The 57671-nt window shown below is 51.2% G+C and carries 51 protein-coding genes and 1 tRNA gene (2 of these 52 running past the window's edge); 17 read left to right on the top strand and 35 right to left on the bottom strand.

All coding sequences use genetic code 11. The features are described from left to right. Nucleotides 1-5467, bottom strand: the 5' portion of a protein-coding gene (locus ACN0R1_RS03460; protein WP_417579946.1) for an SdrD B-like domain-containing protein. 2249 nt of this gene lie to the left of the window's left edge; only the first 5467 of its 7716 coding nucleotides appear in the window; it begins with the start codon at nt 5465-5467; its stop codon lies beyond the left edge, outside the window. A 464-nt stretch (nt 5468-5931) separates the two neighbouring features. Between ACN0R1_RS03460 and ACN0R1_RS03455 the strand changes: the two genes are divergently transcribed. Then, nucleotides 5932-8022: an ABC transporter substrate-binding protein gene (locus ACN0R1_RS03455; protein WP_417579944.1), complete on the top strand. Its 2091-nt coding sequence runs from the start codon at nt 5932-5934 to the stop codon at nt 8020-8022. Continuing rightward, nucleotides 7991-8767, top strand: coding sequence for a response regulator transcription factor (locus ACN0R1_RS03450; protein ID WP_417579942.1), 777 nt, complete (start codon nt 7991-7993; stop codon nt 8765-8767). Before ACN0R1_RS03455 ends, ACN0R1_RS03450 begins: the two co-directional genes overlap by 32 nt. Nucleotides 8768-8907: 140 nt before the next feature. Here the strand turns inward: ACN0R1_RS03450 and ACN0R1_RS03445 are convergent. From ACN0R1_RS03445 to thrS, 9 genes are all read right to left on the bottom strand, one after another. After that, nucleotides 8908-8984, bottom strand: a tRNA-Pro gene (locus ACN0R1_RS03445). 77 nt (nt 8985-9061) lie between these two features. Next, complete coding sequence (locus tag ACN0R1_RS03440) at nt 9062-9424, bottom strand: MerR family transcriptional regulator (protein WP_417579940.1); 363 nt, start codon at nt 9422-9424, stop codon at nt 9062-9064. Further along, a complete protein-coding gene (ihfA, locus tag ACN0R1_RS03435; protein WP_036518915.1) occupies nt 9396-9707 on the bottom strand; it encodes an integration host factor subunit alpha in 312 nt (103 codons plus the stop codon). The genes ACN0R1_RS03440 and ihfA overlap by 29 nt, the downstream gene beginning before the upstream one ends. 16 nt (nt 9708-9723) lie before the next feature. Further along, a complete protein-coding gene (gene pheT, locus ACN0R1_RS03430) occupies nt 9724-12105 on the bottom strand; it encodes a phenylalanine--tRNA ligase subunit beta (RefSeq protein ID WP_417579938.1) in 2382 nt (793 codons plus the stop codon). Nucleotides 12106-12147: 42 nt separating this feature from the next. Continuing rightward, nucleotides 12148-13131 carry a phenylalanine--tRNA ligase subunit alpha gene (pheS, locus tag ACN0R1_RS03425; protein ID WP_417579936.1) on the bottom strand — a complete coding sequence of 328 codons (984 nt, stop codon included), beginning with the start codon at nt 13129-13131 and terminating at the stop codon, nt 12148-12150. A gap of 86 nt (nt 13132-13217) precedes the next feature. Further along, a complete protein-coding gene (rplT, locus tag ACN0R1_RS03420; protein ID WP_036518910.1) occupies nt 13218-13574 on the bottom strand; it encodes a 50S ribosomal protein L20 in 357 nt (118 codons plus the stop codon). Between the two features lie 44 nt (nt 13575-13618). Next, nucleotides 13619-13813 (bottom strand): 50S ribosomal protein L35, encoded by a 195-nt coding sequence (gene rpmI / locus ACN0R1_RS03415; protein WP_036518908.1) that lies wholly within the window; start codon nt 13811-13813, stop codon nt 13619-13621. Nucleotides 13814-13918: 105 nt separating this feature from the next. Next, nucleotides 13919-14455 (bottom strand): translation initiation factor IF-3, encoded by a 537-nt coding sequence (gene infC, locus ACN0R1_RS03410; RefSeq protein ID WP_151053896.1) that lies wholly within the window; start codon nt 14453-14455, stop codon nt 13919-13921. A 23-nt stretch (nt 14456-14478) separates the two neighbouring features. Further along, nucleotides 14479-16395, bottom strand: a complete 1917-nt coding sequence (thrS, locus tag ACN0R1_RS03405) for a threonine--tRNA ligase (protein WP_417579934.1) — start codon at nt 16393-16395, stop codon at nt 14479-14481. 464 nt (nt 16396-16859) lie between these two features. On the opposite strand from thrS, the gene ACN0R1_RS03400 reads away from it, so the two are divergent. Further along, entirely contained in the window at nt 16860-17285 is a 426-nt protein-coding gene (locus tag ACN0R1_RS03400; RefSeq protein WP_417579932.1) for a hypothetical protein, read from the top strand. Nucleotides 17286-17296: 11 nt separating this feature from the next. Next, a complete protein-coding gene (locus ACN0R1_RS03395; RefSeq protein WP_417579930.1) occupies nt 17297-18106 on the top strand; it encodes an ankyrin repeat domain-containing protein in 810 nt (269 codons plus the stop codon). 27 nt (nt 18107-18133) lie between these two features. Here ACN0R1_RS03395 and ACN0R1_RS03390 read toward each other — a convergent pair whose 3' ends face one another. After that, the gene (locus ACN0R1_RS03390) at nt 18134-18613 is read right to left on the bottom strand and encodes an Lrp/AsnC family transcriptional regulator (RefSeq protein ID WP_417579928.1); all 480 of its coding nucleotides are present in this window, start codon (nt 18611-18613) and stop codon (nt 18134-18136) included. 167 nt (nt 18614-18780) lie between these two features. Here ACN0R1_RS03390 and leuA point away from each other — a divergent pair, with 167 nt between their 5' ends. Then, the gene (gene leuA, locus ACN0R1_RS03385) at nt 18781-20454 is read left to right on the top strand and encodes a 2-isopropylmalate synthase (protein WP_417579926.1); all 1674 of its coding nucleotides are present in this window, start codon (nt 18781-18783) and stop codon (nt 20452-20454) included. Here leuA and ACN0R1_RS03380 read toward each other — a convergent pair. Further along, nucleotides 20451-21149, bottom strand: coding sequence for a FadR/GntR family transcriptional regulator (locus ACN0R1_RS03380; RefSeq protein WP_417579924.1), 699 nt, complete (start codon nt 21147-21149; stop codon nt 20451-20453). The two genes, leuA and ACN0R1_RS03380, sit on opposite strands and share 4 nt — an antisense overlap. A gap of 121 nt (nt 21150-21270) precedes the next feature. On the opposite strand from ACN0R1_RS03380, the gene ACN0R1_RS03375 reads away from it, so the two are divergent. From ACN0R1_RS03375 to ACN0R1_RS03355, 5 genes are all read left to right on the top strand, one after another. Continuing rightward, the gene (locus tag ACN0R1_RS03375) at nt 21271-22059 is read left to right on the top strand and encodes a (Fe-S)-binding protein (RefSeq protein WP_417579922.1); all 789 of its coding nucleotides are present in this window, start codon (nt 21271-21273) and stop codon (nt 22057-22059) included. 12 nt (nt 22060-22071) lie between these two features. Beyond that, a complete protein-coding gene (locus tag ACN0R1_RS03370) occupies nt 22072-23490 on the top strand; it encodes a LutB/LldF family L-lactate oxidation iron-sulfur protein (RefSeq protein WP_417579920.1) in 1419 nt (472 codons plus the stop codon). Beyond that, nucleotides 23487-24146, top strand: coding sequence for a LutC/YkgG family protein (locus tag ACN0R1_RS03365; protein WP_417579918.1), 660 nt, complete (start codon nt 23487-23489; stop codon nt 24144-24146). Before ACN0R1_RS03370 ends, ACN0R1_RS03365 begins: the two co-directional genes overlap by 4 nt. A 302-nt stretch (nt 24147-24448) precedes the next feature. Further along, nucleotides 24449-24685: a ParD-like family protein gene (locus ACN0R1_RS03360; RefSeq protein WP_417579916.1), complete on the top strand. Its 237-nt coding sequence runs from the start codon at nt 24449-24451 to the stop codon at nt 24683-24685. Continuing rightward, entirely contained in the window at nt 24654-24983 is a 330-nt protein-coding gene (locus tag ACN0R1_RS03355; protein ID WP_417579914.1) for a type II toxin-antitoxin system RelE/ParE family toxin, read from the top strand. Before ACN0R1_RS03360 ends, ACN0R1_RS03355 begins: the two co-directional genes overlap by 32 nt. 192 nt (nt 24984-25175) lie before the next feature. Here the strand turns inward: ACN0R1_RS03355 and ACN0R1_RS03350 are convergent, their stop codons facing one another. From ACN0R1_RS03350 to ACN0R1_RS03275, 16 genes are all read right to left on the bottom strand, one after another. Next, on the bottom strand, nt 25176-26228 hold the full coding sequence (locus ACN0R1_RS03350) for a succinylglutamate desuccinylase/aspartoacylase family protein (RefSeq protein ID WP_417579912.1): 1053 nt from the start codon (nt 26226-26228) through the stop codon (nt 25176-25178). 2 nt (nt 26229-26230) lie between these two features. Further along, complete coding sequence (gene rimK, locus ACN0R1_RS03345) at nt 26231-27136, bottom strand: 30S ribosomal protein S6--L-glutamate ligase (RefSeq protein ID WP_151053884.1); 906 nt, start codon at nt 27134-27136, stop codon at nt 26231-26233. Nucleotides 27137-27310: 174 nt separating this feature from the next. Further along, a complete protein-coding gene (locus tag ACN0R1_RS03340; protein WP_417579910.1) occupies nt 27311-29650 on the bottom strand; it encodes a DNA polymerase II in 2340 nt (779 codons plus the stop codon). After that, nucleotides 29643-30638 (bottom strand): diphosphomevalonate decarboxylase, encoded by a 996-nt coding sequence (gene mvaD / locus ACN0R1_RS03335; RefSeq protein WP_417579908.1) that lies wholly within the window; start codon nt 30636-30638, stop codon nt 29643-29645. The genes ACN0R1_RS03340 and mvaD overlap by 8 nt, the downstream gene beginning before the upstream one ends. 7 nt (nt 30639-30645) lie before the next feature. After that, complete coding sequence (locus ACN0R1_RS03330; RefSeq protein ID WP_417579906.1) at nt 30646-31947, bottom strand: diguanylate cyclase domain-containing protein; 1302 nt, start codon at nt 31945-31947, stop codon at nt 30646-30648. A 27-nt stretch (nt 31948-31974) separates the two neighbouring features. Continuing rightward, nucleotides 31975-32421 (bottom strand): response regulator, encoded by a 447-nt coding sequence (locus ACN0R1_RS03325; RefSeq protein ID WP_417579904.1) that lies wholly within the window; start codon nt 32419-32421, stop codon nt 31975-31977. Then, nucleotides 32418-33746, bottom strand: coding sequence for a sensor histidine kinase (locus ACN0R1_RS03320; protein WP_417579902.1), 1329 nt, complete (start codon nt 33744-33746; stop codon nt 32418-32420). Before ACN0R1_RS03320 ends, ACN0R1_RS03325 begins: the two co-directional genes overlap by 4 nt. After that, nucleotides 33739-34521: a sensor histidine kinase gene (locus ACN0R1_RS03315; protein ID WP_417579900.1), complete on the bottom strand. Its 783-nt coding sequence runs from the start codon at nt 34519-34521 to the stop codon at nt 33739-33741. The genes ACN0R1_RS03320 and ACN0R1_RS03315 overlap by 8 nt, the downstream gene beginning before the upstream one ends. Nucleotides 34522-34675: 154 nt before the next feature. Further along, nucleotides 34676-35626: a mevalonate kinase gene (locus ACN0R1_RS03310; RefSeq protein ID WP_417579898.1), complete on the bottom strand. Its 951-nt coding sequence runs from the start codon at nt 35624-35626 to the stop codon at nt 34676-34678. Next, the gene (locus ACN0R1_RS03305; protein WP_417579896.1) at nt 35604-36596 is read right to left on the bottom strand and encodes a mevalonate kinase; all 993 of its coding nucleotides are present in this window, start codon (nt 36594-36596) and stop codon (nt 35604-35606) included. Before ACN0R1_RS03305 ends, ACN0R1_RS03310 begins: the two co-directional genes overlap by 23 nt. Beyond that, entirely contained in the window at nt 36596-37762 is a 1167-nt protein-coding gene (locus ACN0R1_RS03300) for a hydroxymethylglutaryl-CoA synthase (protein ID WP_417579894.1), read from the bottom strand. The genes ACN0R1_RS03305 and ACN0R1_RS03300 overlap by 1 nt, the downstream gene beginning before the upstream one ends. A gap of 15 nt (nt 37763-37777) precedes the next feature. Next, nucleotides 37778-38809, bottom strand: a complete 1032-nt coding sequence (gene fni, locus ACN0R1_RS03295; RefSeq protein ID WP_417579892.1) for a type 2 isopentenyl-diphosphate Delta-isomerase — start codon at nt 38807-38809, stop codon at nt 37778-37780. After that, nucleotides 38806-39843 (bottom strand): hydroxymethylglutaryl-CoA reductase, encoded by a 1038-nt coding sequence (locus ACN0R1_RS03290; RefSeq protein WP_417579890.1) that lies wholly within the window; start codon nt 39841-39843, stop codon nt 38806-38808. The genes fni and ACN0R1_RS03290 overlap by 4 nt, the downstream gene beginning before the upstream one ends. Before the next feature lie 47 nt (nt 39844-39890). After that, the gene (locus ACN0R1_RS03285; RefSeq protein ID WP_417579888.1) at nt 39891-41465 is read right to left on the bottom strand and encodes a tetratricopeptide repeat protein; all 1575 of its coding nucleotides are present in this window, start codon (nt 41463-41465) and stop codon (nt 39891-39893) included. A 203-nt stretch (nt 41466-41668) separates the two neighbouring features. Continuing rightward, a complete protein-coding gene (locus ACN0R1_RS03280; RefSeq protein ID WP_417579886.1) occupies nt 41669-42886 on the bottom strand; it encodes an argininosuccinate synthase in 1218 nt (405 codons plus the stop codon). Nucleotides 42887-43013: 127 nt separating this feature from the next. Further along, nucleotides 43014-43865: a flagellar protein MotY gene (locus ACN0R1_RS03275; protein ID WP_417579884.1), complete on the bottom strand. Its 852-nt coding sequence runs from the start codon at nt 43863-43865 to the stop codon at nt 43014-43016. Between the two features lie 171 nt (nt 43866-44036). On the opposite strand from ACN0R1_RS03275, the gene rnt reads away from it, so the two are divergent. Continuing rightward, complete coding sequence (rnt, locus tag ACN0R1_RS03270) at nt 44037-44654, top strand: ribonuclease T (protein WP_417579968.1); 618 nt, start codon at nt 44037-44039, stop codon at nt 44652-44654. 52 nt (nt 44655-44706) lie between these two features. Here rnt and grxD read toward each other — a convergent pair whose 3' ends face one another. After that, nucleotides 44707-45054, bottom strand: coding sequence for a Grx4 family monothiol glutaredoxin (gene grxD / locus ACN0R1_RS03265; protein ID WP_417579966.1), 348 nt, complete (start codon nt 45052-45054; stop codon nt 44707-44709). 280 nt (nt 45055-45334) lie between these two features. On the opposite strand from grxD, the gene ACN0R1_RS03260 reads away from it, so the two are divergent. Together ACN0R1_RS03260 and argF are read left to right on the top strand one after the other, a co-directional pair. Next, a complete protein-coding gene (locus ACN0R1_RS03260) occupies nt 45335-46528 on the top strand; it encodes an aspartate aminotransferase family protein (RefSeq protein ID WP_417579882.1) in 1194 nt (397 codons plus the stop codon). Nucleotides 46529-46584: 56 nt separating this feature from the next. Continuing rightward, on the top strand, nt 46585-47499 hold the full coding sequence (argF, locus tag ACN0R1_RS03255; protein ID WP_417579880.1) for an ornithine carbamoyltransferase: 915 nt from the start codon (nt 46585-46587) through the stop codon (nt 47497-47499). Between the two features lie 35 nt (nt 47500-47534). On the opposite strand, the gene ACN0R1_RS03250 is transcribed toward argF, so the two are convergent. Further along, a complete protein-coding gene (locus tag ACN0R1_RS03250; RefSeq protein ID WP_417579878.1) occupies nt 47535-49622 on the bottom strand; it encodes a putative bifunctional diguanylate cyclase/phosphodiesterase in 2088 nt (695 codons plus the stop codon). A 327-nt stretch (nt 49623-49949) separates the two neighbouring features. Between ACN0R1_RS03250 and ACN0R1_RS03245 the strand changes: the two genes are divergently transcribed. From ACN0R1_RS03245 to ACN0R1_RS03235, 3 genes are all read left to right on the top strand, one after another. Further along, nucleotides 49950-50864, top strand: coding sequence for a LysR family transcriptional regulator (locus tag ACN0R1_RS03245; protein WP_417579876.1), 915 nt, complete (start codon nt 49950-49952; stop codon nt 50862-50864). A gap of 67 nt (nt 50865-50931) precedes the next feature. Further along, a complete protein-coding gene (locus ACN0R1_RS03240) occupies nt 50932-52281 on the top strand; it encodes a class II 3-deoxy-7-phosphoheptulonate synthase (protein ID WP_417579874.1) in 1350 nt (449 codons plus the stop codon). A gap of 1 nt (nt 52282) precedes the next feature. Continuing rightward, the gene (locus ACN0R1_RS03235; RefSeq protein ID WP_417579872.1) at nt 52283-53326 is read left to right on the top strand and encodes a DUF3549 family protein; all 1044 of its coding nucleotides are present in this window, start codon (nt 52283-52285) and stop codon (nt 53324-53326) included. Here the strand turns inward: ACN0R1_RS03235 and ACN0R1_RS03230 are convergent. From ACN0R1_RS03230 to ACN0R1_RS03210, 5 genes are all read right to left on the bottom strand, one after another. Next, on the bottom strand, nt 53294-54115 hold the full coding sequence (locus tag ACN0R1_RS03230; RefSeq protein ID WP_417579870.1) for a replication protein P: 822 nt from the start codon (nt 54113-54115) through the stop codon (nt 53294-53296). The genes ACN0R1_RS03235 and ACN0R1_RS03230 overlap by 33 nt on opposite strands. After that, nucleotides 54033-55001, bottom strand: a complete 969-nt coding sequence (locus ACN0R1_RS03225) for a DnaT-like ssDNA-binding domain-containing protein (protein WP_417579868.1) — start codon at nt 54999-55001, stop codon at nt 54033-54035. Before ACN0R1_RS03225 ends, ACN0R1_RS03230 begins: the two co-directional genes overlap by 83 nt. Before the next feature lie 24 nt (nt 55002-55025). Further along, nucleotides 55026-55439, bottom strand: coding sequence for a CBS domain-containing protein (locus ACN0R1_RS03220; protein WP_417579866.1), 414 nt, complete (start codon nt 55437-55439; stop codon nt 55026-55028). Between the two features lie 107 nt (nt 55440-55546). Beyond that, a complete protein-coding gene (gene purU, locus ACN0R1_RS03215) occupies nt 55547-56401 on the bottom strand; it encodes a formyltetrahydrofolate deformylase (RefSeq protein WP_417579864.1) in 855 nt (284 codons plus the stop codon). Nucleotides 56402-56483: 82 nt separating this feature from the next. Further along, nucleotides 56484-56822 carry a 4a-hydroxytetrahydrobiopterin dehydratase gene (locus ACN0R1_RS03210; protein ID WP_417579862.1) on the bottom strand — a complete coding sequence of 113 codons (339 nt, stop codon included), beginning with the start codon at nt 56820-56822 and terminating at the stop codon, nt 56484-56486. A gap of 152 nt (nt 56823-56974) precedes the next feature. On the opposite strand from ACN0R1_RS03210, the gene ACN0R1_RS03205 reads away from it, so the two are divergent. Further along, a protein-coding gene (locus tag ACN0R1_RS03205; protein ID WP_417579860.1) for a thymidine phosphorylase family protein crosses the window boundary here: on the top strand, nt 56975-57671 show its 5' portion. 845 nt of this gene lie beyond the right edge of the window; the window shows 697 of its 1542 coding nt (coding positions 1-697); it begins with the start codon at nt 56975-56977; its stop codon lies off the right edge, out of view.

Raw genomic sequence — 57671 nt, 5'->3', positions numbered from 1 at the left:
ACAGCGTCGTGTTGGTCAGATCTATAGCGCTAATCTGACTACTCGGCGCACCTGGATTAGCTGGCGTACCACCAGCGGAACCCGCTACCGGCAGGAGGTTGATTGTTCCGGCAGGTTGATCTGGCTGCTCCAGCGTGTAAGTACCGGCTGGCAGTCCGGTGAACAAGAAGTTGCCTTGCGCATCGGTTGTGGTTTCCTGAGTGATGGGATTGCCATTAACGTCAGCACCGGTTAAACGAATGACTTGATCAGCAATACCATGATCCGGTCCGTTCAGGGATTGGCTACTATCGTAGTCCAGGAACACTTGTCCTCTGACAGTCCCACTCAGCGGCAGCTCAGCAAAATTATTATTGCTGCTGATGGTATTGGGTGGCAAGACAATGCTGCTGATACCACTTGGTAGATCAGTCGATGCTGTGGGTGTACCCACTGTACCATTAGGAACAGCGCCGGGAATTGTCTGACCATTGACGGTATTGTCAGGCTGATTTGGCTGCTCAATTGCATAGGAGCCCGGCGGCAGATCGGTGAAACTATAGTGGCCATTGGCATCCGTTGTGGTTTCACGATTGATGCTGACGCCGTTCACATCGGTACCGACCAGACGAATCGTCTGACCGGGAATACCCGCATCACTGCCATTCTGGATGCCGTTATTGTTATGATCTTCAAACACCACACCGCTCAGCGTGGAAGGGGCCCACTCGGCGAAGTCATTGTTTATTGATCCACTGACATCACCGCCACCTAGATCAGCCAGTACTACACCGGTGATCTGACTGGCATCAGCATTGGGATTACTGGCCGTGCCTGAGCTTCCACCACCCACAGGGTTACCCGCTGTTGTTTCGCCATTCAACAAGCCGTCAGGCTGTGTCTCGCAGACAGAATAGCTTCCTGCCGCCAGGCCGCTGAACAGGTAGTTGCCTGCCAAGTTGGTGGTTGTAGTTCCAACAAGCGTACCTGAGCAATCCAGACCACTACGCAGTTCGATCAGTACGCCGGCCAACGGCTGGTCTGTGGTTGACTCAAAGCTGCCATTAGGGGCTGGGCTGGTGTTATCCAGGAACACGCGTCCTGATATGTAACCCGCTGTGCTGACAAGCAGAGGCACGTTCACTGGGTCTTCATTACTGCCTAGATTGGTGCTTAAGGCGCCGCTAGGAATCGTGTTGATATGCTCCCCTGCTGCGGTAGCGGTTACATCTACCTCGATGGTACAGCCTCCCGCAGGCACTGTGGCGCCGGAAGCCAGGGTAATTGAATCACTATTCGCGGCGGCGGTGACGCTGCTACAGGTTCCACCCAGATTAGGTGTGCTTGCAACCCGCATCGGCCCAGGCGCATTGGGCAGATTATCGACCAACGCCTGAGTCAACGTCATATCCTGACTATTGAGATTGTAAATGTTAATAGTTAGACGTGAAGTGCCACCAGATGGAATCACAGCCGGATTGAACTCTTTGCTCACTGAAGGTGGTGTCGCCACGATCAGCTCGGCAGTTGTAGGCTCTTCGTTACTCACTCCTTCGGTGGTAGTTAGAGCACCGGCTGGAATCTCGTTGATGTAGTTTCCGGGTGTATTGCTCAACACCGGCAAGGTGATTTCACAGGTTGCACCACCGGCCAAGGTTCCCCCTGACAGGCGCACCGCGGTTGCTGACTCAAATGCTGTCACACTGCCATTACAGCTGTTGGTAATGATAGGGTTTGGCTGGGCAACCACCATTCCATCCGGTAAGGAGTCGGTTAACTGCATGCCCGATACAGCCGTGGCACCTGGATTAACAATGCGGATCGTCAGGGTGCGTGCGACACCCGCGGCCGTAGTGGCAGAGCCGGTGGTAAAACCACCTGGGGCAGGATTATCCAGGGTGGTATTTGCAATCGCCTTAAATACTTGCAAAGGCGGTTGGACATAGAGGGTATCTTCAGTAGGCGGATGGGTAATAGGGGTTCCACCGACTTCCAGCGAGTTGGCTGGAATTGTATTTAGGAACTCGCCAGCCGCGTTGGCTACAACATCCAGTTCCAGATAGCAGCTATTAACACTTCCAGCCGTAGCGCCAGCTAATACCCCACCTTGCAGATGTACACGATCACTGCCAGGCCAGGAAACGACAGCCGATGGGCCACAGGTAGTGACAGAGTTCGGGCCTGCCGGAACGCTCAAACCACTGGGGAACACATCTTCAATACTGAAGTTGGTCAAGTTAACCGGGCTGGCATTATTAAAGGTAATACGCAAACGTGCCCGTTCATTGACATCTACCACATTAGGCACAAATTCCTTAATAACAGCCACGGCAGTGGACGTCGTCATGGAAGATTCAGCGCTGGTAGAAGTGTTTGTCACCCCCTGCGCCGTCGTGATTGAGTTTTGCGGAATGATGTTGGTGATAGTACCTGGTTGCACCGAGGTAACACGCACACTGACTTCGCAGGCGGCCCCTGCATCCAGAGCCGCACCCGACAGACTCACAAAGGTGCCATTGGGCTGTGCCTGCACGTTGCCCGCAGGACAAGTGGTACTGGCCAGAGCTGGCGAAGCAATACGCATGCCGTTCAGTTCGCCAGTCTCAAGACCATCAAGAGTGAAGAAGTCAGTCACCGACAAGTTGCTGACGGCACTGACACCATTGGTAATAGTGATCGTCAGGGTGGCGGCCTCTCCCGGCGCCACATTGGCAGGCACAATGCCCTTGGACAAGGTGGGTACTGTGGCGACCTGGTGATTCAGTGTGGCGCTCACGGGGGTTTGATTGCTGATATTGTTATCAGCCGTGATATTGCCTGCAGGAAGCGTGTTTACCCAACTACTGCTACCTGAAGCCACTACATCAAACAACAGGTCACAACTGCTATTACCTGCAATGCTGGCATCGCTCATGCTCAGTGAGTCGCTACCGGCAGCCGCGACAATTACCGGGTTTCCAGCACAGCTACTATAGGCATTTGGCGGACTGGCAAGCTGCATACCTGTCGGTAAGGGATCGATTACCGACACATTGGTAAGCGGTAACGCATCATTATTATTCAAACGGATGGTCACAGTAGAACGACCACCAGAGCTCACACTGGCAGGGCTGAAGGCTTTGGTAGCTGACAGTGCGGAGGTATAGGTAACCCGTGCAGTATTTGAGTCAACTCCCAGGATGTTGCGATTACTACCGTTCACCAGTTGTTGAGTACCCCCCACACTGGCGGTGTTATCGTAGATGCCTGCCGATCCGACCACATCCACGTAGAGATCACATTCGCCCGCATTGCCGCCTGTAGCGGCAGGCACTGTACCGGCATTTAAAGCGACAGAAGTCGAACCAGCTTCAGCGTCAATCGTGCCACCACAGCTTGTACTGGCATTGGATGGCGTGGCAACACGCAACTGCTGCAAGCCACTGCCAGGCAGGGTATCACTGATGGTTAAGGCGATCAGCGGCTCAGAAGAGAAGTTACGCACCCGAATTCGCATTTGCACAACCGTGCCTTCGGAGCGGGTTAAGGATGTTGCACCGGCAAAGCGCTTTTGCACGTCGACAACAGACTGATAGCTGTAGGAAACCGAGTCAGATGGCACCTGGTTGCAGAATTCTGAACCATCATTGAAACAAACCTGGCCAGATTGAATCTGGTTGCTGGTTGAACCACTGGCGCGCTCAGGATCAATCATCGCCCAGAAGCTGATGGTACAAGTCCCTGGACTCGTGGCCGACGCTCTGCCTGGCAGGGTCGGAATGGTAAATTCCAGATCAGTCGCATTGAGCGCATTAGCGTCCCCAAGTACGCCACAGGCCGCTGACAGGCTGGGTGTATAATCCACCCCATTGATCGTACCTGTCAGAAAGCTTGAACCCTGTGTCAAAGTGTCTTCCACACTGACATTACTGATTGGCGCAGCAGAGAAGTTCTGTACTGTAACTCGGTACTCAACCGCATTACCCGGTGCCGCACTTGTGCCAGTCTGGCGGGATTTGAGTACCCGCAGGCGGTCGGCAATCATCACCGTAGCCGAAGCTGACTGGCTGATGATTCCCGGTTGACCGACAACAGTCACGTCGCCCTGAGGTATTGTATTAGTATAGGTGGTCGGTTCGTCGCTGGTTCCTGTTATCCCAGAGTAAGTCGCCGTAAGGGTACAAGTGCCTCCAGCAGGGATGGTAATGCCGCTAGCTTCAAGATCATTCCCATTGACTATTAGGCTACTTGCCGTACAGCCTGTACCGGAAATAATAGGAGACGGCACACCCGACAAACTCAAACCGCTAGGCAAGCTATCGGTGAACTCAACGCCGGTTAAATCTGTTGTACCCGTATTTCCCAGCGTAATGGTAAAGGTACTCTCTTCCCCACTGGAAAGCGGAGAAGCCGCAAAGCCTTTACCAACAGTCAGGGGGGAACGGACAGTGATATTTCGGCTGGCATTGGATGCCGGACGCAGCCCTTCATCACTATTGAATGAAGACGTTTGCAGGGTGTTTGTTGACGTCAGCGTATAATTGCCGTTGGTTTGGCGCGCCTGAATGGGTACATCAATGGTACAGCTTTGACCTGCACTCAAGGTGCCACCAGAAACAGCCACCTGCGCAGCAGCTCCCGGGGTCAAATCAATAACGGCACCAACACTGCCACCGACACAACTGCCCGTTGCAGCTACACCCGTAGGCTCAATCACCGCGCCGCCCGCACCACTGGTGGGGAATACATCGGTAAAACTGAAATTAGTCAGGGGAATACTGGCCGGGTTATTGACGGTAATTCTCAGGGTACCCGTAGAGCCACCGAGGATAATGGTGCCATTACCATCAGGAAAACCTTTTGACCAGGTAGGACGTGAAACGGCATTGACGGTGTAGGACTGAGCACCACCGGTTCCATTGGTAATACCTACCGCATCGCGCGTTGCACTGACACTACCGGCTATGAGCGAGTAACTATGAGATGCCGAAGAACCCGTATCACTATAAGCTACAATCGGTACGCTGATAGTACAACTGGCATCACCCGATATTGATGCACCGGCAAGGCTGATCAGTTGCGTATCTGGATCAGCCGTCAGCGTTCCACCACAGCTATTGCTTGCCGCACCACTGATACGTAAACCGGCATTAGTATTACCGGGCAGAGATTGGCTAAATGAAACTGTAGAGAGTGGCGATCCGGTGGTGTTATTAAGCTCAATCTGCAGTGTGGTCGGCACACCAGGAAGTATAGTGGTGGCGCCTCCACCAGCCGTTACTGAGACGCTGAAATTACTACTGGCAAAAGCAGCAGGGCTCAACAGCAACACACTGAGCACGCTATACCTCAGGCATTTCTTACTCAGGCTTTTTTTACTCAAGATAGGAGGGGAATCCACACCCTTAGGTTGAGAGCTGTCATCAGCATTGGGAGTAACCTTCTTAGATACTAGCCGACGTAACTTGCGCACGGCCCCATCGACATTCCAGGCATAGCCTTGTGACATGATTCCCCGTTCCCCGTTTTTATGTTTATTCCACCAACACGCTGGCCTAAACAAGCTGGCTGATGTTATAAATTGATCCAGACGGAGACAGGCAAAGCAGATGAGCTCCCTGCCCATGTCCGTTCTTTTTTTAGTGTTTTTATTTAATCACGCTGGGGTCAGCTGGCTCATCACACGATCTATTACGGTTTCTTTCATTTTCTGTCTATCCATTTCAAACCAAATAGATTTAATTTAAACCTAGGCAATTCAACCAACTAACAACACTAAAAATGCCATTACAAAGCTCAATAACACACACCAACCTTCATAACCCTTCTCCCACGGAGCGGGCTACCACAGGTTTTGTGTTCTTGTGTAGGCGCTCGGTCTCCGAGCGATTTTGCTCGTTTTTCGCCCGCAGAGCGGGCTCCTACAGGCGGTTTTTTTTATCGCTGCTGGTCCTGTTATGCCCAGCCGCAGGCATGGCGGCGCAAGAAACCGTCAGGTTGCAGTTGAAATGGAATCATCAGTTCCAGTTTGCCGGCTATTACGCCGCTATTGCGAAGGGCTACTATGAGGAAGAGGGGCTTTCGGTTGAGCTGCTGCTAGCACGCCCTGGCCGAGACCCTATTACTGAGGTGTTACAAGGCCGAGCAGAATTTGGGATAGGTACGTCAGACCTGCTGTTGCATTTTCATCAGGGAGAACCGGTCGTCGCACTTGCAGTTACATTTCAACACTCGCCCCTCGCTCTGATTGCCAGAACCAACAATCAACTCCAGACGCTACGTGATCTGGACGGACAAACTGTGGCGTTAGAGCCAGGCTCGGCAGAGTTATTTGCTTACCTTAAACGTGAAGGCATCCGAACCGAACAATTTGATGCCGTTTTACACGAATATAACCTGATGCCACTGATTGTCGGCCGAGTGGCAGCACAATCTGTTTACAGCACCACCGAAACACTTGAGCTCGATAAACTGGGTATCGACTATCAGATTTATTCACCTCGCTCAGTTGGTATAGATTTTTACGGTGATACACTGTTTACCACTCAGGCATTTCTTGCAGAAAATACTGAACAAGTAGAGGCTTTTCGTCGAGCAAGTCTACGGGGGTGGCTATATGCCATGAATCATTCAGAAGAAATTATCAACATCATTCTGGAACAATACCCCACGCCACACTCTCGTGAAGCACTTCGCCATGAAGCCGAAAAGATGCATAGTTTAATGCGAACAGATTTGATTGAACCTGGCCATATGATTACCGGTCGCTGGCAACATATGGCCGATGTATATGCTGAGATAGGCATGCTGCCAGAGAATATCTCCCTGGACGGCTTCATCCATCATTCCAAGCAAGAATCCATCGACCTGAGTCGAATCTATTTTGGTCTTGGCATAGCCAGTATACTGGCCACTTTTTTTGCGGTTATAGCCAGTTTCATGGGGCACTATAATAGGCAACTGAAAAAAAGCGAGCAGAAGTTTCGAAGCTTATTTGATAACGCACCACTGGCCTTCATGCTCCTCGATCATAAAGGTTATATCCAGGACTGGAATATTGCCGCCACTCGGATATTTGGCTGGTCGCGTGACGAAGCCCTAGGTAAAAATATCATTGGCACCATTATCAAAGCTGAAGATGACGCCATGTTTGATAATGTTATGATTACAACGGCCAAGGAAAAGGATTCCGTGAACGTTCACAATAAAAACATCACACGTTCTGGCAAGGAAATAACCTGCGAGTGGGTGAACTCACCCTACCCTAATATCCGTGAAGGCGATCCTGGTATGATCCTGTCCATAGGCATGGACGTAACCGAAAGAGTTGCCATGGAAAAAGCATTACGCAAAGCCAGAGACGATGCCAATGATGCGTTACACGAACACAAACAGCTTATCACTATGCTGTCTCACGAGATTCGCTCGCCTCTGGCAACAATTGCTACTGCAAATGCGGTACTCAAAGCCTCTCTAGCACAGGGCAATTACACTGATACCGAGGTGATGAACAACCGCATTAATCTGGCCATTAATCGCCTGAGAGGCTTTCTGGACAATCTTACAGCCGATGACAGACTTAGCAGGACAAGCCTCACGAATCATCGCGTCATGGTAGATCTACCCTCAGTAGTACAACAGGGTATTAACGCCATTCAACACACCTACCCGCACAAAAAAGTCAACACCGTAATCTCCGGACCAGATAACATCTTAAGCCCTGACCCGGTTTTACTGGACATTGTCATTACCAACCTGCTCGATAACGCTATGAAATATTCAACCAACGACACAGACATTTCGATATGGGTCATCACGCAGGCTGACCATGCCATTTCGCTTAAAGTACATAACTATGGGCCGAGCATCCCAGATTCAGTGAAAACAAAGATATTTCGAAAATACTATCGAGGCGAGCAATTTGAAAAAACCACCGGAACTGGAGTTGGGCTTTATCTTGTCAAACAGATAGTAGAGAGTAACAATGGTCATATTGATATGACATCTTCAGACAAAGCCGGAACCTATTTTCATGTTACCTTCCCAGCCTACAAACAGGTTTAACAAGCCATTACCATCCAATACTAACAAGCCCAGACTGGCGCTTATTGAGGATGATCCTGAGCAGCGCGAAGCATTACATGCCTGGCTGCAGATAAATGACTACCCTTGCTGGTGCTCACCAAGCGCAGAAGCTTATTACAAACTCGCTGCAGTGGATCCTGTAGATATTGTCATTGTTGACCTTGGATTACCCGGCGAAGACGGCACCACCGTTGTTCAGCATCTGCGACAATACTCCTCGATTGGCATCATCATTGTCAGTGCGAGAAGCAGCTCAAGCGATAGAATTCATGGCCTTCAATGTGGAGCAGACATGTTTTTGGTCAAGCCTGTGGAGCCTGAAGAATTATTATCTTGCATTGATAACCTATGGCGGCGATTACAACCCGATTCAACGCCCTCTACGGACAAACTACCTTCAGCTACTGTCGAGACATTAGCTGATAATAGCTGGCAATTAGATTCTACCCAGCGCCATTTAATCGATCCAAACGGGACAAGTATTAAGCTGACACCCAGCGAACTTGCCATCATGAAAGCCTTTGCCCAAACGCCAGGCCCGCTATCACGATCCGATATTATTGTGGCACTTGGAGCCGACCCGAAAAGCTTCCTGATGAACCGCATCGATGTTCACCTCAGTCGATTGCGCAGCAAATTATCCGATACCAACAGCAGCAAATTACCCATCACCACCCTACCAGGTGCCCGCCTTGAGTTTGCCGGCAAGATCCTGTTGTTTTGATCCGCCCGTCCTCCTCTTTCGCCCGGGGGCCGGGCTCCTACACTATTTCCGCCCCCCTGTAGGAGCTCGCTCCGCGAGCGAACAAAAACACCCGGGGGACCGGGTTGTTATAATAAATAGAATGAAAACTGGAAAGAAATTGGTCGGGACGGCAGGATTTGAACCTGCGACCCCTTGCACCCCATGCAAGTGCGCTACCAGGCTGCGCTACGCCCCGACTAAGGCGGGATCAGAGTTGCTCTGATCCGTAAGAGGTTGCAAATAGTACACTAAGCTTTTGAATCTGTGAAGCTATTATTTGACGGATTTTAACAATTTGAGTATACCGTCCAGCTCATTAATGGTCTGGCGGATTAACTGCTGGTAACGTGCAGAATCATCATTGGCTTCATCGCCACTGAGCCATTGCCTGGCGCCAGTAATAGTAAAGCCCTGCTCATAAAGCAGACTGCGTATTTGACGGATCAGCAATAGATCCTGACGCTGATAATAGCGGCGGTTATTGCGCTTGACCGGCTGTATCTGCTTGAACTCCTGTTCCCAGTAACGCAATACATGCGGTTTGAGGTCGCAAAGTTTTGCGGCCTCACCGATAGTAAAATAGCGTTTGCTCGGAATGGGTTCCAGCTCAGGATTCTTCTCTCCGGCTGCCGGCATAAATGTCCACGCGCTCCTTCAGTTTCTGGCCTGGCCTGAATGTAACTACTCGGCGCGCCGAAATGGGCACTTCCTCGCCCGTCTTCGGGTTACGACCTGGACGCTGGCGTTTGTCACGCAGGTCAAAGTTACCGAAGCCGGAGAGTTTCACCTGCTCATTGGATGCCAGACATTCACGTATTTCGTTAAAAAAAGATTCCACCATTTCTTTAGCTTCACGCTTATTCAAACCCAGTTCGTCGAACAAACGTTCAGCCATCTCGGCTTTAGTCAAAGAGCCCATGACAATCACCCTGTCTTTAATCTCTTAACGATGCACCGCAATGTGTCGTCAGTGCCACCACAACAGCAGATACGCTATTGTTTATTTCTTCATCAGTAAGAGTGCGCGAAGGATGCTGCCAGGTCAAGCCCAAAGCAAGACTTTTTCTACCTGCTTCAATACCTTGTCCCTGATAAAGGTCAAAAAGCGTGACCTTTTTCAGTGCATCACCTGCTGAACGGCTCACTACATCACGAATGGCGTCGTAACTGACATGCTCATCAACCAGTAATGACAGGTCACGACGCGTTTCCGGAAACTTGGACAAGGCCGTATAGCGAGGCAGACGTCCTGCTGTCGCCAAATCCTGTTTTAATTCAAATAGATAAACAGGGCCATTAAGATCCAGCTTTTTCAGCAACAGCGGATGCAACGCACCAATATAACCCAGTGTTTCGCCATTACGTTCGATTTTGGCTGACTGCCCTGGGTGCAGTGCCGGATGCTGCGCTGCCACAAAGCTAAAACTATCAGCCTCTCCACCCAATGCTAACAGGGTTTCAACATCGCCTTTTATATCAAAAAAATCGACTTTATCTTTTCCAGCCATCCAGCCTTCAGCATCACGCCCACCGGTAATAACACCGGCAATGGCATTTTCCTGTAGCAGCGTGTCGCCCTGAGGGATAAAGCGCTGCCCTGTCTCAAACAGGCGAATACGCGACTGCTGACGGTTCTGGTTATACTGCACCGCTTTAATCAGACCTGGCCAGAGTGTGGTGCGCATCACCGCCATTTCGGCTGAGATGGGGTTTGCCAGCGCCAAAGGTTGGGTGTCTGGATCAAACAGGGCTGACAGACCGGCTTCAATGAAGCTGTAGGTGATAGCTTCCTGGTAGTTACGGCTGATCAAGTGGCGGCGTACCCGCACCAGATCAACACGCGCTTCGCTAATGGGCGGCAGCGGTAACTGAGCGATAGGGATGCGTACCGGTAAGTTGTCATAGCCATACACCCTAGCAAGCTCTTCGATCAGATCAACTTCCAGGGTGATATCAAAGCGCCAGGAAGGCACCTGCACAGCCCAGGCCGCCTCTTCCGCTTTACGGCTCAAGGCCATGCCCAGACGAGTGAGAATATCCTCAACCGTGGTACTGGGCATCTCCATCGCCAACATGGCATTAATTTTGGCATCTCGCAGGCGTACCACCGGGGTAACGGGCAAATCAGCTTCACTTACAGCCTCGGTCACAGGACCCGGCTCACCACCGACGATCTCCAGTAGCAAGCTAGTCGCGCGCTCGATGGCCTGGCGCTGCAACTGCCAGTCAACACCCCGTTCAAAGCGGTGTGAGGAATCGGTATGCAAACCGTAGTTACGCGCCCGTCCGACGATGGACAGCGGGTTGAAGTAGGCGCTTTCCAGGAAGATATCGCGGGTTTTATCGGTAACGCCACTGGCATTGCCGCCCATAATACCGGCCATGGCCAGCGGCCCTTTGGCATCGGTGATCAGCAGCGTGTCTGGATTGAGGGTCACCTCAGTTTCATCCAGCAACACCAGGGTTTCACCCGCCTCAGCCATGCGCACCGTAATGCCACCGCTGAGCTGTTGCAGATCAAACGCATGCATCGGCTGACCCAGCTCGAGCAGAATATAGTTGGTCACATCAACTACGGGATCAATACTGCGAATGCCGGAGCGGCGCAGTTTTTCCTGCATCCACAGCGGCGTTTCAGCACCAGGATTGATATTGCGAATTACTCGGCCGACATAACGCGGGCAGGCATCTGGTGCGGCAAGCGTAACCGGGAAGGTATCGTCAATCACCGCCTCCACCGGTTCAATAGTTACCGGCTTAACGGGCACCTGATTCAGCACCCCAACTTCACGGGCCATACCGGCAATGCTCAGGCAATCGCCACGGTTAGGAGTCAGATCAACATCTATCAGGCTGTCGTTCAGGTTCAGGTAGACACGCAGGTCAGCACCCACTGGCGCATCAACCGCCAGCTCCATGATGCCCGCATGGTCGCCAGACAAGCCCAGCTCATCTTCAGCACAGAGCATGCCCATGGATTCCACACCACGCAGTTTGGCACGTTTGATACGGAAGTCACCGGGCAAGATGGCACCGACACGGGCAAAGGCTGTTTTCAGCCCTGCACGGGCATTAGCAGCACCACATACCACCTGATAGGTCTCGCTGCCATCACTGACCTGGCAAAGCTGGAGTTTGTCAGCATCTGGATGCTGTTCAGCCGAGACGATCTCAGCCACCACTACACCGCTGAATTCACCCGCAACGGTACTGATGTCATCGACTTCAAGACCGGCCAGGCTCAACTGATCGGCAAGCGCCTGTGTTGCCAGTGCTGGCTGCACCCATTCACGTAACCACTGTTCACTGAATTTCATTGTTTAATCCTGTTAATCCTTAGAGCTGACGATGACGGCAATTTAATTGAACTGACCCAAAAAACGCAGATCATTTTCAAAGAACAGGCGCAGGTCATTCACGCCATAACGCAACATCGCCAGTCGCTCTACCCCCATACCGAAGGCAAAGCCGGTGTAGACTTCGGGGTCGATACCGGAATACTCAAATACTTTCGGGTGCACCATGCCGCAGCCCAGCACTTCCAGCCATTTGCCATCGCCGCGATCTATATCCACTTCGATAGACGGCTCGGTAAAAGGGAAATACGAAGGACGGAAACGGACTTTGACATCCTCTTCAAAGAATTCCCGCAGAAACTCTTCCAGCGTGCCTTTCAAGTCGGCAAAGCTGACATTCTTGTCAACCAGCAAACCCTCGACCTGATGGAACATGGGTGAGTGAGTCTGGTCATAGTCACAGCGGTACACACGGCCCGGACAGATGATCCGGATCGGTGGCTGCTTGGTTTCCATGGTGCGCACCTGCACAGGTGAGGTATGCGTGCGCAACAGGGTGTGAGCATCAAAATAGAAGGTATCGTGCATGGCACGTGCCGGATGATGCGCAGGAATATTCAGTGCTTCGAAGTTGTGGTAGTCATCTTCCACTTCCGGGCCTTCAGCAACACTGAAGCCGATGCTACCGAAAAATGCTTCGATACGTTCCAGAGTACGAGTCACCGGATGCATGCCACCCAGACCTTGTCCACGACCCGGCAGGGTAACATCAATCTGCTCCGCCGCCAGCTTGGTACTCAGAGCTTCCGCTTCCAGGGTATCCCGACGCTGATCCAACTCGGCCTGCAAGGCCTCCTTGGCTTCGTTGATTTTTGCCCCTGCCGCAGGACGCTCTTCAGCCGACAGCTTGCCCAGGCCTTTCAATAACTGGGTAAGCTCACCTTTCTTACCCAGGTACTGAACGCGCACCTCATCCAACAGCCTGACGGTGTCAGCCTGTGATACTGCTTGTTTCCCTTGCTGCAATAGCTGTGCAAGATTTTCCATCGTTTACACTCCACATAAAAAAGGGGAAGGTATACACCCCTCCCCTTATCTGTCAGTTTCAAACCTACCAATAGGTGGGTGTTGGCTTACGCCAGCGCTACTTTGGCCTTTTCAACCACGGCAGCGAAGGCATTCTGCTGATTAACAGCCAGATCAGCCAGCACTTTACGGTCGATTTCAATGTTGGCTTTTTTCAGACCAGCAATGAAACGGCTGTAAGACAGACCATTAATACGTGCGGCCGCATTGATACGAGCGATCCACAGAGCACGGAACTGACGCTTACGTTGACGACGGTCACGGTAAGCATACTGACCGGCTTTGATAACCGCCTGTTTGGCTACACGGAATACACGGCTACGGGCACCATAGTAACCCTTGGCCAGTTTCAGAATTTTCTTATGACGACGACGCGCCACAACACCACGTTTTACGCGAGGCATAACATTTCCTTCCTATAAAATTTCAGTCTTGACTCAAGTAACACTTACAGTGTCGGGAGCATACGTTTAACAAGTTTCACATCACTCTCGTGAACCTGCATCATCGGGCGCAGCTGACGCTTACGCTTGGTGCTCTTCTTGGTCAGAATGTGGCTTTTAAAGGACTGCTTGTGCTTGATGCCATTCGCAGTTTTTTTGAAACGCTTTGCCGCACCGCGGACAGTTTTAATCTTTGGCATTACTTTCACTCCACGCATTCGTTTATTAATCAGTCACACGCGAAACAACAAAACCCGCCTACCGCTCAGATAACTGTGCGGTAGGCGGGTCTGCAGCCTGGATGACTATTTCTTCTTCGGAGCCACAACCATGACCATTTGACGACCTTCCATTTTTGGATGCTGTTCCACAATGCCGAATTCAGACAGATCAGCTTCGATCCGCTTCAGCAATTGCATGCCCAGCTCCTGGTGAGCCATCTCACGACCACGAAACCTAAGGGTTACCTTGGTTTTGTCTCCGCTTTCAAGGAAACGTATCAGGTTGCGCAGTTTTACCTGATAATCCCCTTCATCCGTACCGGGACGGAATTTCACTTCCTTGACCTGCATCTGAGTCTGTTTCTTCTTAGCCTCATTTGCTTTTTTCTTCAGTTCATACTGATGCTTGCCATAATCCATGATCTTACAGACTATGGGATCAGAATCAGAGATCTGAACCAGGTCAAGTTCAGACGCTAAAGCTAGCTCAAGCGCCTGATCAATCGTTACGATACCAACCTGTGCACCATCTGCTGCAATTAAGCGCAGTTCGGTTGCACGGATATTTTCATTAATGGGTGGCAACGGTGCACGGCCACCTCTTTTGTTATCACGCCTGATAATTCTATCTCCTGACGAATTCTTTATTCTTGAGCCGACTTGCGGCTGATGTCTGATTTCAGTAGTTCAATCAGATCATCAACGGGAAGACTGCCTAGATCCTGACCGGAGCGCGTACGCACTGCTACGGTTCCGGATTCCACTTCTTTATCGCCCACTACCAAGAGGTAAGGAACTTTCTGTAAAGTGTGCTCGCGGATTTTAAAGCCGATCTTCTCGTTTCTCAAGTCTATCTGTGAACGTATTCCTGCATCTTGCAGTTTTTCGTTCACTTTCTGGCAAAAATCTGCCTGTTTATCGGTAATATTCAACAACACCGCCTGAACAGGACTCAGCCAAACCGGCAAAGCACCCGCGTAGTGTTCGATCAGAATACCGATAAACCGCTCGAAGGAGCCTAGGATAGCACGATGTAGCATGACAGGCACTTCTCTATCACCTACTTCGTTAACAAATTGTGCTCCAAGGCGTCCTGGCATGGAGAAATCCACCTGAATGGTGCCACATTGCCATACACGTCCCAGACAATCTTTGAGTGAAAACTCGATTTTCGGGCCATAGAAGGCACCTTCACCAGGTAATTCATCCCAATCCAGACCAGCCGCATCAAGAGCATCAGCCAAGGCTTTCTCCGCCTTGTCCCAGCTTTCATCAGAACCGACACGTTTTTCCGGACGTGTCGACAGCTTATAAATAACGCCGGTAAAGCCAAAGTCGTTATACACTTCATGCAAGAAGTTGATGAAATCCGCCACTTCTTTCTGAATGGTGTTTTCAGCACAAAAAATATGCGCATCATCCTGGACAAACCCACGTACACGCATAATACCGTGCAGCGCACCGGAAGGCTCATTACGGTGACAGGAACCAAACTCGGCCAGACGCAGCGGCAGATCACGATAAGAACGCAGCCCCTGATTGAACACCTGCACATGGCAAGGGCAGTTCATTGGCTTGATGGCAAAGTCGCGACTTTCCGAATGGGTAGTGAACATCTCTTCGTGGAATTTGTCCCAGTGCCCGGACTTCTCCCACAAGGTACGCTCAACCACCATTGGGGTTTTGATTTCCTGGTAACCATGCTTGATCTGCTTGGCGCGCATGTACTGTTCAATCTGCTGATACACTGTCCAGCCATGCGGATGCCAGAACACCATACCCGGTGCTTCTTCCTGCATATGAAACAGGTGTAGAGACTTGCCCAGTTTACGGTGATCACGCTTTTCCGCTTCTTCCAGACGGAACAGGTAGTCTTTCAGATCCTTCTTATCGCCCCAGGCGGTACCATAGATACGCTGCAGCATTTCATTGTCAGAATTGCCGCGCCAGTAGGCACCGGCCACCTTCATCAGCTTGAAGACTTTGATATGACCAGTTGAAGGCACGTGCGGGCCACGGCACAAGTCGAGGAACTCACCCTGCTTATAGAAAGACAGCGGCTGGTCTGAAGGGATATCACTGATGATCTCAACCTTGTAGGACTCGCCCATCTCTTCGAACAGCGCAACCGCTTCATCGCGGCTCATCAATGAACGCTCGACCGGCAGGTTCTGCTTGGACAGCGCATGCATGCGTGCTTCGATCTTTTCCAGATCTTCCGGTGTAAACGGGCGCTCATAGGCGAAGTCATAATAGAAGCCGTTGTCGATCACCGGCCCAATGGTGACCTGAGCCCCCGGAAACAGATCCTGTACAGCCATAGCCATCAAGTGGGCACACGAATGGCGGATAATATCCACGCCCTCTTCGTCTCGTGCCGTGACGATGGCCAATTCAACATCTGTATCGATGGTGTAACTGGTATCAACCAGCTCGCCATTAACCTTACCGGCCAGGGCAGCTTTAGCCAGACCCGCGCCGATATCGGCGGCGACATCAAATACAGAAACAGGGTGATCGAACTGGCGTGAACTGCCGTCCGGAAGCGTAATTACGGGCATGTTTAGTCCTTATCTTAGTGGTGACCCCTACGACAGGCCACATAAGCATATGAATGCTGGAAAATAAAAAGCCGTACAAACCAAGTACAGCGGGTGAATATTATACAGATTTCGGGCTAATTTTCCAGCATTTCGAGGGGATTTGTGGTGCGTATAGGGTAACTTTATGTGGTACTGCGATGGTGTTTCGGTGTGGTGTCTCGGTGTGGTCCGGGTGCGCTACTCGCTGTGTCTGACCCGCTTTTCGTCATCCGTGACCACTTGACTGCCGCCGTCCTGGCGGCAGACAGTCAGACACAGCGAGTAGCACACCCTTCCTCAGATCTCGTGCCATCAGATCAGCTGTTCATTATTCAAAACACACATGAAAATTTGATGAGTTGACTTTCAGTAGTTGCTTTTTTAGACTCCGAATAATACAGGAAGTAAAGCAATATAAATCAATCTACACAAGGAGGTGCGCTATGACATCCAGTCTTTGCATTGAAGAACTACGTAGATCAGCAAACAACCCATTCCCTTCCATTGATGTTTGCCAAACACTTAAAGCGGAACATGGTATCAGCATCATATCAGCCGCAGATAGGTATATTGTAGAAAGAACAGCTGCACCTGGTAGAGCCCCATTCCAGTACTTAATCGGCAAAGAAGTTGGTCACTTAGTTGGCCCAATGGTAGCTTTATTGGATCCATCTGCTGCCAAAGGCTTAGTACAAGCTCACATACGCAATGAAATCATGGCATGTGCCAATAAACATGGTGACTACGAATGGGCTAGTAAAGCGCTTAGCCTCAATAGTCAGCGAGAATTTCTGCAAGCAGTTTTAATCATAGCCGAGCATAACAGCTGTGATTTTAAAACGATTTGGGAACGTGTAAAAAACTTGTAAGCAGGCATAAAATGAAAAATAAATTTATTAGTATATTAACTGTATTTATATCGATTTCTTTATTCAGCACCAATAGTTTTTCTGATCAAAAAAAGCAAGATTTTTTAGATTTTAAAGCATTTAAAATAGATGAAATACAAGCAATAATTAACCATTACAATGAAGAAGGCTTACCTTTATCTGATGCCAGGTATGTATCTACGAGAACAGATCAAGGCGCACCTGACTACCCGCTTATATTTGAAGTTGTAATGCTGGGTACTTCTGAACAGCTACAAACCCTGATTAGCGCAGGGGCTGATGTAAATACTATTTTTTCAGATCAATTTCCAGCAACACCCATCTATTTTGCAAACAGTCTTTATCATCCAACTGGATATTTGCATGGTTTAGAATTTGAATGCCGACCCGATCATATAAAAGCTTTACTTGAGACCGGAGCATCAATAAATGAGATACCACTTGGTCAACGAACATTATTAGGCAGTTACACAGCGGATGAATCAGCACCAGGCTGCAGTGAAGCACTTAGGTTATTAATAGAAGCTGGTGCAAATATTAACTCTCAGAACTTTGTGGGCTACACTCCCCTTCATGATGCTTTATCAGTACAAGACACCAAAGGTATTGAGCTACTTCTTCTAGCGGGAGCTGATCCTGACATTGAGGATATAGCGGGCATGGATGCATATCAATTCGCCTTGCAGATGACCTTACCACACCTTCCTCAGGGTGATACCCACGCAGAGGCTATTCGAAAATTTATCGAGTTGGCGATTATTGAGAAAGCTGACGAGGAACTTACAAACCGTCGCGAGTAACCAATCTTCGCCCCACCCAAGCAAAAACTACCGAATATAATGCAACGGCACCGCCGTAGTATCGACCACCTTACGCATTATAAAGGATGACTTCACGCCACTGACGCCGGTGATGCGAGTGATTTTACCCAGCAGGATGTCGTGGTAACTATCCATATCGGCAACAGCGACCTTGAGCTGGTAGTCAGCATCATGGCCAGTGATCAGGTAGCATTCCATCACCTCGGGAATATCGGCAATGGCGGCTTCAAAGGCTTCGAAACGCTCAGGAATATGCTTGTCCATGATAATGTGCAGCATGGCAATCAGGTTTAAGCCGACTTTACGCTCGTTCACCCGCACCACCTGCCGCTCGATCACACCCGTATCCAGCAGTTGCTTCACCCGCCGGGAACAGGGCGCAGCGGTCAGGCCAATTCGATCGGCCAGATCCTGATTGGAGATGGACGCATCCACCTGCAACTGCTGCAATATTTTTATATCAAAACGATCCAATTCAACATGCATACATCACCTAAAAACAAGTTTACGCAATAATTAATAACTACAATAATAATACTCTACACTCAAATTGCGCAAACACCGCAAACAAACTGAAATTCGCAACCCTATTGCGCGAGCAAGGGCGTAAACTTGGCTCTGTACTCAGTTAATCCGATTCTAAGGACCTCAGCATGTTTGATCATCGCAAATACCGTGCGTTTACACCGATTCGTTTAACCGATCGTACCTGGCCAGATCAACAGATCACCCAGGCACCTCACTGGTGCAGTGTTGATCTACGCGATGGCAATCAGGCGCTGATCAATCCGATGAATGTGGATCAGAAGACGCGCATGTTTGAACTACTGGTCAAACTGGGCTTTAAAGAAATTGAAGTCGGCTTTCCATCGGCGTCGCAGCCTGATTTTGATTTTGTGCGCAAGCTGATTACTGAAGAGCTGATTCCTGCGGATGTCACCGTTCAGGTCCTGACTCAGGCCCGTGAAGATTTGATTGCACGCTCCTATGAAGCTCTGGAAGGTGCGAAACAGGCGATAGTGCATGTGTATAACTCAACTTCTCAGGTTCAGCGTGAACAGGTCTTTGGCCTGGACCGTGAGGGTATCAAGGCAATAGCGGTTCAGGGTGCTCGCTGGGTGCGCGATTATGCTGCCAAGTATCCTCAAACCGATTGGGCTTTCCAGTACTCACCCGAGAGTTTTACCGGTACTGAGCTGGATTACGCCGTTGAGGTTTGTGATGCTGTAATCGCTGAGTGGCAACCAGAAAATGGCCGCAAAGTGATTATCAACCTGCCCGCGACGGTGGAAATGTCGACACCCAATGTATTTGCTGACCAGATAGAGTATTTCTGCCGTCATATGCGGCAGCGTGATCAGGTCATCATCAGCCTGCACACCCACAACGACCGCGGCTGTGGTGTGGCGGCAGCAGAGCTGGGCATTATGGCCGGTGCTGACAGAATTGAAGGTACTCTGCTGGGCAATGGTGAGCGCACCGGCAATATGGATATCGTTACTCTGGGGATGAACCTTTATTCTCAAGGTGTCGATCCGGAATTGGATTTTTCCAATATCAAAGAGATTATCGCGGTAGTGGAATACTGCACCGAGCTGCCAGTGGCGGCGCGTCACCCCTGGGCTGGCGAGCTGGTGTATACCGCCTTCTCCGGCAGCCATCAGGATGCCATTCGCAAGTCCATCAACTACCACGAACAGCATCAGTTACCTCATTGGGAAGTGGCTTACCTGCCCATCGATCCACGTGATATCGGGCGTGAATACGAAGCGGTGGTGCGCATTAACAGCCAGAGTGGTAAAGGCGGTGTGGCACTGGTACTGGAGCGGGACTACGGCATTGTATTACCCAAATGGATGCACAGCGAAATCAGCCGCGTGGTACAAAAAGCCTCGGAACAGACTGGTGCCGAAATCACCTCTCTGCAGATCAAATCGCTGTTTGGAGAGTGTTTTAATACCACCCAGGCTGACTGGGCGCTGCTCGACTATGACCTGCATACTGAACAGGGTGTGGTTAAAGGCAGCTTTAAAGTGGCCGAACACTTACCCAGCCTTCAGGGACAGGGTAGTGGCGCCGTGGATGCATTAGTGAATGCACTGGAAAAACGTTTCGGCGTTGGCATCGAGATACTGCAGTTCGATGAACGTGCCCTGACCGAAGGCACTCATGCCCAGGCACAAGCCTGTGTGGCGCTGAAGGTTGATGATGTGACTTATGCCGCCGTGACCGTGGCCGAAGATACTTCGGCAGCAACACTCCAGGCGGTATTAAATGCATTTGCCCGCAGCCGATCTGCTGTGGCCATAGAAAAAAAGATCGCCTAGGCTTTTTCCAGCAGGCTGCGCGTATAGAGGATGTGTTCACGCGCCTCGGTACGCGCCAGCTCAGGGTTTCGCGCCTGGATCGCCCGGTGTATTTTTTCATGCTGCTGCGCTATGCCTTGCGGATAACGTCCGTAGCGCTTCAGCGTGGTGAAGAGCGCCTGATGTATGGCATTAAAATAGCGGGCATAGAATAGCTGACTGAAGCTCACCACCAGCAGATGATGGCTGGACTCAGCAATCAGGGTATGAAAGGTTAAATCCTCCTTGGCCTTATGCAGAGTGGATTTACCCTGATTGCGCAATTGCATGGCCTGATATTCTGTTGCCAGCGCTGCCAACTGCGCATCACTGGCGCGCAGGGCACAGTAATAGGCCGCCTCGCCTTCCAGTAATGCCCGCGCTTCCATCACATCGAGCTGCAGCGTGCGATTGTCCGATCCGGATTGGGGCAGTTGCAAATGCGTTTGCAGTAAATTCAGACAGCGACTGCCACCGCCATGCCGGGTTTCTATTAACGCCTGCCCTTGCAGCGTCTGTACCGCCTGACGCACACTGGCGCGGGATACCGCATAGTCGGTTGCCATACGCCGCTCTGATGGCAGCCGGGCACCCGGAATCAGCTCACCGGTCGCGATAAGACCAGTCAGATGCTGCAACAGTGTCTCTTGAGTACTTAGGGCTTCGTTGGGTTTCAAGCCGTCACCTTTGGTCAGACCACTTTAGGGGTTGGTGTTTATTTTACCCGCGCTCTCGCCTATCTTGTAGTGATATACGGCGGTTTCCCGCTTTTTGTTTACAGCCCTCTGAGGATTGAGTGTGAAAGATAATAAGAGTCAACCTGTTGTCGGCTTGTTTGTTACCTGCCTGACTGATCTCTACCGCCCCGAGGTGGGCTTTGCCACCATCAAACTGCTGGAAATGGCCGGCTGCCGGGTCGAAGTTCCCGAGCAGCAAACCTGCTGTGGTCAGCCCGCGTTTAACAGCGGTGACTTCAACACCTCGGCCGATATTGCCCGGCAGACCATTGCGGCGCTGGATGGCTATGAATATGTTGTGGCCCCATCAGGCTCCTGCATTAGCATGCTGCACCACTATCCGGAGCTGTTCAGTGCTGAGGATCCCTGGCAAGCACGCGCCACCGCCCTCAAAGCTCGCGCCTTCGAAATTACCGCCTTTCTGGTGGATGTGCTGAAGTTTGATCAGTTCAGCAGCCAGTTCAGCGGCAGCGTCACCTATCATGACTCCTGTTCTGGCTTGCGTGAACTGGGCATCAAGCAGCAACCTCGCCAGCTCCTGGCTCAGTTGGAGGGCGTTGAACTGAAAGAGATGGAAGAGAGCGAAACCTGTTGTGGGTTCGGCGGCACCTTCTGTGTCAAATATCCGGAAATTTCCAACCGCATGGTGGGCAATAAAACCGAAAGCATCAGCCAGTCAGGCGCACAAACCCTGCTGGGCGGTGATCTGGGTTGTTTACTGAACATGGCCGGTAAACTGCAGCGTGAAGGCAAACCCGTAACCGTGCGCCACATCGTGGAAGTACTGGCAGATATGACCTCACAACCGGCACTGGGCGAATCTGCCTATGCCCTTGGCAAATCGCTGTAACAGGAGCCGGACATGCAAATTACAAGCCCCGATTTTAAAGCCAACGCACGTATCGCCTTGCAGGATGTCGGCCTGCAAAAAGCCCTCGGTAACGTCAAAACCGGTTTTCCACACAAACGTGCCGCGGCCATAGCGCGCCTGCCGGAATTTGATCAGTTGCGTGATGAAGCACGTGATCTAAAAAACCATATTATCGAGCACCTGGATATTTATCTGGAAACCTTTGAAGCCAAGGTACTGGAAAATGGGGGTCATGTGCACTGGTGTCGCACCGCCGATGAAGCACGCGAAACCATTCTGAAAATCTGTAAAGATAAAGACGCCAAAACTGTCACCAAGGGTAAATCCATGGTGACCGAAGAGATTAATCTGAACGATTACCTCCAGGCCAATGGCGTCACCCCGGTGGAAACGGATCTGGGTGAATATATACTGCAACTGCGCGGTGAACATCCCAGCCATATCATCGCTCCAGCGATTCATTTGAATCTGGAGGATGTGTCAGAAACCTTCCATGAGTATCATCACAAACCCAAGTCCATGGACCCGGCGGTATTGATGCAGGAAGCACGTGAAGAGTTACGCACCAAGTTTGTCGCTGCTGACGTAGGCATTACCGGTGCCAACTTTCTGGTCGCTGAAACTGGCTCCAGCATTATCGTCACCAACGAGGGTAATGGCGATCTGACCCAGACCTTGCCAAAAACCCATATTGTTGTTACCTCAATCGAGAAGGTAGTGCCCACGCTGGAAGATATGACCCTGTTTTTACGTCTGCTGGCACGCTCAGCTACAGGACAGGAATTTACTGTATACAACACCCTTTCCACCGGTCCGCGTCGCCCTGGAGATCAGGATGGTCCGGAAGATTTTCATGTGGTGCTGGTCGATAATGGTCGCAGTGAGATGGTCGGCACGGAACTCCAGGATATGCTGCGCTGCATACGTTGTGCCGCCTGCATGAATCACTGTCCTGTCTATGGTGCGATAGGTGGTCACAGTTATGGCTGGGTGTACCCAGGCCCCATGGGCTCAGTGCTGACACCCCAGATGATCGGTATCGAAAAGGCCGCGCTGCTGCCCAACGCCTCCACCTTCTGCGGCAAGTGTGAATCGGTTTGCCCGGTGCATATTCCCCTGCCCAAACTGATGCGTCACTGGCGTAAAAATGAGTTTGAAAAACACCTGACACCTCGCACTGCCCGCTGGGGCCTGGGAGTTTGGAGTTATCTGGCCAAACGTCCGGCCCTGTATCGAACCGTAACCTCCCTCAGCAGTGGGGTACTGCGGCTGATGGCGGGCAAGAAAGGCCGCATCAGCAAACTGCCACTGGCAGGTGGCTGGACAGAGGGCCGGGAGATGCCTGCACCGAGTGGTAAAACTTTTATGCAACAGTGGCAGGAAAAACAGAAAACGGGGCAGTCATCATGAGTAAAGCAGAGATTCTGGGTAATATTCGCCGTGGTTTAGGCCGTACGCAAGCGACTGATGCCGACAAGGCCCGCGTGGCGACGCGCATCTCCGCCCATGCCGCCAACCTGATCCCCGCCCGCGCACAACTGCCTGAGGCACAAACCCAAACCCTGTTTATCGACATGGCTCGTGAAGCCGCTGCTGAAGTGATTGAGCTGAGCAATGCCAGTGCCTTACCTGCAGCTGTAGCTGAATGGCTGCAGGAAGCCAGTATTGATGAACTGGTCATGGCGACAGATGAATCGCTAAAACCACTGCGTCAGCAGCTTCCGGAGACGTTGAAAGTACGCGAAGGGGTGGCACAAGCCGGTGATCTGGCCAGCCTGACCGGCGCGTTTCTTGGCATCGCTGAAACCGGCACGCTGATGCTCTACTCCCGCCCGGAAAGTCCAACCACCTTGAACTTTCTGCCGGATAATCATCTGGTGGTGCTGCGGCGTAAAGATATAGTCGGTGTTTATGAACAGGCCTGGACACGCTTGCGCGAACAGCAGGCCAGCCTGCCTCGCACCGTAAATATGATTACCGGCCCGTCACGCAGTGCTGATATAGAACAGAAGCTGCAAATGGGGGCGCATGGACCGCGTCGACTGGTGATATTTTTGCTGGGGTGATATTTGGATCGTGCCATGCTGGGTAGTGGTATCGCTTTGGTGTGACACGCTTTCGTCATCCCTGACACGCTCCACTGCCGCCGTCCTGGCGGCAGAGGGTCACCCCAAAGCCATACCACCACCCCGCTCAACCTCCTGTGCCAGCGTAAAGATGAGCTGAATGGACATGGACGGAAGCTGGTAAAATTGCCCTGAGCTTTAGAATGACATTGTTGCAAAATGCAACATTTTGTCGCAGAATGCTTAGTGTGATTAATTCTAATAATCAACTTAAAAGATAAAATGCACAACGGAGAATGCAAATGGCTACTAGTGTTCGTCTTGACGATGACTTCGTCGAGAGCGTGAGAATTCACTCAGCCGCCGCGCACCGAACAGTACCTAAGCAGATCGAGCATTGGAGTAAAATTGGACAGATGGTTGAAGACAATCCAGATCTATCCTATGAATTCATCCGTGATGCACTGATCGCACGCGAAGCTGTTGTTTCTGGAAAAGCGACCAAATATGAGCGTAGAACCAAACGAAACCGGGATTAATGTATATGAAAGCCCGGTTTTCAAAAAGACTCTCAGCAAGCTGCCTGAGGATGATGTAGCTATCATCGAGGATGCGGTGGATGCAATCATCGAAAATCCTGAGATAGGGCAGCTAAAGAAGGGAGACCTTAGTTATCTTCGCGTCCATAAATTCAGTCTGAATGGACAGCAAGTACTATTGGGTTATAACTGGCAGAAAGAACAACTGACATTGTACCTTCTGAACATTGGGCCGCATGAAAATTTCTATACTAACGCCAAAAAGCGCCGCAAATCCGATCTAAAGTTTATTAAGTAGCATCAGTGCATGGAGCGGCATCAGAAGACTTGGGGGTTTTAGACTTTATACTGGCACCCAGGTTTGAGAGGGCTGATGGGATCGGAACTGGCTGACCCTGTGCGCCAAGGATGGCGTACTGGAGCCCTCAGGGATGGGTTTACGGCGAGTCAGACAGGTCCGATCCCATTAGCCCTATACCACATGAAACAGTTAAAGCTGATCAGCAAACGGATGATCTTCCGCAACCAGGGCTTCCTGGTAGCTTTCCACCCGATCGGCTACCAGATCCGTACGGTGAAACTGGGCGATATGGATAATGGCATCGCCTTCATTCACCAGCGGCAGCTTCAACAGCCCGATCACGATACCGCTTAAGGGTGACCAGATCTCCTCTTCGGACTCACCGAACGGGTCCGCGACGATACCCAGCAGAGTCTGATCACGCGTGACTCTTTCACCCTCTTTCACATTGGCGCGAAAGATACCGCTTTGCGGTGCACGTACCCAGCTACTGGAACGGGCGACTAACGGCTCTTTAAATCCGGCTTTACGCGATTTGGGTAACATCTCCAGTGCACGCATCACACTGAGAATGCCATTCACACCGCCACGAATGGATACCTCATCAAAGCGCAGCGCTTCACCGGCTTCGTACACCAGTATCGGCGTTTTTCTCTCATACCCCGCCTGGCGCAGGGAGCCCTCGCGCAAGGGGGCATTGAGGATAACCGGAGTGGCGAAGGCTTTGGCCAGTACCAGAGTTTCAGGGTCATCCAAATTGGCGCGGATCTGCGGCAGGTTGGAGCGGTTGATCGCGCCCGTATGCAGATCGATGCCGTGGGTAGCCTTGCTCACCACTTCATTCATAAACAAACGCGCGGTGCGCCCAGCCAACGAGCCTTTGGCTGAGCCAGGAAAACTGCGGTTCAGATCGCGTCGGTCGGGTAGATAACGGCTTTGATTGATAAAGCCATACAGATTGACGACTGGCACAGCCATCAGCGTACCCTTCATGCGCCTCAGAGCAGGCAGTCGCAGCAAACGGCGGATGATTTCCACACCGTTGATCTCATCCCCATGCAGGGCGGCACAGATAAACAACACAGGACCTGCCTGACGACCACAGATCACTTGTACCGGCATAATCGCCTCGGTGTGGGTGTACAGCTTACCGACTACCAGATCGACCGTGCGCCGCTCACCCGGCTGCAGGGTTTGGCCACCGATGGTGATCGGCTGATTGGGTTTGAAACTTGCACCCATGCCTAGCCCTGGCCTTTGGTCTGAGTACGATTAGGCTTGGCGTTTTTTTCAATAAATTCAATGATCAGATCGGCAATATCTTTACCGGAGGCGGCTTCTATCCCTTCCAGTCCTGGCGAGGAATTCACTTCCATCACCACCGAGCCATGATTGGAGCGCAACAGATCGACACCACAGACATTCAGCCCCATGACCTTGGCTGCACGCAGCGCCGTGGTACGCTCCTCTGGGGTAATCCGGCACAGTGCCGCCGAACCGCCACGGTGCAAGTTGGAGCGAAACTCGCCATCTTTGGCCTGACGTTTCATCGCCGCAACTACCTTGCCACCGACAACAAAGGCACGAATATCAGCACCTTTTGCTTCCTTGATAAACTCCTGCACCAGAATATGCTGCTTCAATCCCATAAAGGCCTGGATAACGCTCTCAGCGGCCTGATTGGTCTCCGCCAATACCACGCCAACGCCCTGCGTACCTTCCAGCAGTTTAATCACCGCCGGCGCACCACCGACAATACTGAGCAGATCTTCTATATCATCGGGAGAATGGGCAAAGCTGGTTACCGGCAGACCTATGCCGCGACGTGATAACAACTGCAAACTGCGCAGTTTGTCGCGCGAGCGGGAAATAGCCACTGATTCATTCAGCGGATACACATTCATCATTTCAAACTGACGCAGTACAGCGGTACCGTAAAAGGTGATGGAGGCGCCGATACGCGGAATCACCGCGTCAAAGTTTTCCAGCACTTCACCACGGTAGTGAATCTGTGGATTATGCGAAGCTATGTTCATGTAGCAACGCAGTGCATCGATAACCCTGACCTCATGCCCGCGATTTTTGGCGGCTTCAACCAGACGACGGGTTGAATAGAGTTTAGGATTTCGCGAAAGAATAGCAATTTTCATACTGGGGCTCCGCCGTCGGCGATCAGATAGGCTTTAAGGATGTAAGCAACTGGGTTTAAGTTTATCAGTGATCACTGATGCGCAAATTACAGACTAGATAATAGTGAATAACCCTGAACAGGTGAGTGCAATTGTAGCTTGGAAAGGGCTTGAGTGAATAGTGTTTTATCGCACTTAGAACAACGGCAATTGCGGCCGAGTCAGCTCATCAAACTGCAACCCGACAAAGGGCAGAATGCTGTCGGCAACAGGACGCAGCTGTTTATCGATATAGTGTTGATAGTCGATGGCAGAAGCCTGTATTTCAGCGGCTTCCGGGCCATTCACACTCATCACATAAGTGATGGTATCACCCTGTTGCAGCGGTGCTGGTAGACCTTGTTCACGGTACCACTGACACAGCTGACGTGCCGCTCGCACATGCGGTGGCACATTGCGCTGATAACTGTCCAGCGGGCGGCGCAAGCGCCGGTGATAAACCAGTTCGGCATCCCGCTCACCCGCCAGTAATTCAGCCACGCGAGATTGAATCAGCGCTTCACAGGGCTGATCGGCAAAAATCTGTGCGAACAGCGCCTGCTGAAAATCTCTGGCAAGGCGTGTCCAGTCACTGCGCACCTGCTCCAACCCTTTAAACACCAACAGGTCGCTGCCATCGTCGGCTTGGCGCAGTCCGGCATAGCGTTTTTTACTGCCCAGCTCTGAGTCACGCATGCGTGGCATCAGAAAGCGCAAGTAACAGGTTTCATATTGCAGCTCCAATGCCGAGCTCAGCCCATAGATCTGTTGTAACCTGTCCTGCCACCAGTGATTCAGTGCCTCGGCTAATCTTGGCCCTTGGGCATCGGCTTGTTCTGCCGACATGTCATCACCCAGCCAGACAAATACTGAATCAGTATCACCATAAATCACCTTGAAGCCAAACGCGGTTTCAATCTGAGCGGCAGTTTCAGTCAGTATCTCATGGCCACGCATAGTGATGGAGGCTGACAGGCGCTGGTCGTAAAAACGGCACACATCTGAGCCCAACACCCCATAACAGGCATTCATCTGGATTTTGATCGCTTGTGACAGCGCCGCGTTTCCCTCTTGCTTGGCTCGGTCACGCGCCTGCCAGAGATGTTCAATAATACCGGGGAGTATCGCCTGGTCCCGACTGAATACTGCACCTAAATACCCAGGTAGTGTGCTATCTGCTGTGGATTCCTGCTGGTTTAATCCCAGGGTCAGCCCTAGCGGGTCAATCTGAAAGGTGCGGATAATACTGGGATACAGGCTCTTGAAATCCAGCACCAGCACATTGCGATACAAGCCCGGCACGGACTCCATCACATGACCACCGGGCACATGATCACCTGTTTGCCCTGAAGCATATTCAGGTGCCACATAACCGGCCCGATGCAGTGCTGGCAGATATAAGTTATCAAAGGCCTGTGAAGAGCCACCGACCTTATCCAGCGCCAGTCCGGTCAGGCGGGTGCGCTCAGTCAGGTAGTCGATCAGTCCCGCCTTGGCAAAAATTTCACTGACCAGACGGCAATCTTCCAGATTATAGTGCGCCAGGGCGAACTGATCTTCAGCAAACAGACGCTGAATCTCCTGGCCGCGATCATTGACTGAGTCGATGGCTTTGCCGCGTCCCAGCAGTGCCTGGGCGACAAATTCCAGATTGTAGCGCTCAAACTGCCAGGTCGCGCCCTTCAGGGTATCAATGCCATCCAGCACCACTCGACCCGCCAGTCGGGCATAGTGGCGGTTCTGGCCATAACTGCCCACCCGCAGCGCCTGACGGTCGCGCCCCAGTTGCATGCGCACACCTAACGCCTCGGCTCGGCGTTGTAAAACACGCAGATCAAAACCTATAACATTCCAGCCAATCAGGATATCCGGATCAAACGCCTGAACTGAGGTGACAAACTGCTGTAACAGGCATTTTTCATCTGCACAGTAGGTAATGAGCGGATGGGGCTTTTCCGGCCCCAACATCAACACATGTTCGTAACCCTCCGACTGCAATGCAATCGACAGAATACGATCAGCTTTCATGGTGGTTTCGATATCCAACGACAAGACTCGGAAGGCTGGCTGAATATCGATGGGGATCAGACGGCTTTTGCTTCCTGCCTCAACCCAGGCGGCGCCGGCAAAAATGAAGCGTTCCATTAAATAACGATCGGCCGGACGGATATCTTCTTCCATCATGGCAATACCTGACCCTTTCAGGCGCTCTACCAGGGTGTGCCAGGTGGCCAGCGTGCGGCAGTAGAGTGCTGCCACCGGCTGTTCCAGCAGATTTTTTAGCTCCAGGCTTTGCCAGCGCCAGCCACTCAGGTCTTGTAACTGTTGCGCTATGGCGCTCTGATCCTGCTGACGCACAAATAATACCGCTTCCTGCCCAGCCAGACTGACGTGCTTTGCCCCCTGCGCAGATACCAGCCAATAGCTCAGCTCAATTCCTTCAGGTGTATCGCGCTGATGCCGGGTTAACGGGAACCCCTGAATGCTGTCAGACATCACCAAACGGCTGTATCACTTCCATATCCGGAAACTGGCGCATCACCTCCTCCAGAGAGGCCGATTCAAATAACAATTTCAGATTCGGGCCGGCATCCATAGTGAAGTAGATGGACATGCCGTCCTGACGCAGCTTCCAGATTTTATGCATCATCTTCAGTGAATCTGGTTGCCAGTACACCAGCGGTGGCCAGGACGCCAGCATGGTGGCGTGCATCGACAAGGCATTATGCTCGGCAGTACGGCCCAGGCGTTCAAAGTCCTGTCCCGCGATGGCTTGCTTCAGATGTTGCAGATCAGTAGCGGCCTGCAACGGCCAGCTCTGGTAAAGGTGAGCGGTTTCCACTGTACGCTGCATACCACTGCGCGAGTCCGTGGCCTTAACAGAAGCATCGACCTTGATCAGACCAACACATAACCCCGGCCAGTCGCTTTGCAAGGCGATGGCATGACTGTCCAGCCCATCCTCCCGCTGCCCCATTTGCCACTCAACAAAACCACGGAAAATCGATCGACAGGCACTGCCACTGCCAAGACGCGCTACAACTGACAGCTGCTCGTCACTGAGCTGCAGGGCGAAACTGTCATTAACCGCCAGGGCAAGAGCTGCAAAGCCTGAAGCCGATGAGGCCAGCCCAGCCGCCGTTGGAATAGAGTTACGGGTGGTGACACGGAAATGACACTGGTCTGGATTGCGAAACAGATCCAGAAAACTGCTGATGCGTTGGCAAAAAGGCGCTGAAGCCACAAGTTTTTCGCCATTAAGCCAAATTTCATCAGCCGGATGATCAATCGGCACCAGGCGGGTATGACTACCCAGGTGGCCCAGCGACACGGACAAAGACGCATTAACCGGTAAATTCAGTTGTTGATCTCGCTTTCCCCAGTATTTGCACAAGGCGATGTTACTGGGTGCAAAATGTTCGTCTGACGCTGATGGTATTGTGCCAGGCGTTAACCAGCCAGCCAGTGTGGCATGTTTATCCATGTAGTCCTCAGGTATTGTCGGTAAAATAGTAGCGGTTCTTGCCCTGCTTCTTGGCACGATACATAGCCACATCAGCTTCAGTAATATAGTCTTCCGGACTTTTTAACGACTGCCCGTCGATAAAGCACGCGCCAATACTCACCGAGACTTTGAGTGTATTACCCTTCCACTCAATGGGCTCGTGGGCCGTTATCAGCAAACGCTGCAGCACCTGCTCAGTAGTCTGTTGATCCAACTGTCCCTGGAGCAGCAGTAAAAATTCATCGCCCCCTAAACGCGCCAACGTATCGTCTTCGCGCAAACAGACCTTCATTTTCTCAGACAGGGCTTCCAATAGAAAGTCACCCGCCGCATGTCCGTGGGTATCATTAATGGTTTTAAACCCATCCAGATCCATAAAAGCGAGCGCCAATGGGCTTTGAGTGCGGCGTACAGACACCAGCGCCTGCTGAAAACGGTCCATGAACAGGGTCCGGTTAGGCAGATTGGTCAGGGCATCATGGTAAGCCAGATAGTTAACTTTGTCTTGAGCGGCTTTTTTCTGAGTAATATCAGAGAATAAGGCTACGTACTGTACAACCTGGCCCAATGCATCATGTACGGCACTGATATTCATGGTTTCCACCACCAAACTACCATCTTTGCGGCGATTCCATATTTCACCATCCCAACTGCCCTTAGCTGCCAGCGTGGCGAACATCTGATCAAAGAAATTGGCGTCATGATGCCCGGAGTTAAGAATCGCAGGAGTCTTTCCGATCACGTCTTCAGCACGGTAGCCGGTAATGTCGCTAAAGGCGGTATTTACCTGGAGAATCTGTTGCTCGGCATCGGTGATCATAATCGCTTCACGTGCATGCCGGAATACGGCCATGGCCAGACGCTCTGAAGCATCTCGCTCATGCCGTAATATCGCATAACGGATCGCCTTACGTATCCACCGCCCTTCAGCACCCTTGCTTAAATAATCTTCTGCGCCAGCTTCAATAGCGGCTTCAGTGGCAGTCTGATCATCCAGGCCGGTCAGTACCACTACCGGCACATCAGGGAAGAGCTGGTAGCAACGTCTAACCGTAGCCACACCGGTTGAATCCGGCAGGTTCAGATCAAGCAAAATCGCATTCGGTACCAACTTTTGCTGCTTAACCTGCATCTCGGCATCTTTGAGGGATTCTGCCAACACGATTTGATAGGCCTGCACATCCTGTTCCTGGAGTTGCAGTCTGATAAGCTGTGCATCACCGGGTTCATCTTCTATCACCAGTACCACTGGGGCGTGGTGTTCAGCGTGTAGTTCTGTTTGTTTCATCCAAACTCTTACCTGCTCAGGAAAATATCAACCGGGCTTGTGCGGGTGGCGCACAAGTGTAATCCAGTAATCCTCCAGCGTCTTGACCTGATGTATAAAATCATCAATATCCACTGGCTTGACGACATAACCCGACGCACCCAAATCATACGATCTGAGTATGTCACTCTCGGAATCCGATGTAGTGAGGACCACTACCGGGATATGGCGAAACGCGGTCTCCTGCTTTATTTTTTCCAGAAATGTCAGGCCATTCATTCGCGGCATATTCAGGTCCAGCAAAATCAGATCCGGAGAGGTTTCTTCGGCATAACCTGACTCACGGCGCAAAAACCTGAACGCTTCGACACCATCATTGACATGTCGCAGATCAACGAGCAGATTATTCTCCTCAAAGGCCAGACGTATGAGGTGCGCATCGGCTAGCTCATCTTCAACCAGTAGCACTCGAAACAACGAGGGTTTAGCATTCATGAGGTTGGATCCGGTATTGAAAACTCAATTATCAAGCCAGTATCCATGCCATCACGGGCATTTACCCAGCCACCTTTTTTTTCGACCATTTTACGTAGCACGGTCAATCCCATGCCTGTGCCTGTATTGGAAACCGTGTTCGCCTCACTCACCAGGCGTGAAAACATTTCAAATATCTGCTCCCGGTATTCCAACTCAACCCCGCAGCCATTGTCGACAAATTGGATCAGGGTGTAACCAGACTGCTTCAGCGATTTTATCTCAATCGTTAAGAGTCTATCGTCACAGGCATAATTCAGGCTGTTATCCAGTAATATCCTGAAAATTTGCTGCAAATAGCTTTTCGGGAAATACACTGAGGACTCCGCCAGGTTCAGATGAACACTCACATTTTTCAGACGTTCACTGAATTCAGGCTCATGCATCTGTTGCGCAATAACCTCTGATAACTGTATCGGCTGTGATCTTGCCTCAGTTTGATCCAGTGCCAAATAGCGCTGGATATCACGTACCAAATAACTTAAACGCAACGCCTGCTGATGGATAAAGTCAACCGATACACGGGCATCTTCATCCGCCTCTACCAAACCTTTTTTGTACAAACGCTGGGCAAAACTGACCAAACGGCGTGCCGGCTCCTGAAAGTGGTGTGCCATTATTTCATTCAGGCGACGTAACTCCCGATTAGTTTTTTCTTGCTGATGCAGCAGGGCGGTGCGCTCTTTCTGGGTACGAAACAGACTGATGGACAGCAAAACCAGCACAACAATCGCCAACATCTGCAACAATACAGCGACAAACAGCAGTCGCTGACGATTGACTTTCTCTTGTTGCAAGGCTTGCACCTGCAGATCAACCATTTCCTCCAGACGTTCCTGGTAATGCCAGACCGCCTGATCAGCATGACGTCCAGGTGTGATGTCATGGATTACCGATAACAAGCGCATCTTCCCGTCAAACTGGTAAGGATGACTACGAACCTCCACAGTACGCACATCACCATCAGCCAGTACATGGCGAAACACAAAGTAGTTGCGTCCCTCCCTGGCGGCCAGCTGCATCTCTTCAGCTACCTGCACTGGTGTCAGGGTATTCAGTGATTGAATCGATAGCGTCAGCAGTGTTTCATGGTTGTAACCATAAAAAGCTTCAGCTGCAGGGTTAGCATCTTCTAGCTTGCCAGTTTCCGGGTCGATCAACAGCATGACCGAATCATGACGCTGAAAAAACTCATACAGACCGCTATCAGGATGATCGGTGGCTGAGCAGCTCAAGGCAAGCAACAACGCAACGCAACTCAACAACAGCTGATTTACTCTACCCATCTTGCGCCCTGTTGTGAGTCGGTTCTGGCTTGCAATATTTGATAGCATTAGCCAGCAGATTCTGGAACAGACGTGTCAATTCGTCAGCATTGGCTAACATCGACGGCCAGGGAGCCACCGGTGTATCGAGCTGCGCACCACTTGCCAGAATCTCTGATTTCAGGAAACAACAGGCTTCTTCAAAACAATGCTGAAGAAAACGTCGCTCCAGCATCTGCAGATAACTCTTGATCATGCGCAACGGTTGGCGCAGGTCGTGAGAGGTCACATAGGCAAACTGCTCCAGCTCAGAATTGGAAGCCTGTAAGGCTTCGTGTTGCGCACGTAAAGACAGCTCAGTCTGTTTAAGTTGCGTAACATCGTTGTGTGTACCCAGCATGCGTAGAGGCGTACCATCAGTATCGCGAATCACCACCCCTCGACAGCGAATCCATACCGTAGAACCATTTTTGTGGCGATAGCGCAGAATCTGATCAAACGCCTCGTCTGGATTTGCCAGATGTTTGGTTATGGCCTTACGAGTAACAGCCAGATCATCTTTATCTACCAGTATTTGCCAGGCATCAGAGCGGTGAGGCATGTCGGCAGGATCATACCCCAGTGTTTGCCAGAAACGCTCACTCATCCATTCTTGTTCGGACTGTTGCATATCCCAATACCAGAGCCCATCAAGTGAAGTTTGCTGAATAAAATCAAACAGTTCATCACTTTGACGAATTTTCTCGTAGAGCTCTGTCTTGAGGTAGTGTGTTTTAAAATTATTATCACTAGGCATCACATGTAATCCGTGGATCCAATACGTTTAAATTAAACATATTTCAAAACAAGATGCGAGCAGAACTGAATGATGTCGTGACTTGGAACAACGCACCAGTCATCTTCCGACTCATAGCTGTGGATCCAAACAAAAACAGAACGAGGGTAGCTAGTTAGCCCTTCTCAACCAGCAGGGCACCTTGCGTAGCCGGCATGATAGAAATTTGACTGAAGCCCTGCAGGTCTTGCGGTGGGGTTTTGCCTAGAGTCAGCACGCAGTCGCCCAAGCCAGAACCGGAGATTTTTGTTCCCAGCACGGCTGGGTCCTGACGTAAATCGGCGACCATTTTCGCCAGTGTGGCATCATTGACACCCAACGCATCCATTAGCCCTTGATACACCTGCATCAACCGCCCCAGCGTTACCAGGTCAGCGCTTTTCAATGCATTAATAGCGGCCTGACTGGTTGCACCCATCATCCGGTACAGTTGCTGCAATAACTGCGGTTGCTGCTGCCAACGCTTTTCCACATAGCGCAGCACCTCAGGGGTTTTCATCTTGTAACCGCAGTAGAAGAGTGACAGGGTGAGTCCATCCGGGCAGGGCAGTGTTTCGATTTTCAAAGGTGAAAGTGAAAAACACACCATCCCACCGCTGAGACTAGCCGCCAGGTCGGCGCCGGAGCCTCGCCCCTCCTGTACCGCATGAATAATAGCCAGGCCGCGGCGAAATTGTTCCAGCCGAGTCGACTCAACGCCAGCAAAATGTTCCAGCGCTACGACCATAGCCGCCGTCACAGCAGCCGAAGAACCCAGCCCGATAGTGGAAGAGAAGCCTGATTCGATAATCAAATCAAAGCCTGACGGCAACTGTGTACGATAGGCTGACACAGCCGCGAGTACAAAACTGAGCGCAGGCTGAGGTGTTAACTGATCAAGCTCAGACTGATACTGACACAGGCTGCTGTGTATATGCACCTGACGATCTGGACGCGGCCGTAAGGTCACCTCTATACGCGCATCCACAGCGCAGACCAGTGCCACTTCACCCTGTAATACGGCATGCTCACCCATCAGCATAGTACTGCCAGGCGCAGAGACTTTAAAGGCGGAAACTGACGGCACCCTGCGGCTCCTCTTCCAATGCACCCCAATACATCGGCTCTGGCAAGTTTAGCGCTGAGGGATCGATCTCTGGCAACCAGGCTAACACCAACCCGGCCGCCTCCCCACGAATACTGCCAGCCCCGGAAATTTTTGCCGCACCGCCCAGCCTTTCAATCTGTTGGATCAACGCTTGTACTGCCCGAGGAACTACGCCCAGAAGACATAACAATCGGTGGTTTTCGCGTACCAGAGCAGAACGCTGAGTAACTGTCGCTGCTTGCCATTGATGAGCTATAGCTGCAAACGCCTGCCAGATTTCCGAGTGACTAAACTGCTGCCTCACCCTGTCAACACACTCACCTGTGCTCGACAGCGGTGAGCCGGTGTAAATCCAGTACCAATCATCTCCCAATACCTGGGAGGCTAAAGGCGTCAGATTTTTACCCTGTACTTCAACACACCCCCCAAAGCTGACCGTTGCTGCATCAATATAGCTGCCTTTACCGTGTTGTAAACGCTCACAAAAATGCACCTGATGCATCAGGGCTTCGGCAGACAATACCTTAGGGGAAAACAAGCGAATGAGGCTGGCGATAAAAGCGGCTGAAGAACCCATGCCTGCGCCGATCGGCAAATCGGAACGCCAGGTCAGATCGCCACCGGGTAACTCTGTGCCCTGTAAGGCTTGAGCGACGCTATACACCAACAAATCAGCCGGGGTGGGCAAGATTGCATTAATGGCCAGGTGGCCCTGTTGCCAGGACGCATAGCGCAAAGCCAATAGTTCAGAGCGTTGCTGGAGTTGTACCTGGGTATAGCTGATTAGTTGACCGCTGAAAGGATCTTTCCAGCGCAACACACCGCTATCGTCTTCAAGCAGCAACGCACGGATGTGGCGTTTAACCGCCATCGCAGTGGCTGGCACGCCATGCACCACGGCATGCTCTCCTGTGAGAATAATCTTACCGGGTGCTGAGGCGGCACGCATTAGCAGGGAATATATTCACGCTTATGCTGCGTGATAGCAGCAAGCCGGAACTGCCCTTTGGTGGAGTGAGGCATTTCCACACTTTCACCCTGCTGTGGATCAGCATAATGATACAGCGACAGGTATTCGTCATAATCAACTTCCTGGCGCTGCGCCAGCATCACCTGATGCCGAGCAGTATGTAGATAGGCTTGATAACCGGGCTGGATCTGACCGGCAAAAAACTCGGCCACACAACCAGAACCATAACTGAAAAAGGCAATATTTTTGCCACTCAGATCGTCCTGAAGATTATCCAGCAAGGAACATAAACCGATATAGATAGAGGCGGTATAGCTGTTACCTATGGCCTGATTGTAACGGAGGGTATCGGCTATCTGCAGTTCAATCTCTTCTGGTGTTAATGCACAGTGGTTCAGCCTGGCCAGATGTTGATGGGCTTTCTGAGCCATGCGACTGAAGGGTAAGTGATAGCAAAAATAACTGAAGTCATTGAACTGCAGTGGACTGACCGCAGTAAAATTCTCCCAGGTTTTTTTCAATGCCCGCAGATAGATTTTGGTGGAATACTTGCCGTCGACCAAAGCGGTACTGCGGTAGTTGGGACGCCAGAAGTCCATCACATCATCGGTATAGTTGCCCACGTCTGCTGACACACTGAGGATACGCGGGTTCTGCGTAATCAACATAGCAACCGCTCCGCAGCCTTGCGTAGCTTCACCGGGTGTATTCAGATCGTAACGGGCAATATCTGAGGCAATAACCAGCACCTTGCTTTCTGGTCGTCGTGCAACCAAGGCACAGGCCATCTGCAAAGCGGCCGTAGCACTGTAACAAGCCTGTTTCAGCTCAACCACACGGCAGTTTGCCTGCATACCGAGTAAACGGTGCACATAAACGCCTGCCGATTTTGACTGATCTATAGCAGTTTCAGTAGCAAACAGCAGGGTGTCCACCGCGTCTGCTCCAACCCGCTCAATAATGGGCAGGGCGGCATTGGCAGCCATGGTGACAATATCCTCATCTGGCGCGGCCATGCCCATCTTTTCCTGACCGATACCGGCATAGTACTTCTCAGGATCAGTCTGCTGTTTCTCAGCCAACGTCCTTAAATCCAGAAAATAGCTGGACGTATAAAAACTGATTTCGTCTATACCTACTGACATAGTCGGCTTCGTTCCTTAACGCTCTTCGACAATAAGCGCTTTGTTCCTGAACAGTGCAGCAGTACTTGGGATACCGAGCAGAAACATCGCTGTAACAAATTCACGGCGCAATTTTTGAATAGCTGCGACGACGGCATCAGCCGATTCCATCGCTGGCTGTAACAGGGGCGCTGCCACCCCGCAAAGCGAGGCGCCGAGTATAACAGATTTCGCCATATCAATCCCATCTCTGATACCACCGCTGGCAATCAATGTTGCACTATCCAGAAAGGGCTCGGCCTGGCGCAGCGCCAGTGGTGTCGGCAATCCCCAGTCCTGAAACTTGAGACCAATATCGGCGTCCTGATCCAGGCGGCGATGATGCTCGATACGACTCCAGGAAGTTCCCCCGGAACCTGCCAGATCAAAAAAGCGAATCTTTTGCTCCAGTCCCGCCTGAATATCAGCCGGTGACAGGCCCGCCCCCACCTCTTTCAGAATAATGGGGACCTGCAGACACGACTGTAATTGACCAATCGACTCAGTCAGTCCGGTAAAATTAGTATCACCCTCTGGCTGAACCGCTTCCTGCAAAGGATTCAGATGCAGGAACAAGGCATCCGCTTGCAATACATCAATCGCTTGCTGTATCTGCGTGCGAGTCATACCGTAATTCAACTGTACGGCTCCAATATTCGCAATCAGTACTGTCGTGGGAGCATAGCGACGCAATGCAAAACTCTCACGCGCTTCGGGTGAACTGAACATCACCCGCTGCGAACCAACACCCATTGCCACCTGGCAACGTTCAGCCGCCTCTGCCAAATTTTGGTTAATACAGCGAACCAATTCATGATCACCTCCGGTCATAGAGGAGATCAGCAACGGAAAACTCAGGTTTTTGCCCAAAAAACGACAACTGGGATCGATCTGATTCAGAGACAGCTCAGGTAAGGCACGGTGCGTCAACCTTATACGGTCAAACCAGTTACCCTGGCGATCTGTCAGTGAATCCCGTTCTATCGCCCGGATATGTTCGATTTTACGGGTGTTAGTCTGGTCACTCATGGACGTTCCAACCGGATATGTGCTTCCATCAATTCACCCGGGTTGGTCTGCGCACTCAGCAAGGATAGTTCACCACAGAGTACAGTCGCGGCGCAAATAGCGGCTAAACGGCGTGCATTCTCACCCGGTACTCGATCTTCACGACAACCCAGTTTACGCAGATTCTCCTCAACAAAGTCTATGCCTTTGCCGTTACCGACACTGCCAACGATCAAATTCGGCAAAGTACAGGAAAAATACAATGCATCATCTCTGACCTCGGCATGCACCACACCCTGAGACCCTTCGATAATATTGGCAGCATCTTGCCCGGTGGCCAGATAAAAGCCTAGCAGCATGTTGGCATAGTGCGCATTGGCACTGCGCAACCCACCGGCTATCAAAGTTCCTATCAGATTTTTGCGCACATTCAACTCCACCACCTTTTCCGGGGTAGTATTGAGTTTACGCTCACACAAGTCTCTTGAGATGAGTATTTCGCTGACCACATATTTGCCCCGACCCAGAATACCATTCACGGCCGTGGCTTTTTTATCAGAACAATAATTAGCAGAAATCGATGAGTAACGTAGCTGCGGATAGTGATGCAGAATCCAGGGAATCAGTTTGTCAGCCGCATTAGTGACCATATTGTGACCTGAAGCATCACCGGTAGTGAATTCAAGCCGCAGGTAGATGAGATTACCGACTATCTGGCTGTGCATATCGATCAACTGGGCAAAACGACTGGTGGTGGCAACCACTTGATTCATTTCCGGCTTGCGCTGCAATATGGATTGCAACGCCTGATGCGCGACCATGGCATTATCAGCTTCCAGCAGTATTGAGCGAGTCATACGCTCATCTATCACTGTAGTGAGGATGCCGTCTGTCAGCACAGAGACGCGCGCGCCACGACCCACCGAATGCCACAACGGGGTTTCATAGGTTGCCAGCGGCACACTGATTTTTTCATCCAGAGTCTGGCCGGTGATTTTCAAAGGACCTACCCAACGCATAGGGATGGGGGCCTGTAGAATTTTATGAGACTTCATAGATTCCCGAACCAAAGAAACGCGGAATTTTAGCCACCTGCTTCAGGTTATGCAATCTCTGCCTCTCTGATCAGGTCACTGAAACGTTCACTTAAGCGCTGATAGCGCTGCTGCTGCTTGTTGCTTAGCGCGCCGTACTGCAGCTCTATGGCTATTTCGGCACAGCGCTTCAATACTGTCAACTGACTCATGTCCCGGCGTAGGGTTTCAATCCCTGTTTGTAGCAGATTCAGACCAACACCGGGATTGCCCGGATTGGTACACCAAGCCGATTCGAAGGCCTCAAAGGCCTCAGCCAGTGCTTTTTGACGAAACGACAGCATGCCTTTGAGGTTACTTCTACCCCACTCCACCGTCGACATCGAACGTGATACTTCTTGCTTTAACTCAGCCGCCTGAGTGGCAAAGCGGGTAGACTCCAGGCCATCGGCAAGCAGATCGGCCACACTCAACTGCGCTGCCAAGGGTATCTTGCGAAATTGTGCTAATGCATCGCCCGCGGCAAAATCAGCATTCTGGTGCTCACCATTCTGCCGATATATATCCGCGGCGATCAGGCGCGCCCTGAAGCGTATCTGTGGATCATCCATGCAGTCGTGCACCACTGACTCCAGCACTCGAATAGCTTCGGCAATAAACTCAGCTGTCCGATCCGGTTTGTCAGTAATCTGCTGCTGTATCACCCGTACCAGACCAAAATAGTATTCCGGGTTTTGCATCGCCGTATGACGGGCATGCTGCACCGCCTGACGAAAACCCTCAGCAGCCACATTGAGTTCTTCAGCGAAGCCTGCCCGATTTCCCAACTCACCCTGCAGCACAGACACTGAAGGCTGCAACATCACCGACTTACGCAACAAGGTCACACACTGGCTACGCTCACCTCTGAGCCAATGGATGCGTGCCATAACCAGGAAGGCCTCCTGACACACCTGCTGAGCATCAATTACCTGAGTCATTTCAAGCCGAGCACGCTGGTAATCAGCCATATCATAAGCTGTTAAGCCCAGCGCAACCCGAACCCAAGGTTTATCATGGGCCTGACGGATGCGTTCAAACACTGACAAGGCCTTTGTATATTGCTGCTGCTCCAGATAGATTAACCCTTTGATGCGAAAAATCAGCACACCCAAAGCCGGAAATTGCTTCTGCAACTTTTCACACTCTTCTAGAGCCAGATCCCATTTACGCTGATCACGAAAAGCCTCTACACGCGCGATACAGCGTTTGATACGCAACTGTTTTTCCAGTTGTGCTCTTAATTTAAGCTGATCATAGGGTTTGGCCAGATAGCCATCGGCAGAAAGTTCAGGGGATCCCATCAGCAGGCTGAGTTTTTGCGGATCGACCACGAGTAGAAAGCAGGTAGAATAGCTGGGGCGCCCGGCGGCCTTGAGTTCTTGAAGGACCTGCAAGCCGTTTTTCTCATCACGGCCGAGGTCATACACCAGCATACACAGATCAACCTGTATTTCTGTCAGCAGACTGGTCGCCATGTTGACCGAAGAGGCCACTTCAATGTTGCGAAAGCCCATAGTAGTCAAAATCTGTCTTAGCTGCTCCAGCTCTTCCAGATTTTTTTCCACAATAAGTACTGTCTGATCAGAGAAAAGTGCTGCCATGGCCCAGATTTCTTAATAACTATCTGAAAAGTAGCATGAAAATTGGCCTGATTGCCACTACCTGGCCATTTCTGCGAAGTAGTTGGGTAAAAACACGCTTCCGGTGAGAGTTTTCAGACAGGATTGCAGCAGACTAACGCGAGAAGTTGCCAACCGGGCAGCAACTAGATGCTGTCCGGTTGGCGTCTGATGCTGATAGCAGATCAGAATTTTCTGCCTTTGCTGGCAGCAATTCGCATACGCAAAGCATTCAGCTTGATAAAGCCTTCTGCATCTTTCTGATCATAAGAACCGGCATCATCTTCAAAAGTAGCGATACTTTCATCAAATAAACTGTCAGGTGAACGACGTCCGACAACGCTGACACTGCCTTTGTACAGTTTCACTCGTACATCACCGTTTACATGACGCTGGGAGTAATCGATCATCTGCTGCAGCATTTTACGCTCTTCTGACCACCAGAAGCCGTTATAAATAACCTTGGCATAGCGCGGCATCAGCTCATCTTTCAGATGCGCAGCTTCACGATCCAACGTCAGGGATTCAATGGCACGGTGCGCTTTAAGCATGATGGTACCGCCCGGTGTTTCATAACAGCCGCGCGACTTCATACCGACAAAACGGTTTTCAACAATATCCAGACGACCGATACCGTTGGCGCCACCTATTTTATTCAGCGTCTCCAGCACGGTTGCCGGGCTCATGCGCTCACCATCGATAGCGACAATATCGCCTTGCTCATAGGTAAGCTCAAGGTAAGTTGCCTGATCGGGCGCCGCTTCAGGATTGACGCTCCAGCGCCACATATCCTCTTCAGCTTCAGCCCAAGGATCTTCGAGAATGCCACCTTCATAGGAGATGTGCAGCAAGTTAGCATCCATGGAATAAGGTGATTTCTTTTTCTTGTTGCTGAAATCAACCGGAATATTGCGCTCTTCGCAATATTTCATCAGCGTTTCACGGGAGGTCAGATCCCATTCACGCCAAGGTGCAATCACTTTGACACCCGGCTTGAGAGCATAAGCACCCAGCTCGAAACGCACCTGATCGTTGCCCTTGCCAGTCGCACCATGGGAGATCGCATCTGCCCCGGTTTCGTTGGCAATTTCAATCAGCCGCTTGGCAATCAATGGACGCGCTATAGACGTGCCCAGCAGGTATTCGCCTTCATAAATAGTATTGGCTCGGAACATCGGGAAGACGAAATCACGTACAAACTCTTCGCGCAGATCTTCGATATAAATCTCTTTAACACCCAGCGCCTGGGCTTTGGTACGCGCTGGTTCAACCTCTTCGCCCTGACCCAGGTCAGCGGTAAACGTAACTACTTCGCACTGATAAGTATCTTGCAACCAGCGCACTATCACAGAGGTATCCAGACCACCGGAGTAAGCCAGAACAACCTTCTTGACGTCGGACATATTGATGCTCCCGATTTAACCAACTCCGGCTGTCTTGACCGGAGCCTGGCGACTAATAGATAAAACCCGATAATAACAGATTGCCGCAGGGCTTGCCTGCCAATCAGGACAGATGCGCTTTAAACGCTCAGTCTTTTTCGAGGCGAATGGTCACACGGCGGTTACGGGTACGGTTTTCAGGGGTGTCGTTGGCGACTACCGGATAACGGTCCCCGTGAAAGCGGGTAATAATAGCATCTTCACTGACACCGCGGGAGACAAGATAGCGCGTAACTTCTTCTGCCCGACGTTTGGACAGATCACGCAATAACAGCCGTCGACCATCATTGTCAGTATGCCCGTCAACAAAGATCTGCTGCACTGTATCATCGGTCAGCACATACTGAGCTATCAGATCCAGGCGCTCCCGAGTCGCATCCGATAATTGATGTTCTGCCGTAGGAAAGAGTACCGCGGTTCGGGCTATCTGACGATAATTAACCGGCAGCAACCCAGTCAAACAGCCCAGGTAGTCCTGATAAGCTGAATGAAAATTTACCGACATAATACCAACAGACACAGACTGAGACGCACCGTACCAGCGGTTGGTACTGAAGGTTGGCATCAGACCTTCATGCAGTGCAGCCATCATCTGCGTAGCCTGACTGCCCCGCACATGAATCTGCCCCTGACTGACTTCCATTTCGCCAATGGGCCTGGGAGTGTGACCTGGTGACCAAGGAGCCGCTTCAGCAACCAAGCGCGCCCTGCCAGAGAGTTGCTGAGTCTGTGCCGGCAGTAATACAAACTCCAGGCCTTCTCCAGCCTCCTGTTCAAACACGGCCTCGCCAAAAGACGGGATAGACTGCGATAGGCGACATGCAAAAGGAGAGGCTTCAATATCCCAGTGCACCGCATCAACAGGTGCCATAAACGTCACAGCCTGAAGGGCTTGATAAGGCAAACACGACAACAGAAAGAATAGCGCTCGGCCAGGCATACAACTCTCAACCTTATAAAAGACAGTAACGGAAACTCTCTGTATTATCGGCAGCATGTGCCAAGGCTTTACCTTGCATTTCACTCCACCCCTGCGACTGTTAGAATAATACACTATTAACATCACATAGATTAAGGATATTGCTTGACCCACTCAACTGACAAGACCCTTATGGCCGATCGCTTCAGAGGCTACCTCCCCGTCGTCGTCGATGTTGAAACGGCTGGATTTAATTGCCGCACTGATGCACTACTTGAAATTGCCGCTGTCACGCTGAGCATGGACGAGAACGGCTATCTGATGCCAGAGCGCACTTACAGCGCCAATGTCGTTCCGTTTGAGGGCGCTAATCTGGAGCAATCCGCGCTGGCATTCACAGGCATTGATCCATGGAATCCGGATCGTCAGGCGATCAGTGAGGCCCAAGCCCTGGAAAATATTTTCAAACCCATCCGTAAAGCCATTAAGGCACAGGGGTGTAAACGTGCCATTCTGGTGGGACATAACGCCACGTTTGATCATAACTTTGTTAGCTGCGCGACGGAACGTCAGGGTATCAAACGCAACCCTTTCCATCCTTTTTCAACCTTCGATACCGCCACACTGGCAGGGTTGGCCTGTGGTCAAACTGTATTAGCCAAAGCCTGTGAAGTGGCCGGTATAGATTTTGACAATCGCAGCGCCCATTCGGCTGTGTATGACACCGAAAAAACTGCCGAGCTGTTCTGTATGATTGTGAATCGCTGGAAAGATATGGGTGGGTGGGATCTAGTATTGCAAACCCGTTGATTCGGGGTTGCAAGGCAGCAACCGGACTGAAGTCCGGCTGCCGTTAAGAGAATCAAGCCTGTGGCTGTTCTTCTTCAGCGCCCGCTGCCGCAGCCGCTGCTTTAACCAGGGTTTCCAGCTCACCGGTAGCGCCCATTTCACAAATAATGTCACAGCCTCCTACCAACTCACCATTGATCCACAACTGTGGAAAGGTCGGCCAGTTAGCGTAGTTTGGCAGTTCAGCACGAATATCCGGATGCTCCAGAATATTCACAAATGCAAAACGCTCCCCACAGGCCATCAGCGCTTCAGTGGCACGGGATGAAAAGCCGCATTGCGGAAAACGCGGTGTACCTTTCATATAAAGCAGAATTGCATTGGATTCAATCTGCTCTTTAATCACATCGACAACACTCATTGAAGCACCTATTTCTGTATAACTGATCTTCGGTAACAGGCTGGCAAACAAAACCTTAGCCACACCTGCGTATTCAGGCATTATATCCGACAAAAAAAGTCAGGTAAAATTCACACCTCTGACTACAAATATACGGGCTCTACCTGATTTTTCAATCTGTTTTATGCAGATAATACCCACCCACCCTCAAAGTAAATTGCTAAAACCCGAGGATAGGCCTAGAATAGCTCTTTTTTTGGCAGCTCTGGCTGCCTTTTTGCGTTGTAGGGAGAGAAGCTGAATGGCCATACAACCACTGATGAATACCTATAATCGTCTGTCCGTTGCCTTTGACTATGGTCAGGGTGCATGGATCTATGACACAGATGGACACAAGTACCTGGATGCACTTAGCGGCATTGCCGTTACCGGGCTTGGGCATGCGCACCCTGCTGTCACCGAGGCTATCTGCAAACAGGCCGGCAAGCTGATTCACTGCTCTAATCTCTACACCATACCGCTGCAACAGCAGCTGGCTGAAAAACTCACGCAGGTATCCGGTATGGATAATGTGTTTTTCGGCAACTCGGGTGCAGAAGCTAATGAAGCGGCGATCAAGATTGCCCGTCGTTACGGTCACAGTCGCCAGATCGATAAACCCGCTATCATTGTGATGGAAAACTCCTTCCATGGACGTACACTGGCGACACTGAGTGCTACCGGCAATCGCGCCACCCAGGCAGGCTTTGAGCCTCTGGTCAGTGGTTTTATCCGCGCCCCTTTCAATAATCTGGAGGCGGTCAAGCAGATTCTGCGCAGCAATAATGATGTTGTCGCTATCATGGTAGAACCCATCCAGGGAGAAGGCGGCATTCAGGTACCGGACAATAGTTATCTGGAAAACCTGAGAGCCATCTGTGATGAACACGAACTGCTGCTGATCCTGGATGAAGTGCAAACAGGTAACGGCCGTACTGGCCGTTACTTTGCCTACCAGCACACCAGCATCATGCCCGACGTTGTCACCACGGCCAAAGGCCTGGGTAATGGCTTCCCTATTGGCGCCTGTCTGGCTCGTGGTAAAGCCGCTGAAGTTTTCGGCCCAGGCACGCACGGTACCACCTATGGCGGCAACCCGCTGGCCTGTGCGGCAGCACTGGCGGTTATCAATACCATTGAACAGGACAATCTGTGCCAGCACGCTGCATCACTGGGGCAGTATATTCTCGACAGCTTCCATATTCAGTTGGCTGACAAACCCTATATCAAGGAAATTCGCGGTAAAGGGTTGATGATCGGTATAGAACTGAAGGATGCTGGCACAGAGCTGGCGGTACTGGCCAAAGTCAAAGGTGTGTTACTGAACATTACCGGCGGCGGACGCGTGGTTCGATTGCTGCCACCGCTGATCATGAATCAGACTGAAGCTGATTTACTGGTCAATACGGTTTCCAGTCTGATTCGCATCTACGCTGGCGACGACACCACCGACTAAACTATCCAATAAAAACTGACTCAGGGATTGGCAGCCTGACTGCCGTGAATGACATTATGAGCACCAGACATTTTCTGACACTGCTGGATCTAACACCGACTGAACTGAAACAGCTGATCAATCGCGCTATAGAACTGAAGCAATTGCGTAATAACGGCACGCTCTACCAGCCGCTGAAAAACCGTGTTATGGCGATGATTTTTGAGAAAGCCTCAACCCGTACTCGTGTCTCCTTCGAAGCGGGTATGGCACAGTTCGGTGGGCATGCGATGTTTCTGTCATCACGGGACACCCAGCTCGGACGTGGGGAGCCGGTGGCAGACAGTGCCAAAGTGATCTCCTCCATGGTGGACATTGTCATGATCCGTACCTTCAGTCATGACCTGATCACAGAGTTTGCCGCTAATTCTTCCGTGCCGGTCATCAATGCGCTGACTGATGACTTCCACCCCTGCCAGTTGCTCGCCGATATGCAGACGTTTCAGGAACTGCGCGGTGATATACAGGGAAAAACTGTCGCCTGGATAGGAGATGGCAATAATATGTGTCATTCCTATATCAATGCCGCACGTCAGTTTGACTTCAAGTTGAATATCGCCTGCCCAGAAGGTTTTGAGCCAAACGCTGAACTGGTTAGCCGGAATAGTGACCGAGTGACCGTAATGGAGGCACCTGAAGCCGCGGTCGAAGATACACACCTGGTGGTCACTGATGTTTGGGCGTCCATGGGTCAAGAAGATGAACAGCGCCAGCGCATGCGAGAATTCCGCGGCTATCAGGTGAATCCGGAACTAATGGATTTGGCTGCTCAAGATGCACTATTCATGCACTGCCTGCCAGCACATCGTGGTGAGGAAGTCAGCGAATCAATGATGGATGATCCGCGCTGTGTTGCCTTCCACGAAGCGGAAAACCGCCTGCATGCACAAAAAGCACTGATCGAGTTTTTGTTACGCGATTTAATCAGTTGATATCAAGCACTCGGAACCCTCTCGGTTTTCGGGTGCTAATGTCGTTCATCGGGACCATTGCACAAAAACTCTTCCAGACGATCAGCCGACAAGGGTCGGGAAAAGTAATACCCCTGCCCATAGTCGCACTGCGCGGCTTTGAGTAATATTTTTTGCTGCTGAGTTTCAATCCCTTCGGCCACCACCTGAATACCAAGTTTATGCGCCATGACAATCATGGCTTCACACAGAGCCAGATCATTCGAATCCGGTTGAAGGTTCCGAACAAAAGAACGATCTATTTTTAAAAAATCGATGTCCATTCGCTTAAGATAAGCAAGCGACGAATAGCCTGTACCGAAGTCATCAAGGGCAACCTCCATACCGGCATCACGAATCAACAGCAGGCAGTTTTCGATATCAGCTGAATTCTCCATCAGCATACCTTCAGTGATTTCCAATGAAATGGTTTTGGAACTCAGGCAACGCTCACGCAGATAATCAATCCAACTGGAAATCCGATGCGTATCGTCACGGTATTGTACCGGAGATGTATTAATACTGATTTGAAAAGGACGCTGCAGCAGCGTTTGCCAGGCTTCAGACTTACTCACAGCTTCACGAAATACCCAATCACCTATTTCGGAAATGAGGCCGGTTTCTTCAGCGACAGGAATAAACTCAGCCGGACTCACCAATCCCAGTTGCGGATGCTGCCAGCGAATCAAGGCCTCAACCTTCGATAAGCTATCATCAACCAAACTTATAATCGGCTGATATTCCAGAAAGAGTTGATTAGCCGACAACGCATTACGCAAATCCTTAGACAGCTGCATGCGCCGTTGCGCAGTCAGTTGCATGGTTTCAGTGAAGAACTGGTATCGCCCCCGACCTGTCACTTTGGCACTGAACATGGCCTGATCAGCATTTTTTAACAACACCCAAGGATCCTTGCCATCTTCCGGACAGAAGGTAACTCCAAAGCTGACCGAGGTAAAAATATCTTCACCTCCCAGTTCAAAAGGCTGTTCAAACGCTCTGCGCACTTTCATGACCAGTTGCTCAACACTGACCTGATCAGTCAGACCAGTCAACAACAGGGCAAACTGATCGCCACTGAAACGGGCCACCATATCGGTCGTACGCACCTGGGTTGCCAGACGCTCAGCTACCAGAATAAGCAGATCATCTCCCAGCTTGTGACCGAGGGTGTCATTAATCTCTTTGAACCCATCCAGGTCCATAAAAATCAATGCCAACCCCTGACCGGTACGACTCACACGATTGATTTCCTGCTCCAACCGCAAGGTCAATAACTGCCGGTTTGGCAGATCAGTCAAAGAATCATAATTGGCTTGGCGCCAGATCAGTTCTTCACTCTGCTTCTGCCGGGTGATATCAGAAAAAATCGCAATGCGGCGGAATACTTTCCCCTGGCTGGTATACGCGCTATGAATCGACAACCATTTGGGATATACCTCGCCATTTTTTCGTCGATCCAGGATTTCTCCTTCCCAATTTCCCTGAGTATTAAGGCTCTGCCACATAGACTCATAGAAAGCAGCATCATGATAACCTGAGCTCAGCAGAGAGGGACGACCACCGATTACTTCTTCGGCCTCATAGCCGGTGACTTGGGTAAAAGCAGGGTTAACGCTGAGTATCACCCCTCTGGGATCGGTAATCATGATGGCTTCGCGTGCGTATTCTCTAACCAGCTCCGCCAACTGCAGGGTTTCGGTGATTTCACGAGCCTCAGCTCGATAAAAAATATAACCGCGAATACGCAGCAACTGGCCCTGTGCATCCCATTCGGGCATGCTGAAATCCTGTACTCTGCAATAACAACCAGAACGACACATGAGCCGATAGTTCTGCTCAAAGCAACTGGTTTTGTGCGCCAGATAACGCGCCACCTCAGCCTCGACCCGCGGCAGATCATCAGGATGAATCAGGTCGGCATAAAGCTGTTGTTTTTGAATCAGCTCAGTCGCTTCATAGCCCAATACGGCTTGCACATTATCGGAGACATACTCCACTGGCCAGCCCGGCTGTGAAGACCAGACAAACAGTGCAACCGGCCCACCCGAAAACAGCTCAAAGATTTTGTCCTGGTACTCTTGCGCAACGACTGAAGTATCCACATTTCACCGATTGGTTATTATATTTCCATACAAAAAATACAAGAAAATACTGACACAGGTCAACTTAAATAACAGATATATAAGTTAAGCATTTCATAACAATATATTTTTTAAACTAGAGTTAACTAATTTAGCAACTAATATATTACATTACTGACAGAACCATGCTCGCATCCAACGTTTAAATTGATCCTCCGCTAGAGCTTGCGGCATTCAGCCGCTATACTCAGTGGCAAGTATTTACTGATAAGCAAGCACAGGCTTGATCGCAACATCCACTGCATGGCGGATTTGCGTAACCGTTAATTCCCCTGCATGGAGTTGGGCATGGTTGAAATTCGTCATCTGAAAACCCTGACAGCGCTACGCGATGCTGGCAGTCTGGTGGAAGCAGCCGAACGAGTACATCTGACACAATCCGCCCTGTCGCATCAGATCAAAGACCTGGAAGAACGACTCAACTGCTCTTTGTTTATACGGAAAACCAAACCTATCTCCTTTACCGCCGCAGGCAAGCGCCTATTGGTACTCGCCGATGAACTCCTGCCGATGATCCGTAATGCCGAGCGTGACATTGCCCGACTGGCCGGTGGAGAAGTGGGCCGGCTGAATATCTGCATTGAGTGCCATAGCTGTTTCGACTGGTTGATGCCAACCATCGACCACTTTCGTCAGAACTGGCCAGAAGTGGAAATGGACCTGAGCACCGGTTTCAGTTTCCAGCCCTTGCCTGCGCTCAGTCGCGGCGATCTCGATCTGGTCATCACCTCAGATCCGGAACCCCGCAATGGTATTACCTATCTGCCCTTATTCAGCTACGAATCTGTATTGGTCATCAGCAAGCAACACCCGCTGATCCGCAAAAAGCAGATCCAACCCAGTGATCTCTGTAGTGAAACACTGATCACCTATCCGATAGATCATGCGCGCCTGGATATTTTCAGCCGCTTTCTCGACCCGGCCGGTAAAGAGCCAGCGCAAACCCGTACGGCCGAGCTGACCGTAATGATTATGCAACTGGTTGCCAGTGGCCGCGGTGTGTCGGCCTTACCCAACTGGGCGATTCATGAATACCTGGAAAATGACTATATTGCGGCCCGCCCACTAGGTGAAAAAGGTTTGTGGTGTACCCTCTATGCCGCCATTCGCAGCGAACAGGCCGACGCCGAGTTTATGCTGGATTTCCTGGATACCGCTCGCGATATCACCTTTCGTAACCTGAGCGGAATTAAAACCGCCTGACGCTTGTTTCTCTGTGTCAAAACCTTAAACTCTTGGGTTTACGTTTTGACCACACAGAAGAGACACTATGGAAAACTGGACCCTCGACAGCTGGAGAAGCAAACCCATCGTTCAACAGCCTGTTTATCCTGATCAGGATGAACTGACGGCGGCTGAGCAGCTACTCGGTAAATTTCCACCCTTGGTATTTGCAGGTGAAATTCGCTCACTGACACGTTCACTGGCAAAAGTTTCCGCTGGCGAAGCCTTTTTGCTGCAAGGGGGCGACTGCGCCGAGAGCTTTAGCGAGTTCAGTGCCAACAAGATTCGCAATACCTTTCAGGTGTTATTGCAGATGGCGGTGGTCATGACCTTTGCCGGCAGTAGTCCGGTGGTCAAAATTGGTCGAATCGCAGGTCAGTTTGCCAAGCCTCGTTCAACCGGCACTGAAATTTTAAATGGCATAGAGCTACCCAGTTACCGTGGTGACATTATCAATGATATCGCCTTCAATGCCGAAGCGCGCCAGCCTGATCCCAAACGCCTGATAGCGGCTTACCATCAATCGGCGTCAACGCTGAACCTGCTGCGCGCCTTTGCCAGTGGCGGATTTGCTGATCTGCATCAGGTACACCGCTGGAACCGTGGTTTTATCGACAAGAGTCCACAGGGCGAGAAATATCAGCACTTGGCCGACCAGATCACCCAAACCCTGGCTTTTATGGATGCCTGCGGTATAAATTCACAGAACACACCGCAGCTGCATGAGACCTCGCTCTATACCTCGCATGAAGCGCTGCTGCTGAACTACGAACAAGCCCTGACCCGTCAGGATAGTTTGACCGGAGACTGGTATGACTGCTCCGCACATATGCTCTGGATAGGGGATCGCACCCGTCAACCGGATCATGCGCATGTCGAATTCCTGCGTGGTGTACATAACCCCATCGGTATCAAGATTGGTCCCAGCACCCAGTGTAATGACCTGCTGAAACTGCTGGATCAACTGAACCCAGGCCGCACGCCAGGCCGTATCACCCTGATTGCACGCATGGGCGCCGAGAAGATTACCGAACTTCTACCACCGATAGTGCGTGAGATCAAAGCCTCCGGACACCCGGTGGTGTGGAGTTCAGATCCGATGCACGGCAATATCATGAAGGCCTCAAGCGGTTACAAAACCCGCAGTGTTGATGCCATTTTGAAAGAGATGAAAGGCTTCTTTGAAGTCCACCGCGCCGAGGGGACTCATGCCGGTGGTGTGCACTTTGAGATGACCGGTGATAACGTCACCGAGTGTATCGGTGGCGCTTTCCAGATTACCGAAGAAGGTCTGGCCGATCGTTATCATACCCATTGTGATCCACGCCTGAATGCCGACCAATCCTTGGAACTGGCTTTTCTGATTGCAGATACACTCAAGTCGGCACGAGGTTAAGATGGAAAAACTGCTGACACAGTTGCTGCAACATGATGATAACCGTCTGCGCATTTTTGATATGGGTCGTCGCATCAGCAAACTGTCGATCGACACCTTTACCCAGGTCGAGCAGAACCGCATCCCCTACCCACTGCCTTTTTTACACCATGCCTGGGTAGGTCTGCTGTTATGGAATCCATCGGCTAAGGATCAGAACCTGATCTGGTTTCTTAAACTCCCACTGGACGAGCAAGGCTATCTGATTCAAGCGGCGCGTGACGATATTGTCAATCGCCTGCTGCAGAATGCCATCGACCCACAGGCTGAACAGGATGCGTTGAAAGACAATCCTTTTGCCTTCACCCCCGATCAGGAAAAAATGGCCAGTTTTCATGCGCTGGCCAGCTGTACTCTGAAAACCCCCGCCTCGCGTTACTACGAAGATGTGCAGCAATACCTTGCCGGCCAATTGGAGAGCGACTATTGGAGTAATCTGGGATTACAGGGGCTAGCGGACTTTGTGATGCGCCTGGATCAGGGAGACAATGCACTCCATCTGCGCAAGCGTTTAACACAACTGCCGGAGCCCTTGCTGCTGATGCTGGCTCGTTTGCTGGAACATGCCCAGCCAAATGCAGCCCTTCAGCAGCAACTGGCGGATCTTCTGCTGCAGTTGTTACAACAATCCGACACCCCGCCGGAATTGATTGCGGCACTCATTCGCAGCCTTTGCGGAGGCCGTGACAAGATACGTGATCAGGCCATGGATGCGGTGTTAGCCAGCCCCTATTCGTTGGAAGCTGAAGTGATCGTAGCACTGGCAACTCGCTGCCATAAGTGTCTTGAAGAACCGCAGCGCCTGCAGCTGTTTCTGGAACAACTGGCCGCCGGTAAAGCGGGTCAACTGGGCTTCAACCGCATCCTCAGTGACCTGATGTTTCTTGCTGACCTGCGCCCTCGCATCCTGGAAGCTTTTCGCGATCCCAAGCGCAGCGACACACTCAGCCGAGCCATCGGAGAGATGCTCGGTTCAGGGTTTTCCACCACTGGTCACACCCATTGAGGTATCGACTGGCAACAGCAGGCTCAGGCCCATGGCCTCAACCTGCTGTTGCGCATCTGCGCGTAAACGCTCTCTGATCCGTGTACCCAGAGGTTTGGTCATGTAATACAACAGGCTTTCCGGGAGTTGATGTTCAGTCGCGAAGGCCTGAATAAAACGCGCAGTGGTATTGTCCTGCTGATCACTAATCGCTTTGGGAATGGGCTGTTCCAGCGTCTCACCCCGACGGACCCGCTGACAGAACAGATCATAGGCATAACCAAATTCTGGCAATACCTGTCCCTGCTCCTCAGCACGCAAACGGAACCAGCCAGTTTCCTTTCCAGCCAGATAGACCGCCACATGGCTCCAGCTATGCGCCAACGGATCAGCCGCATACTGGCAGGCTTCCTGATAAGCGGCATAGGGGGCAGGCAAACCAAAATCACCATTGATGCTACGCAGAATGGCCAGAAACTCCGATACCGTTGGCATCCAGGCCAGGGTTTCTTTGCAACGATTGACGGCGGCAACCAGATCCGTTTCTGCATAACCACGCAAACTCAAGGCCCACTCCCGCTTGGCCAAACGGATTTCATTTTGGGTTTCAAAACAGCTTTTGAACTTGTGGCCATAGATCGCCATAAAGCGGGCGAAAATCATATTCACATGGGCTTTGGTTTCAAGCGGTATATCGGCAATACGGCTTTCATCGGCCGCATAGTCGTCACCAATCGGTGTCCTTGATGTCCATGATGGCCGCGGTAACCCGTTTTCGGTTTTCGCGAGTATCTCTTCGGGTGTTTTCATTCAATTGACCTGACGGTTGCTGTTCATTTGCTCTGGGTGCGGCATCACGGGATTGCTTCTTAACCCACTCTCGCTTGACCCAACCAAGAAATTTTTGATCCCAGTTGGTTTCCTTGCGATCTTTATCCAGCCAGTAAAGCACAAACTCATCCAGACACTGAGACGAAAAAGCCTCAGGTATTCCCTGACGCGACAGCATGTCATGAAAAGCAGGCCCAGGGGCCCAGCCCATGGTCATCGGGATCAAGCGCTGATTACGCTCTTCATGCCAATCAAAGATCTGCTCCAGCTCATCCTTATGACGGCGCCAGCCGGAGGTACCACCAAATACCGGCGCTGGCCCACGCTGGCGACCCTTAGCTGCTGCAGGAGCCGAGGCCGGTGGTGGAGTATCGTAAACCGGCAAGGAACGAGCGACAGGTGCAGGCGATGAAGCCTGCTCAGACGGAGGAGCTGGCTGGTTTGACTGAATTGGCTGCTCTGCAACTCGCTGGCGTTGTATTTTCAGCGTGCCCCCCTGACCACGCTCAACGTGTAGCAATGCCTGATCCTCCAGGCTATCCAGGGTCAGGTAAAAGTGTGCTTCGCTCCAGAAAGGCGTCAAGACTTGCCAGTGGCCGGGAGGTAACAACAATCCATCATCGCCCGGAGACCGGGCTCCTACAACACCTGGTTCGCCCGGGGACCGGGATTCTACATGATGGGCATTACTGTTGTGGGAGCTCGCTCCGCGAGCGATGGTTTTATCGCCCGGGGACCGGGCTCCTACGCTGAGACAATGAAATTGTTCATTGAGCAGGCTTAACAAAATAGCCTCATCTGTGCCATAACGCTCAGCTATAGACGGATAAAACAGCACCGGTTTTTCAGGAAACAACTTACTCATAAACGCTCAACTACTCAGTCCTGCTTAGCCATCATTGGCAAAATCTTCCACGGCACGCAACACATCAGCACGTGAAATCATGCCGATCAACTTACCGGCTCTGACAACCGGCAGACAACGACGGCCTTTATCGATAAAGGTTCTGGAGACGGAAATGATATCCGCATCATGCTTGATAGTATCGACATCACGTGACATATAGTCTTCCACCTTACCGCCGCTACCCATCTCTTCTTCGTGGTATGTCTGGCTGAGAATGGCACGCAAACCATCCACTTCTGAAAGCAGCCCTACAAGATCCCCGTCAGCATTGGCTACCGGAGCGGCTGACAGTTTGTATTCACGCAGAACCATCAAGGCACGAAAAAGGTCCATTTCTGGTAAGAAGGTGACCAGCTTACCTGCCATATAATCCTGAGCTTTAACAGATCTTAGCATTGTCATTATCCTCTGTTGACCGATCCTTCAGGACAAATCTATATTTTATCCCGCTTGTTTATAAGTGTAGCGTATTTTTTACTGAGCCCAGCTCTCTATTGGCCCGATCAGGCAAACACGATAGTTTTATTACCATGCACCAGCACCCGGTCTTCAAGATGCCAGCGCAACCCTCTCGCTAATACTGATTTTTCTACATCACGTCCCAGCCGAACCATTTCTTCGGGATGATCACGGTGGCTGATCCGAGTCACATCCTGATCGATGATCGGTCCGGCATCAAGATCCTCAGTCACATAATGACAAGTAGCTCCGATCAATTTGACCCCACGTTCATGCGCCTGATGGTAAGGGCGTGCACCGGCAAATGATGGCAGAAAGCTGTGATGGATATTGATGATACGGTGTGGGAAATGGGCACACATACCCGCGGGCAAGATCTGCATATAGCGTGCAAGAACCACGGCATCGGCATCGTGCTCCAGAATCAGTTTTTCCACCTGATCAAAGTGCGCCTGTTTATTGTCAGGATCGACCGGCACATGGTAGTAAGGAATCCCGTGCCACTCAACCATGCTGCGCAGCTTGTCATGATTGGAAATCACACAGGGTATTTCGCAGAAAAGCTCATCACTATGGTAACGATACAGCAGGTCGGCAAGACAATGTGACTCACGACTCGCCATCAACACGATCCGCTTGGGTCGATTGGAATCCTGTATTTCCCAGTCCATGCCGAAGGAATTAGCGATGGGGGTAAAGGCTTCTTTTAGCGCCTCCAGGCTAAAGGGCAAGGTGGCTGCGCTGATTTCCACGCGCATAAAAAAACACCCGGAAACTGGGTCTGAGTGCTGGTTAGCATCGGCAATGGAGCCACCGTGGCTGGAAATAAAATTACTGACCATTGAGACAATGCCCACCCGATCAGGGCAAGAGAGTACCAATCGAAAACGGCGTTCCATGATTTAAAAATTCCCGCAAGTTAAACACGCGCATATCTTAGCAGGAACAACTGCGACAGCGAACCGTCCGTTGCGGACAAGATCATTTTTCACGCTGATAAAGCAGTTCAGTTTCGATAGCGCTCAGAAAATCACCCTGTTGCAAACCGCCAATTTTGTGGGTGTACCAAACCACTTCAACTTTTCCCCAGCTTGTGAGTAAATCCGGATGGTGACCGATGGACTCAGCAAACGCCCCCATGCGATTGGTAAATGCCAACGCGCTGGCAAAATCGACAAAGCTGAATTCACGCTTCAGCTTCAGTGCGTCCGCATCCTTGACCAGAACCCAATCCGGAATGACCCTCATCTCCGCCTGCGCCTGTTCAGCACTGAGCTTAGGCGCATCACTTCTACAAAAGTTACACTGTTGATCTTTCACTATACTCTCCTCAATATTGGCCTCATGATACGGGCCTCATTGCCAACCTATGTGAGGTCGGCTTTACTTCAGGGTAAACTCGGTATCTACTTTCATTTAACCGGCATTCTTTCCTGTATTGGTGCCATTTGGGTAAAGGATAGTTCCTCAATATGAATTTTGTACCTGAACGCATGGCACCCTTGCGAGCCCGTCGCATGGGGATAGACACACACCATGAGCCAACTCTCTACTTGCGTGCGGAAAGTCCGGTGTGCCGCTCTGAAGGCTTTGAAAGCCTGTCGCGCATTCTAGCAACCAGTCATGCTGATAAATGCATCATTGCCTCGTTGAATATCATCACCAGTGATCTGATCAGTGATGATGAAGTGGGCTTCTCCGAGGTCGCCTGGCGCCGTTTCAAGGTAGAACCGGGAGCCCCGGTGTGGCTGTCTCATCCACGCCCGGTACATTCTCTTTCACATGTACGCGCCAAGGTCTATGGCCACCGACTCAGCGATGCGCAATTCAGTGACATTATCACTGATATCGTTGACGGTCAGTATGCTGAAGTACATTTGGCCGCATTTATAACCGCCTGCGGTGATGACAAGCTGGACGATGATGAAATCACCTCACTCACGCGTGCCATGGTGGATTCTGGTAGCCGCATCGACTGGAAATTGCCGGTGGTGCTGGATAAACACTGCGTAGGCGGACTACCAGGAAACCGCACCACGCCGATTGTAATTTCTATACTGACTGCCTGTGGGGTCACTATTCCTAAAACCTCATCACGTGCTATCACCTCGCCCGCAGGTACAGCAGATACTATGGAGACACTGACCAACGTCAGCTTGTCCCTAGATC

The organism is Nitrincola sp., from assembly GCF_048264025.1.
In the GTDB taxonomy this organism is placed as follows: Bacteria; Pseudomonadota; Gammaproteobacteria; order Pseudomonadales; family Balneatricaceae; genus Nitrincola.
The sequence above is the reverse complement of the archived record's forward strand: the minus strand, read 5'-3'. Positions and strand labels throughout refer to the sequence as shown.

Excerpts from the sequence above, each read along its gene's own strand:
- ACN0R1_RS03455 (WP_417579944.1), top strand. The coding sequence starts at position 5,932 with ATGGCGGCGCAAGAAACCGTCAGGTTGCAGTTGAAATGGAATCATCAG.
- ACN0R1_RS03450 (WP_417579942.1), top strand. The coding sequence starts at position 7,991 with ATGTTACCTTCCCAGCCTACAAACAGGTTTAACAAGCCATTACCATCC.
- ACN0R1_RS03440 (WP_417579940.1), bottom strand. The coding sequence starts at position 9,424 with ATGCCGGCAGCCGGAGAGAAGAATCCTGAGCTGGAACCCATTCCGAGC.
- ihfA (WP_036518915.1), bottom strand. The coding sequence starts at position 9,707 with ATGGGCTCTTTGACTAAAGCCGAGATGGCTGAACGTTTGTTCGACGAA.
- pheT (WP_417579938.1), bottom strand. The coding sequence starts at position 12,105 with ATGAAATTCAGTGAACAGTGGTTACGTGAATGGGTGCAGCCAGCACTG.
- pheS (WP_417579936.1), bottom strand. The coding sequence starts at position 13,131 with ATGGAAAATCTTGCACAGCTATTGCAGCAAGGGAAACAAGCAGTATCA.
- rplT (WP_036518910.1), bottom strand. The coding sequence starts at position 13,574 with ATGCCTCGCGTAAAACGTGGTGTTGTGGCGCGTCGTCGTCATAAGAAA.
- rpmI (WP_036518908.1), bottom strand. The coding sequence starts at position 13,813 with ATGCCAAAGATTAAAACTGTCCGCGGTGCGGCAAAGCGTTTCAAAAAA.
- thrS (WP_417579934.1), bottom strand. The coding sequence starts at position 16,395 with ATGCCCGTAATTACGCTTCCGGACGGCAGTTCACGCCAGTTCGATCAC.
- ACN0R1_RS03400 (WP_417579932.1), top strand. The coding sequence starts at position 16,860 with ATGACATCCAGTCTTTGCATTGAAGAACTACGTAGATCAGCAAACAAC.
- ACN0R1_RS03395 (WP_417579930.1), top strand. The coding sequence starts at position 17,297 with ATGAAAAATAAATTTATTAGTATATTAACTGTATTTATATCGATTTCT.
- ACN0R1_RS03390 (WP_417579928.1), bottom strand. The coding sequence starts at position 18,613 with ATGCATGTTGAATTGGATCGTTTTGATATAAAAATATTGCAGCAGTTG.
- leuA (WP_417579926.1), top strand. The coding sequence starts at position 18,781 with ATGTTTGATCATCGCAAATACCGTGCGTTTACACCGATTCGTTTAACC.
- ACN0R1_RS03370 (WP_417579920.1), top strand. The coding sequence starts at position 22,072 with ATGCAAATTACAAGCCCCGATTTTAAAGCCAACGCACGTATCGCCTTG.
- ACN0R1_RS03365 (WP_417579918.1), top strand. The coding sequence starts at position 23,487 with ATGAGTAAAGCAGAGATTCTGGGTAATATTCGCCGTGGTTTAGGCCGT.
- ACN0R1_RS03360 (WP_417579916.1), top strand. The coding sequence starts at position 24,449 with ATGGCTACTAGTGTTCGTCTTGACGATGACTTCGTCGAGAGCGTGAGA.
- ACN0R1_RS03355 (WP_417579914.1), top strand. The coding sequence starts at position 24,654 with ATGAGCGTAGAACCAAACGAAACCGGGATTAATGTATATGAAAGCCCG.
- ACN0R1_RS03350 (WP_417579912.1), bottom strand. The coding sequence starts at position 26,228 with ATGGGTGCAAGTTTCAAACCCAATCAGCCGATCACCATCGGTGGCCAA.
- rimK (WP_151053884.1), bottom strand. The coding sequence starts at position 27,136 with ATGAAAATTGCTATTCTTTCGCGAAATCCTAAACTCTATTCAACCCGT.
- ACN0R1_RS03340 (WP_417579910.1), bottom strand. The coding sequence starts at position 29,650 with ATGTCTGACAGCATTCAGGGGTTCCCGTTAACCCGGCATCAGCGCGAT.
- mvaD (WP_417579908.1), bottom strand. The coding sequence starts at position 30,638 with ATGGATAAACATGCCACACTGGCTGGCTGGTTAACGCCTGGCACAATA.
- ACN0R1_RS03330 (WP_417579906.1), bottom strand. The coding sequence starts at position 31,947 with ATGAAACAAACAGAACTACACGCTGAACACCACGCCCCAGTGGTACTG.
- ACN0R1_RS03325 (WP_417579904.1), bottom strand. The coding sequence starts at position 32,421 with ATGAATGCTAAACCCTCGTTGTTTCGAGTGCTACTGGTTGAAGATGAG.
- ACN0R1_RS03320 (WP_417579902.1), bottom strand. The coding sequence starts at position 33,746 with ATGGGTAGAGTAAATCAGCTGTTGTTGAGTTGCGTTGCGTTGTTGCTT.
- ACN0R1_RS03315 (WP_417579900.1), bottom strand. The coding sequence starts at position 34,521 with ATGCCTAGTGATAATAATTTTAAAACACACTACCTCAAGACAGAGCTC.
- ACN0R1_RS03305 (WP_417579896.1), bottom strand. The coding sequence starts at position 36,596 with ATGCGTGCCGCCTCAGCACCCGGTAAGATTATTCTCACAGGAGAGCAT.
- ACN0R1_RS03300 (WP_417579894.1), bottom strand. The coding sequence starts at position 37,762 with ATGTCAGTAGGTATAGACGAAATCAGTTTTTATACGTCCAGCTATTTT.
- fni (WP_417579892.1), bottom strand. The coding sequence starts at position 38,809 with ATGAGTGACCAGACTAACACCCGTAAAATCGAACATATCCGGGCGATA.
- ACN0R1_RS03290 (WP_417579890.1), bottom strand. The coding sequence starts at position 39,843 with ATGAAGTCTCATAAAATTCTACAGGCCCCCATCCCTATGCGTTGGGTA.
- ACN0R1_RS03285 (WP_417579888.1), bottom strand. The coding sequence starts at position 41,465 with ATGGCAGCACTTTTCTCTGATCAGACAGTACTTATTGTGGAAAAAAAT.
- ACN0R1_RS03280 (WP_417579886.1), bottom strand. The coding sequence starts at position 42,886 with ATGTCCGACGTCAAGAAGGTTGTTCTGGCTTACTCCGGTGGTCTGGAT.
- ACN0R1_RS03275 (WP_417579884.1), bottom strand. The coding sequence starts at position 43,865 with ATGCCTGGCCGAGCGCTATTCTTTCTGTTGTCGTGTTTGCCTTATCAA.
- rnt (WP_417579968.1), top strand. The coding sequence starts at position 44,037 with ATGGCCGATCGCTTCAGAGGCTACCTCCCCGTCGTCGTCGATGTTGAA.
- grxD (WP_417579966.1), bottom strand. The coding sequence starts at position 45,054 with ATGAGTGTTGTCGATGTGATTAAAGAGCAGATTGAATCCAATGCAATT.
- ACN0R1_RS03260 (WP_417579882.1), top strand. The coding sequence starts at position 45,335 with ATGGCCATACAACCACTGATGAATACCTATAATCGTCTGTCCGTTGCC.
- argF (WP_417579880.1), top strand. The coding sequence starts at position 46,585 with ATGAGCACCAGACATTTTCTGACACTGCTGGATCTAACACCGACTGAA.
- ACN0R1_RS03245 (WP_417579876.1), top strand. The coding sequence starts at position 49,950 with ATGGTTGAAATTCGTCATCTGAAAACCCTGACAGCGCTACGCGATGCT.
- ACN0R1_RS03240 (WP_417579874.1), top strand. The coding sequence starts at position 50,932 with ATGGAAAACTGGACCCTCGACAGCTGGAGAAGCAAACCCATCGTTCAA.
- ACN0R1_RS03235 (WP_417579872.1), top strand. The coding sequence starts at position 52,283 with ATGGAAAAACTGCTGACACAGTTGCTGCAACATGATGATAACCGTCTG.
- ACN0R1_RS03230 (WP_417579870.1), bottom strand. The coding sequence starts at position 54,115 with ATGAAAACACCCGAAGAGATACTCGCGAAAACCGAAAACGGGTTACCG.
- ACN0R1_RS03225 (WP_417579868.1), bottom strand. The coding sequence starts at position 55,001 with ATGAGTAAGTTGTTTCCTGAAAAACCGGTGCTGTTTTATCCGTCTATA.
- ACN0R1_RS03220 (WP_417579866.1), bottom strand. The coding sequence starts at position 55,439 with ATGCTAAGATCTGTTAAAGCTCAGGATTATATGGCAGGTAAGCTGGTC.
- purU (WP_417579864.1), bottom strand. The coding sequence starts at position 56,401 with ATGGAACGCCGTTTTCGATTGGTACTCTCTTGCCCTGATCGGGTGGGC.